The organism is uncultured Marixanthomonas sp. (assembly GCF_963974425.1).
Classification (GTDB): Bacteria; Bacteroidota; Bacteroidia; order Flavobacteriales; family Flavobacteriaceae; genus Marixanthomonas.
The window spans coordinates 1-46,169 of the sequence record NZ_CAXBCK010000030.1 but is presented as its reverse complement, the minus strand read 5'-3'; the positions used below and the strand labels follow the sequence as shown (position 1 = coordinate 46,169).

Below are 46,169 nucleotides of genomic sequence, written 5' to 3'. Positions count from 1 at the left end.
CTCTTGAAAATACATGAGTTCTTGTATGATAGATAGTTCGAAATTGAAGTCTTTAAAATCAATGAGTTCTTCCCTTATTTTAGGAATTGTGTATTGGTCAGCAGGCATATACTGTCGCCTATCTTCATCAAGTAGTTCCTGTAGCAATTGGCCTAAATTCTCTTTGGTATTGCTCGACATATGGGTACCTCTGGTCTCCACACCAGTTTTCAACCACTTAACCAATTTGGAATCGGTGTTTAGATGGTTTTCCAGGCCATCGAAATAGCTTACATCAACATGTTTCATGAATTCGATACCTAAAGATTCTTCTATCTTGTAAATTAATTACGGAAAATCATCAGGACTTTCTACTGCCGGCCATTATTTTAACTGTTGCGATTCTACTCTAAGGTTGTTATTTGGACGCCATTGTACTTGGTATAACTGATCAGGTCTGTCTAATTGCACTAACCAATATTCGTCATTTGAAACACGCAAAGTGAGATAGAGATCTTCTGGTTTTAATTTATTCAATGAATACAACCAGTTTTCAATATTGCAAGTAGATATGGTAAATAAGATTGATTGATGTGCTGGCAGTGTAACATCTTTCGTGGACAACCAATTTTTCATAATTTTTACTTTATTTTATTCTTTGTAAAAACTTTGAGCCGCTAATCGCCCCTATTTATAAGTTCCAAGAAAAAACACATCAGGTTGTTGCAGTTTTTCCTTAAAAGCTTGGGTAGGCGTTGCTTTAAGTCCTAATTGAAGATAACGGGTGAAGTTACCCATTCTAGGTTTTTTCCTAATAAGCCTCAAAGCCACTTTGTTTTCAACCTCACTGTATCCAAGTATGGTATAACTATATACTGTGAACTGATTTTCTGGATATTGGATTTGATTATTCAACAAATTGAGAGCCTCTTTGAACGTTTTAGCCTGTTGTAACTTAAGCGTATCTATTCCACATAATTTCTTTACATAGGGATCATTTTTAATGGCCGTAAGCAGAGAAGTTTCATCAACTATATTGAGAATATTATAAGGTTCTTGGGTTGCTACGTTTATGGTAGTAATTGTGCTAAAAGCGGTTGGGTGACCACCCCAATAGTCAGCCATATTCCGTTTATATGACAGCGCATTACCTACTAAAGATAAGGGGGCGTAAGTAACATACACATAAGGCCTTATACCTTGTTTTACTAGTTCTTGCGCATTGTTTTCTTTTAAAATTTTCTTCTCTTCTACATTGGCATTATAAATGGTGTCATTTTTATAGATTGCTTTTTTGCTTGTAATCAACAATAAATCTGATTGATACAATACCATATCGGAGTCGGTTTGTTGCCCGTAAAAATATATTGGTAAAGCAACAAACAATAAGAATGTACAACACTTCATAAGCCCAACATCAATTTATTATAATGGAAGTTTTTACGCAATTATTTCTATTTTATTTGAAATTGATTCTTGACTAAAATTATTTTTTAAAATGAACAACCTCCATTGATCATATCATCCAACGAAGGGTTATAAGCGTTTTGTCTGGCTATAAAAAATATACTTTCTTTTTCTTCTTCAAGAAAACTGGATAAAGCACAAAAATCAGTTAGCGAATCATTAAGGTCAATTTTAATTTCGGAAGACGAACTAATTCCTTCAAGCCCATTGAGAGATACTAGATTTATATTATTGGTAATTAAAAGTGAGGATACGACATTTAAGTTTTCTAAACCACTCAGGGAGGATAATGATAAATTATCGAAAAGGTAAAATTGAGTTCCAATATGTGTAAGGTTTACTAAAGAACCTAAATTTTCAAGTTTATCATTATTCTTTATCCTCAAATTAGTGGAGATATTAGCTAAATTTTCAAGTCCATTTAATGAAGTTAATTCAGCATTATTTTCAATCAATAAAAATTTCACCTTTTGAATATTTTCTAAACCTTTTAGCGATTTTAAGCCTTTGTTGTTTTTAATAAAAACACCATTCACTTGTTCTAAGTTTTGCAACGCACTTAAATCTTCGATTTCATATGTAAAATCTATAATTAAATTACCAGAAATTGTTCTATATGATCGAATAGCTTCATTTTCTATATCTTTTATGGAGTTAATCTCTAAATTACCTTGTAAATGGGTAATGGGGGTTTGCACTCTATCATCATTGCTACACGAAGCCAACATGATAGACAAGAGTATATAAATAGTTTTTTTCATTTGTGCTAAATTTATAATTAATACAGTATTTAAAAGTTTGTAGGAGGGTTATTCCCCATATCTTTCGAATTGTGCTTCCATCCAATCATTAAATAGTGAATTGGTTACATTCATGATTTCATTGCCTTTTACAGGTATTGTTACATTAAATTCTTTAGCAACCCACTTTCTGAAGTCTGAATTGATTGTTTTATCATTTTCACAGTTAGATACTTTTGGAGCTACATTCATATCTGCCGATCCTATTTCATCGTGACCTATTGACAGCAACCTTAAAAAATCAACAAAAGTATCTGTCAGAGTATGCAACTCTCCTCCTTCTGAACCTAAATGAACCACTATTTGGTTTCCTTCATCATTCACCCAAAACGAGAAAATAGAACCATCTGGTCCTGCACCGAAAGTTCCAAAACGGTGGGAAACATCATCAAAACCAAACCAGTGCTTTATAGTTTCTCCATCATCAGCTCTTAGCTCAAAACAATCACCTACATATCCGTTTATGTCAATCCAGTCGCATAGTTTTTGTAACGCGTCGGGCAGTACAATCGTTTTGGAGATGCCTTTTTTAATTTTTAGATACGTACTCATCGACAATTTTGTTTTTTACTTTAAAAAAATCAATCAATATATTTAATACTTGTTCTGGTTGTGCTAATTGAATTTAATCCCTTTATTCTATGAGGACTAAGTTTTGTGTTAATTATTTCGCTTCTGTTCCATTGAGCTTTTTTTCCTTTAAAAATGTTTCTAACCGTAGTTTTTAAATTACTTTGTTGATTGGTGTTGTATATAACATACTCGTCTGGGTCCATCCCTTTATCAATCCTAAGTTTTACCTCTTCTCTTTTTTGGATGGTCTCTAACCCTTCATTCAAAATATAATTTCCCTCCGTATAGTTAAATGATTCATTTAACACCATTGTTAAATAGTGTGGTGTTATATATTTTTTAAATTCAGCCTGTGGGTCCTCCCTAAGGCTTAAGTCCTTGTCATAAGCTTCCCAATCGACTTTTCCTGATGCATACATAAAATTTCCTTCTTCAGTTCGTTCGTACAAAAAAGTATGCCCTTGTAATTTCTTATAGGTTGAAAAAAGCGTATCAATTTTATCTTGTTTTTCCTTTTCAAATGTCGCAGAGAATGATTCTCCTTCAATATATGTCGTATCTAAAAAAGTATTATAAACCACGTTATATATAGCTGTAGGAACTGCTATTGAGAATTGTTTAAGTTCAACATTATATGTGTTGTCTTTATTTTTTAAAAGCTCTATTTCAACTTCCTGATTTATCACTGAAGGATTATGCGACGTGATAAATTCACTACCAGTTCCATTTTTCTGCTCTATATGCAAAATATATGTACCACTTAGATCATTTGGTTGCGTGATTGAGATTGTTTTTTGTTCATTACCAGTTTTGCCATCTTTACAGGCTCCAAACAAGAAAAAAAGTGAAAGACAAACTAATTGAACTGTGTTCTTTTTAATAGTGGAAATCATTTGTTAATTTTAAATTAAGGAATCAAAAGTACTTAGAGCTACTGAGCTGTACCTCCCTGAAAACAGGTATATTTTTTCAGGTTTTTACCAATAACAGATATGAATAATCGTATTCTTTTAAATAATAACTATTGTTCAATTTTTTTAAAGGGCTTTTTAGCTTTAGCATACGTGGGGTTTTAACCTTCCAATCACCTTTTACATCACTGGAATCTATAGGGCATATCGATTTAAAATGATCAACATTAAAAGTGATTTTATAAAAATGGTTTTCTGGAAGCATCGGGTTTTTGTAATGATCCCTTTCAAATGGAAAGTATTTGAATATATTGCACCGCTCTGTTTTACAGTATTTTTTAAAATTTTTCCTAATCATGAATATGGAGTCGTTATTCGCACTGTTCCTAGCTTTCCACACTCCTTGAAGTAGCGTTTTTGTTTCCGATACTGATGGGGCTGTCCTCATCAAACAAATGGTGTCCAACACTCTATGGGCTCCTTTTTTTTGCCTCCACCATATTCGTGAAAAAACTCGATGGTTTTGTTTTTAAAGCCATTTCTTAAAATAGGCTCTGTGTACATAACGGGTGGTGCCTCATGAATTAGAAATTCAGTTAATAAGAATTGATTGTATCGCAGCTCAGGAAGAAAAAAATGTCCTGTACTGTCTGTTCTTGTTTCAGCTACTGCGCAATTTTCTATGGGTTGCTTGTTGATGTCAACAATCACTCCGGATAACGCATGCCTTTCTAGCCTGGAGACACAGCTTGTTAGACTCCAAAATAATAAGCTATACACAATAAAGTGTTTTGTTTTCATTGGTTTGGCTATTGTATGGTTTCTATAATTTCAGAGTAAAGAATTTTACTATACCTAAGAGGCGTTTTTTTATTTATTAATTCGTTTCAACAACTGATTAAAATCATCTTTCAGTCGCTTCTGTTCTCCATCTAAATAATATTGGGCAAAAGGAGCCCCACAACTTAAGTCGCTTATCTGTCGAATAAGCGTACCTTTCTCGAAAAAACTCCGGTCTTCTATAAGCGTGGATTTTTCAGCATCAAAAACTGCATTGTCATTGTTTTCTTGTTTACTGCTATCATCCCAGCTTAGTGGCCTGTTGTATTCGTATCGTTTTTCCAAAACAAATGATAGCGCTCCGTCTAGGGTATAAAATTCCTGAATGATTTTACCCATCTCTCCAAAATGGGTGACAACTATTTTTAAAAGTATTTTATTGAGGTAATAATAGGTTGCAGTTCCTCCTTCGGTTGATTGCTTGATTGCTTTTGTTACTGTAGCTGACCAAGCTGTAATCGTATCGATTTTTTTATAATTCTTATGAATGGGTGCCAACTTTGCTCCGAGGTACTCATCGTACACAGTGTCGGTTTGTGCAGTGTCTTGCCCTTGCTTTGATTTAATGGTTATTTCAGACTCTAAACCTTGTTTATCGATTTCATTTTTAACGGTATGTTTTTTCCCGTTGTGATGGCACCCCAACAAAAGCACTGCCATAAATAAGGTTATCAGCTTTTTCATATTTTTTTTTCAGGGTTATAAAAGTTTAATATCTATTTATATTATTGTTGTTTATACTCTTTAATGAACAGCTGGTGGCTATAAACATAATCTTCAACCCCTGTTATATAGCTTAGGATCATTTCTTTATAATTTTTATATAGCATTGTATTTATAGTACCTTCAAATATAAGTTGATCTTCTTTGTTATACAGCTTTATCTCCATAGTAGCGTTGTTTTTAGTCAATTTTGAATAAGCACTAGAGCGATAACGACCGCTTACTTTTACCCATACCGTCCCTTTTATTAATTTTCCGTCTTCAAAAATAGCGGTTGTATAAGGGGCGTTGTTTTTATAGTAAGTAAGTTTTCCTTGAATTTGATTTTCTTTTTCACTATAGGTCAACAACCTGTTTTCTTTTAGATCATAAATAGTAGTGTTTATTTCATTTTCAGAAGGGTATATCAAAACCTCTCTATAACTCTCTCTTTTTTTTATCTGTTTTACAAGTCTTCCTTGTTTATATTCCATCTCACTTCCATACATAGGTTTTTTAGTTCCTTCGTAGGGTTCTCCTTCTTTATATAGAAGCTTTGAAAGCTCGTTGCCCTCTTTGTCATAATAAATGGAATATCCTTCTTTTACGTCGTCTTTATAGTTTATTTCACTTGTTTTTTTTCCGTATAAATAATTAATAAAAGTTCCATGTTTTTTTCCGTTTCTATAGAACCCTTTTTTTTCAATAGTTTTCTCATCGTCTTCATATTCAATGCGCACTCCATTTTTAACTCCTTTTAGCACTTCTATTTTCTGTCTCTTTTTTAAGTTATAAATAGTCCCGGTGGGTTCGCCGTCTTCAAAAGTGGCTTCGGCAATTAGTTTTCCCTCTTTAGAGTAAAATTTGGCTTCACCATTGAAATCTATGTCTTCCCTTAATATTATATTGTGCGAACGAGCATTTTTTGTATATACTTTTTGATAGGTTTTTTGTTTTATAAATTCCCCATATTCTTTTTCAACAATGGCTTTTATACGGTCTGAACGATAGAAGTATTTATACTTGGTTCCTGTTTTGGTTTTATAATCATATTCAGCTAGTTTTTCGCCTTTTTTATTATAAAAAAGACCTTTTTGCAAGGAATTATCAACATTTTGATCATAGTAGAATTCCGTGCGTTTATTTCCATTACTGAAGTATTTTATTTCCTTTATAAGTTTTTCTTCTTCATCATATATTTTTGTTTCTTGAAATCGTTCCTCTTTTCTTTTCCCGTATGTTTCTTCGTAGTCATAGGTTGTTTTTTTAATTATTTTTCCACTCCTATATTCTGTCACTGCAGAAATCCTTTGGTTATAATCCACGCTATAGAGGGTTCCCTCAATAGGTATAGGGGAGTAGCCGTTTTCTAATGCATGTTGGTAGTATCGTCCTGGCTCTAATTTCACCTTTAATGTTCCTAGTTTTGTTCCTGAAGGATTATAAAAAGTGATTACAGCATTTTTTAAAGTTGCGAACAATAAACCTGTATTGGGGTGGTATATTGTTGCGGTTGTAACGACATTATCTTTATAGGTAATAATATTGTTACTCCTCATTTTTATAGTACCATTTAATTGATCGTTCTTATTTTCAAGCACACCAATTTTCTTACCTTCATCAGTAAAGGTTACCGTTTTAATTCGTTCATTATCATCAAAATAGTCTTCCCGTATTAAAATTCCGAAGGTGTTAAACTCTTTTTGGTTTGTTTTATGGCCATTCTCATAGGTTTCTATCTTTTTTACAGTTTGCCCATCATGATAAAATTCAATTAGGTTTCCTTTATCATAGTAGAGCTCGCTTAGTTTACCAACATATTGGATGGCACCTATGGTTTTACCTTTTAGGTTATAATATGTTTTTTTTAATTGAATTGTATCAAATACACTACGTTTATTCCCATTTGGGTAAAAGGATTTAACTTGAAACTCTTGGCCATTTTGAATTACATTTATATTTTCTACCCGCATAGGATCTGAATAGTAGTCAACCATTATGCCCTTAGCATCTCCTTTTTCTGAATAGAAATAAGTACCTATTAACTCTCCATTATTACCATAAAACAACGTTTTTATATGAGTTCCCGTTTCTTCATAAATTCTTTTAAAACGGATTCCTTTTCTATCGGTATCAAAGTAGGTTTTAGACAACATCCTGTCATTTTTATATGTAATTTCATAAGGTGTTCTCCTTGTTCCTTCAGATCTATAAAAAACACCTACCCCATTTAGTTTGTTATCTCTATAGTTGAATGATTCTTTTACCTCTCCTTTTTTATTATACCAAACAGCCTTTCCTTCTAAATGAACAGAGTCCTTGTATTTGGAAAACCCCGTCATTTGCTTCGTTCCATCAATATAATAATCTTTAATACTATAAAGTTTTCCTACTTTTTTTACGGGTAGTCTATAAAAAGAAGCCTTTTCTTTATTGGTTTCCTTCCAATCACGATTAAACCAAAGGGTATCGTTTTGTGCTTTAGAAACGCTACAATAGGTGAAAAACAGTAAAAATATTGTGAATTGAATTTTCATTATATTATTTATTAATATTAATGATATTAAGAGACCCTGTATAAAGCTCCTCTTTAAAAAAGGGGCAGACATATACTATAATCGTATTACTACTTAACAACAACCTTTTAACATCAATACAAATATCTTGTAATAGTAAAAGATATTTATCCCTATTTTCAGGGAGATTAAACGGTACGCTATATGCAGTTTTCTTAAGTTTTAAATAGATGATGGTTTATAGGCTATTGATATTAGAAATCAGTAGTGTCAACAAAATAGCTTATTTTGGAAGGCTCAGCACAGATTGCTTCAAGACCCTATAATGAAGCTTTAGGTAATTGACTATTAGTTATTTAAAATATTTATTGTCAATTGTTATAAGAAATATTATTTACTCAAAGGCAAGGTGTAGTTTCTCAAAAAACCGATAGTATTTAATTATGATAAAAAGAAGGTTCAATTTATTCTATTAACATAAAACAAAAGGCCGTCTAAATTAAAGACAGCCCCTTGTAGCATTAACTGTTAACTAAAATTAAGCTTTACTTGCTCTTCTCTATTTTTTTTGTAGTTACTTTTCCTTCGGTATCAATAATATTGAGAAAATAAACCCCCTCAGAAATATCTGAAATAGTAAGCGTGCTTTCTTTTTTCGCTAGAACGTTTTGTTGTTTTACTATCATCCCTAATTGATTTATCAAAACTATCTTACTAATTGAATTTCCCTTACTTTGAATGGTTATTTCATCAACAGCCGGAACAGGATATACTGCAATTTTATTTTCTAATTGATTCTCGTTAAATTCGTTACCTAACAACAATTCATCCCTGAAAATATAGACGGAGCCCGCTCGATCTATTTCATTACCACCTGTGGTATCATGATCTTCCCAAGGTGCACCGGTAATTATTTGATCATTGAATAAAGCTACACTCCAACCAAAAAAATCTTCTCCTGCAGTATCAGTTCCTTGGATTGTTTCCTCTTCTATCCATTCTCCATTAACATCTTTTTTATAGAAATATAGCTCGCCTGGATCAAAACCATAGGCGTGAGGCGCACTAACTACTAAATGCTTTTCTTTAATTTCGGTACTCCAACCAAATTGTGCACTTTCAGATGCCGGTGTACCTACTAATTTTTGTACTTCCTGCCATTCACCAGAACTATCTTCTTCATATATATACGCTGCTCCTTCCTCTCCATTGGCTCCATAAGCACCTACAACCAATTGATTTTCATATAGGCTAACTGAACTTCCGAAAAATGAATCGTTTGTAGCGTCTGACGCCATTAACTGTTGTTGATACTCCCAAACGCCTTCAGAGTTTTTTTGGAATATATAGACCGAACCTTTTCGATTGGCTGTTTCATTTGCTCCTATGGCTATTACATCACCAGATATAGAAACCCCTATGCCAAATGTTTCACTTGCAGGTGTATTGGGGCTAACCAATTTTTGCTTTTCAGTCCAGTTTCCAGACTCATTTTCAAAAACATAAGCAGCACCTACCCATCCATTCTCTCCCGGAGCACCACCTATTATAGTATTTTCTTCCACATCTAACGAAGTAGGGTTCATCCCTAATTTTGCATCGCCGCTGTAATCTGCAGCATGTAATTTTACTTCAAAATCCCACGTATCATTACTATTATTAAAATTATATACATATAATGCACCGGCTCTAACGGTTCCTTCTACATCTCCTCTACCCGATGCTACCACTAAGTAATCATCGCCAAACTTAGAGGCCCCTCCAAATTCAGCCATGTCTTGAGCATCGAAAGCTGTTAGTTTTTGAGCATCATCCCAAATACCTTCACTATCTTTTTTGTAAATATAAGCCGCTCCCGCTGCAATGGTTTCCCTTGAAGCTCCTACTATAGCGTAATTATCTTTAATATCAACTGAAGTGCCATATTCCGCACGACTTTCTCTGTCTTGACTTACTACTTTTCCTGTTTGTGTAAATTGTGCCAGTGCGGTTGTTACAGAACCCACTAAACAAGCAGCTGTGAAAATTGCTTTGGTTATAGTTGTTGTTTTCATAATTCTATATTTATTTTTATTAGTTATTATTTTTTCTTGGTTATCAAATTAATTGGCCTTGATTATGCGCTTAGAAAGTGTCTCTTCAAAAGTTTTTAATTTTTCTAACTTATTTTGAATCATAAATATCATGACTAATCTGTATAAGTAAGATATTTTATAAAGCAGGCATTTTTAATATAAAAGCTGTTGATAAATTTAAATAGAAGAAGATTTCTATTGAATAGTAAACGTGTGAAATTTTGTGACATGTCTCTAATAAAGTTGTGACAATTAACTTAACCTATTGCTTTGCATCGCATTGCATTGTATTTGATTCCAGTTTTTACAAACCGAGATAAGTTGATGTACATAATAAACAGACAGCCTAATGGTTTTAACTATTAAAATTTTAGCATTTTGAATTTATTCAAAAGTCCCTCAAATTAAAAATTACAGAAAACCATAACTTTGTAGGTGTGCAAAAATATTTAATGAAACCCTTCAAATTATTAATACAAATGATAAAAGCAGATACGGTACTTAGCGAAGAAGGACTAACCGAATTGATCGAAAGTTTTGACTCTATATGAAAAAGGGTTGTTCATTCTATAGCCAGATGATGTAGAAAGGGATGTAAAATTTGTTTTTGATGTTTATATACGAGAATACGTAGCATTTAATGGAAAGAAGACCATCGATAATTTTTATCAACCTAATAGTTTTACAACCGATTTTTTGTCGTTCACAACAGGTAATAAAGTAAAAATATGGCAAGAAAACCGTCTTTTACTAGTTGGCGATTTGTTAATCAACATGAATTTAATAACCACAAAGGTCGGTCTCAAAAAACCACCAAAAATGTTTACCAAATATACTGCTGAAAATAATAGGTCGGTTATGAAATTAGCCGACTTGAAACCGAATATCTTATGCTTTGGCCATGGCCCAGTATTATATAACGAAGGTCAACTAGATGCTTTTGTTAATACTTTATAATAGGCTTACAATAATTTTCTTACAAAAAAAAGCCTCCAGCTTATATACAACTATAAGCATAGAGACCTCCCCTACTATTAACTAACCTAATCATTAACTTGCTTACTCTTTTATAACTCGCTTTATAAAGTAATTTCCTTTTGCATCTTTTATTTTCACAAAATAAACTCCAGTTTCCAACTGCGATATATTAATCTGTTTAACCGTAGAAGCCTTTTTTACCTGCTGCCCTAAGCTATTGAATATTGCTACTGAAACGACATCACCTCCGTTTTCTTGAATGTTAATAATAGAATTTACAGGGTTAGGATACACTACAAAAGGATTCGTATTTTCTTCAAAACCAGTTGTGCCTAATTCTGTTAGATCAATAGTGTATTTAATTAATCCCAAATCGTAGGTTGCTAAGTAAGCATCTACATTCTCTTCTTGAAATTGATAGGTCATACTTCCTGACCCTACGTGGGCTATAGCTTCAAAAGGTACTTCTTGCCATACTTCCCCTCCATCTGTAGTATATAAAAGTTGTGCATCTCCCAATTCATGAGAATAAATAGAAGCTACGGCATGGTCTTCATCAACAGACGAGTAATTTACCTTCCGAACGTTATCCGCTTGGTACGTTTGCTCCCAATTTTCTGCATTGTCGGTAGTTTTGTAAATACCATTGCTTGCTGTAACAGTAAGCTCTTCTGGATTAAACGGACTTTTTTCAATATCAAAAATAATATCTGTGGATGGGTTAATGTTTAATCCGTTACTTTTTTCTTCCCAAGTATCGCCGCCGTCTTCTGAACGATATACATGCGCCCCTACAGTTATGTAAACTATACTTGAATTGTCCTCTTCAATGTATACATCTGTTAGTATATCTGATTCTGGTAATATTACTGAAGTAATAACTGGATTATTGATATCACTGAAATCAATAATTTTACCGCCTTCATTTAAAAAGCAGGCCCATATAACATTTGAATTATTAGGGTCAGTAGTTAAGTTTATTATTTTGTCATTAAAATTACCATATAAAAAAGAATAGTTTTCTCCATAATCATCACTTATATTTAAAGAGGATCCTGTAAAACCACTTTCATACTTATAAACCCGCCCCATTGTTACTTTATCTGCAATATAGGTAGGTGCATCCCCAGAGAAAATATAATCCAATGGCAGTAGGCCATACGGCTCTTCTGCTCCGGTTTCCATATTTCTATGAATTAAGCCTCGCTGTACACCATAATACAAGTGACTACCTGTTCCTTCTTGCAACAATGCCGAAGTAACTGGATAGAACGGATTATAAAGCTGGGTAAAAGTTTCACCGCCATCTTGAGACAATAACGGATGATAGTTTGCATTTATAAATAATTCATCTGTTTGAAAAGGGTTATAGGAAGCATGCAAGCCATAATAATACCCATTAGGGTTATCTACTGAATGGATATAGTTTTCCCAAGTATTCCAACTATCGTGAGTGACAACAATTTCGTTTTCTTCTAATACTATACTCGTCTCCGGGTTTTGGGGATCGTACGTAATACTAACTATATTATCAAGTGTTACATCTTCCCAAGTAATAGGAATTATATCCCACGTAGCACCGCCATCTGTTGAGCGGTATAGGTTTTCCTCGTGTCCAGAAATATATCCTATGTCGGTTCCTATTAAAATAGTATTAGCGTCTTGAGGGTTAAAAGTTATCGGGCCATAGGCATTGCCAGGAATTTTTTCTTCCCAGGTTATTCCTGCATCTTCTGAATAAAACAATCCCCCTCCACTAGTATTTCTACCATTACCCCGAGCAATAAATAATTTCTCAGGATTATCTGGGCTAATGGCTACATTGTTAGGGAAAACACCATCATAATCTTCATTATAATATAGCATTTCCCATGTATCACCGCCATCGGCAGTATAGTATACTTTAGCAAAGCTAGTGATACCTATTTTATACCCCTGATGTATTATGGCTATATCTGAGTTATCTTCGTACACGGAATAAGAGTCTATCCAAGCCTTTACAGAACCAGAAGTGATTGGCGGTGTATATTGCCTCGCTATTTCTTTAGTGTCTGTATTAAAAAAATAAAGAGCATTATCAGTAATTGCTTCTGTGGATTGCGCTATAAAGGTTAACGTATTATTAGAAAGTATCCTTAAATGTTCAAGCTGTACTCCATTTTCAGGGAAGCTATATATAATGTCCCAGTTCTCCCCTTTATCAATTGACTCAATAAGATGACTCCCTTGTGTAAGCGCATAGAGTTTATTTTCTATTGTAGGATGAAACGTAATATCATAAATTCTTCCATAATCTTCAGCACCTTCTAAAGTAATTTGAGATTGTGCAGACACACTGCCTGTAACTAGTGTAAATACCACTGTTACATAAAATAGTAATTTTTTCATATCTGTTGTTTGTTTTTTGTCAATTCAAATGTTCTAAAAACACCTAAAATGAACAAAAAACTAGACCTAAAAAGTGTGACATGTTTTGGCAAAAGTGTGATGAACCTCTTAAATAATTGATAGATAAGCGTATAATTGAGAGCTTTCTTCTAAATCCATTTTTTTTGATATACGTTCTTTTCGCTTTCTACAAGCTTCGGAAGTGATATTCAATATGGATGCTATTTCCTTATTTGTCAAATTCATATAAACATAGGATATAAACCGAATATCATTTGCATTTAATTCAGGATGTTTTTCTTTTACATCACTTAAAAACCCCTGATTTACCTCTTCAAAATGTTTGATGAAATCTTCCCATTCATCATCAGAATTCACTAAGCCTTTTAATTTACGGATGTAGGCTTTTAAGTTGGTTTCTTGCTGCGAACCTTGAGATTCTTCTAAATCTTTAACAATGGAAGTAAGCAATTCATTTCGTTCTAATAAATGCAGTGCCTTGGCAGACAATTTTCTATTGCGGGACTCTAATTCGTTTTTAAGTCGTTCTTCCTCTAATAATGCCCTGGTTTCTTCTTCTTTAAGTTTTTTTTCAAGCAATAGGTTGTCGCTTTTTTCTTTTTCCAACTCTAATGTCATTACTTCTTCACTTCTGGTATGGATAATCTTTCGCTGCTTTCCTTTTATATAACTATTGCGTAACGACCACGTAATCAGTATAATTATAATGACTGCTGCTGCTAAGATAGTATAGAACATGTTTCTTTCAGACTGAAGATTTTGTTGGTTTTCTTGTAATTTGCTACGGTAGTTCTGTATTTCAAACTTTACGCGGTTCGTTTCAAAAAGACGTCCATTTTTTATGTCATTCCAATCGGCTGTTGCTTGCAAAGCTGAATCTTTTGCAATAAGTGCTTGTTGTAGTTGCCCATTTTCAGAATATATTTTTGATAATAATTGAAAAGCTTCCAGACGATCTTCTATACTTTTTGTTTGCGATATAACTGTACTGGCACGATCAATAGCTAAGTTACTATTCCCTTGTTTTAAAGCAATTTCAGATAACAACAATAAAACGTCTGTTCTCACTTCTTGGTTACTCTCTGCATTTAATTTTGGCAATAGTGGCTCTAGTATATCTTTGGCTTGAGTATAGTTTCCAAATAAAATTAAATTTTCCGCTCTACCTACATAGGCCTGATATTTAATTTCGGGTATATCTTTCAGCAATGGTATGGCTTCATCAAAATAAGCTTTGGCTTGTTTTAGTTCTCCTGTTTTATTAGCCACCAACCCCAAATTAACTGCATAAAACCCTTCTTTCATCTCATCCTTATTACGAACTGCTATAGAATATGCTTTTTTAAAATATGATTCCGCTTTTTCAAAATCATTTTCTTTTGAATATAAAATAGCAATATTGTTAAGCACAATCATCTCATACTTATCGTCAAGTTCTTTAATAGCAATAGTATAAGCCTTCAAATAATTATCCAGTGCTTCTCCATAGTCTAGCATGGAATAATAATTAGCACCTATATTGTTTACAGCCAAAAAACTTTGTTTATACCAATCATTATCACGAGCCATGGCTTGTGCTTTTACTAATAGTTCAAGTGATTGGGTATGCTCTTTCTCAAACATTAAGTTTACCCCTTCAGCAATTATACTATCACAATATTTGACACTAATTTCTTGGGCATATGCCAAAGGCATTGTAAAAAATATAGTGAATGAAAAAAAGAATAATCTTAGTTTACTCATAAATTTGAAAATAACTTTATAGCTGGTAAATAAAAGTAATGTTTTTATAAAAATACAAAGTTTTACATATCAAAATGCTTGTGATTGAATAACAATCGACATTAACATAGTAACAACCATATTAATTAAAGCTAAATATTACAAATAATAACGCTGTAATCAAGCTGTTTATCGGCAACCAAAAAAAAGGCTTAAATTATTATAACAATTTAAAACCAATTAGTTTCGCTTGAAGCTTTAGGAAAGATAATATCTTCTCGTATTAAAGATAAAAGCAGGAAACGGAGGTAAACATCAATATCTCAATGAGAATTTGTTATTCTATCCGAGAAATTAAGATTTATATGCGAAACTCGAACTCTTTGATAAGCAAGCATTTTTAGAAATTTATATATGTATATTAAATTCTATAGAATGTCACTCAAAAAAATTATAATGTAATGAAAAGACTTGAAAAAAATTTATAGAGTTGGCTCTCGAACCCTAATATAAACATTCGAACCCTCGGAGATTTTTATTTTAAAAAATATTGCATCCTTTCTCCACTTAAACAAATCATTCACTTATTATATCCTGAGCGTTTTCCTTCCCAATTAATTTAAATTAAACGATTAAAATTAGCTTTAAAACAAGATCTTCTAGAAAAATTGTCTTTTATTAATTATCTCCATTTACTTCCTATAGAGCCTTCGCCGTTACCTTTCCGAAATACATTTTTAAAAATTTAAAATTAGGAAAGGGCTTATAAAAGGGAGTGAGCGACCGGTTATGCAGTCCGCTAGTTTGAAATTTTATTTATTTGTGGAGGGAAGGTGATGGTGATTCGGGGTGTTGGATTTTAATGAGTAAACTATTCCCTATGTAAATTGATTCACAAATTATAAAAACAAGTAAAGCTCAGCGGACTCTATTTCAAAATTTTAATCACAATCTTTTAATTTTTCCAAATATTGTTGAAATAAAATTTTGGAATTGTGTCCAAGACAATATAGTGAAGCGCATTTCTTGTAATGCAATGGAGTGGAAATGGGCTCGAACGGGGTTTCTAATTTTAACAAAGGTCGTATTTAACAAGGGATAGTTACACTTTAAAGACTACTAAAAAAGTTGAATGTTACAAAAATTTTGTGCAACTGAAAGCACAACACTCAAATAAACATTTCATAATATACCAGTAACAATCTTGAATTGTAGAAGTTCTAAGTTTGGACAAACGTATCTCGCTGTGCAAAAAAAATACATGTATTCTACTTTTTTTCTCGGGTTTATTATGATTATAGTACTCAGCAGTTGTACTTCGGGGGATAAATACACCGTAAATACTGAAAAATTTAATAGCTATCTAAATAATACCAGTATTGCATTAGAAAAGTTGGATGAAATGGCAACAGCCTTTAAACGCAATCAAATTATTATAGATTCATTACAGACTGTTTTGACCGATGCTCGAATAGCATATAAAAAAGTAGAATTTTACGTAGCCTACTACAATCCAGAATTTACAGGAAAGCATTTAAACGGTGCACCATTATTGAAAATTTCAAAATCTGGAAATCAACCAACTGTTGTGCCACCAGAAGGGTTACAAACCCTAGACGAATTGATATTTGCTGAAAACCCTTCTAAAGAAAAAGTACAAATAGCCGCTCTTTCTAAAAAAGTAAAAACTGAATTTAATATATTGGCTAACGCTCTTCAGCATACCAAACCCACCCCCGAAGACTTAATGCTGGCAGCTAGATTACAACTAGTGCGTATTTTCACCTTAGGGATTACAGGTTTTGACACACCTGGCTCTGTAAATGGGTTAGAAGAAGCTTCGGTTTCTTTAGCAGCAATGAAAGAACTTATTGAATCAGAACCACTCGCCCAGAAATATCCAAAAAGTAAATACATACTTACTTTATTTGATGGTGCCATCGCACAACTGAAAGCCGATACGTCTTTTGAAGATTTTGACAGACTATCGTTTCTTACCAAATATATAGATCCGCTATATGCCGCATTGGGAGAGTTGCCTATTAAAATCAATACTGAAAATTTAAAAAACCACACTGCTTGGAACCCTAAAAGCACTAGTATTTTTGCCCCAGATTTTTTAGACCCTTATTTCTATACACAACTGCAAGCGAATGAAGATTCTCACGAACTGAAAAAATTAGGAGAAACGCTTTTTCACGACACTTTAATTAGTGGAGATAACAAAATGAGCTGTGCCAGTTGTCATAACCCAAACCTTGCCTTTACCGATGCTCAACCTAAATCATTAAGTAATATTGAGGGAATTACCGTTCTTCGCAATTCACCAACCTTGTTGAATGCGGTCTATGCAAAGAGGTTTTTCTATGATTCCCGCGCCTTTACCCTAGAACAGCAAGTAGAACACGTGATTTTTAACCCAAAAGAATTTAATACTGCATATTCCGAAATTTTACAAAAGTTGAGTGCCTCAAAAGACTATCGCAATCGATTTACTAAAGTTTTTGGAAAAGAAAGCATCAACCGTGAAAACCTAGCAAAGGCCTTGGGCTCGTTTGTGCTTTCATTACAATCTTTCAATAGCGAATTTGATCGTTTTGCTCGTAGAGAAACCAACACCATCAATCCAGAAGTTAAAGAAGGCTTCAATATTTTTATGGGGAAAGGCGCATGTGCAACCTGTCACTTTGCACCTACATTTTCGGGCTTAGTTCCCCCCTTATATATGGAAACCGAAACTGAAATCTTGGGTGTATTAAAAAATCCTAGTTCCACAGTTCCCGAATTGGATTCTGACGAAGGACGCTGGAAAAACGGGATTGCTAGTGAAGCTGCCTGGATTTATGAGAAATCCTTTAAAACACCTACAGTTCGAAACATTGAAAAAACAGCACCTTATTTTCATAACGGCGCATACAAAACATTATCTCAAGTGATGGATTTTTACAACCAAGGCGGTGGCCGCGGTATGGGTTTACAAGTAACCAACCAAACGCTGCCAGAAACTCCTCTTGATTTATCTACAAAAGAAATCGATGTTTTGATTGCCTTTATGAATTCCCTTACCGATACGTCAACTTCGTTGCAATAATGCAAATTTTTATGGTCCTTAAAATTGAGGCTTTGTAAAAAAGCAATAAACCTTAGTAGCCTTTCAAAATGAGTCTTTCAATCAGGTTACAACGGTAAAACCTATTCTACTAAAATTTTGAGGTTCGAAATCTTCAAATTTTAGCTAACGTTAAGGTAAAAGTATCTTCATATTAGACGGATTTTTTATTGGATCACGTAATATTCAGTTGAAATAAATTCAACATTCATAACAGTTCAATGACCTAAGCATAAAACTCAACGCGCTACAAACAAAATCTTCCTCAGTAGCTTTGAGTAATTCTTATAAAGGAAATTAATCATCTAAAAATTATTGAAAATGAAAACAAATTTACCCTTAGTGGTAGTGCTTATGTTACTAAGCGTTTTAGGCTTAGCAAATACAGGAGACGAAATAAACACTCGCCAAAGTAATATGGTACTATCAGGAGGTTTCCCTTTTGATGCCGGAAGCACATGGAGTTACCACGATACCGGGATGGATCTCGGTACTGCTTGGAGAGAAGTGGCGTATGATGATAGTGCTTGGGCCACAGGAGCTGCTCAATTAGGATACGGAGATTCAGACGAGATAACTACCTTGTCTTTTGGTCCAGATGCTAATAATAAATATCCTACCTATTATTTTAGATACGAGTTTAATATTGTAGACGCTTCTATCTACGGTGATCTTATCTTTAAACTATTAAGAGATGACGGAGCCGTAGTATATCTTAATGGTACCGAAATTATCCGCGACAATATGCCATCTGGCACAATTACTTACAACACTTTTGCAGATAGTACCGTAGGAGGTAACGATGAAGATACTTTTTTCAACTTTACAGTTGAAAATTTATTGCAAAATGGCGATAACGTCATCGCCGTAGAATTGCATCAACGCTCTGGTAGTAGCTCAGATTTAGGATTTGATATGGCTACAGACTTTATTCCGGCAGAGCCAAGCCCAGCAACATATCCAATGGAAGCGGGTCTTGTTTGGTCTTACCTAGACACAGGTGTAAGTTTAGATAATGAAATTTGGACGGAAGCAGGATACGACATTAGCACATGGTCTGCTGGTTTTGCCCCATTAGGGTATGGAGATCCGGTTGCCACTGATATCTCTTTTGGCCCAGACCCTAACAATAAATACATTACTACATATTTTGTAAAAGAAGTAACTATAACGCTAGCAGATTTAACTGAAAATGTAATTCTTGGGCTAAACCGTGATGACGGGGCTATTGTATATATAAATGGTGTAGAAGTTATTAGAGATAATATGCCCGGACCTCCAACCGATTACTTAACAAATGCTGAAGCAACAGTAAGTGGTGAAGACGAGAACGCTTTTTTTACACATTCCATAGCAAAGTCTTTTTTTATTGAAGGTATCAATAAAATTGCGGTAGAGTTGCACAATCGTGATGGACAGAGTTCAGATTTAAAGTTTGATATGTTCATAAACAACGAGGCCACTACAGTCCCTTGTGAAACAGGAACCATTGGTTGTTTTACTTCTATAGAACCAACGGGACAAACTCCAAAAATGATTATTGCAGACGATCATCGTTTTCAACTAATCGTAAAGCAAGGTGATCCTTATACCACTGGAGTAGGTACTGTAGGTGGAAATAATGATTTTACAGGATATATTCCTATAGAAGACTCTAGCACAGGGGGCTATGTTGCTATTAATCATGAAACTACACCTGGAGGGGTAACAATTGCAGATGTAAACCTTAATGACAACACCCTGTTGTGGGAAGTAACCCAAACACAACCAGTAGATTTTTTTAACAATGCTTTGGTAACTACCACTCGTAATTGCTCTGGTGGAATAACCCCATGGGGTACTATAATTACTGCCGAAGAATCTACAAATGGAGGAGATATTAATGCAGATGGTTACCAAGATGTAGGTTGGCTAGTAGAAATTGATCCTGCAACCGCAGAAGTGGTAGATTATGGAAACGGCCAAGAAAAGTTATGGGCTATGGGAAGAATGAAACACGAAAATGTAGTAGTTTCCCACGATTTAAAAACAGCTTACTTTGGGGAAGATGGAGGTACAGACTGTGTCTATAAATTTGTTGCAAATAACCCAGGGGATCTTTCCAGTGGCTCTTTATATGTTTTGAAATTGGATTCACCATTAGTAGGAAACGATCCATCTTCTCCAACAGCAACTTGGGTGCAAGTACCTAATAATACTACTGCAGAGCGTAACAACGTTACTGCCGCTGCAGCAGCATTGGGTGGAACCGATTTTAATGGAGTAGAAGACTGTGAGATTAATCCATTAACAGGTGAAATTTATTTTACTTCTAAAGGAAAAAGTCGCGTGTACAGTTTTACAGATAATGGTTCAACCATCACAAATTTCCAGACATTTGTTGGTGGTACCTCTTATGACATTACAACAGGTTCGGGTGTGTTTAACGAAGCTTGGGGTGGCGGCAATGACAATTTAACGTTTGATGATAAAGGAAACCTTTGGGTTCTGCAAGATGGTGGAAATAATTATATATGGGTAGTACGCCCAGACCATACACAAGCCGTACCTAATGTTGAATTATTTGCCTCTATGCCGAATGGTTCTGAACCAACAGGGCTGACCTTTACACCAGATTTTAAATACGGTTTCTTCTCTGTACAGCATCCAAGTGGATCAAACGAACCACAACAGGATGCTACTTTTAACAATATAACGTTTGATGCCTCCTCAACCATAGTTTTTGCATTGAAAGAAAACTTAGGGGCGCAGATTCCTGTGGCAGACTTTGTTGCTTCGGAAGTGACGACTACTCCAGGAAATGCCATTACGTTTACCGATTTAAGTGCAAACAACCCAAACTCATGGACTTGGACTTTTGAAGGTGGCATCCCAGCAACTTCGTCAGAGGCCAGTCCAACGGTGGCTTACTTGGAAGAAGGAAACTTTAATGTAAGCCTCATAGTAGCAAATGCTGCTGGAACAGGAACCGAAGTAACCAAAGAAAACTACATTTTAGTACAAGAAGTCTTAGAGGTTGATGATGTCTTGAAAGATGTTATATCGGTTTACCCAAATCCAACTAGCGGTATTTTAAATGTAGACATAGCGAATCAAGAAGGAGAAATTACTGTTGAGGTATTTAATATGTTAGGTCAAAATATAGTAACCCAAAAGGACGCAGCAATACTTGGTAACAAAAGAACGGTAACTCTAAATTTAGCTCCATTTATAAATGCAAACCAAATGTTATTGGTAAAAGTAACCGTTGGTGAAAATTCTGGTAGCTATAAAATCATCAAACAAAATTAATTTTTTTTATAAATAAGAAAAAGACTGATGTAATTCTTATTACGTCAGTCTTTTTTTTAATTAAAGTATGTAGATAATGAATAGGTATAATTTTATTTTATTTCTCTCTTTATTAGGAATTACTATTTTTCAAGGGCTGGCTCAAAATGCCAATCCTATCACTGAAAAAATATTCTATAATGTGGATACTGCCTTAGCTAAAAATAAAAAAGCTACGCAACTCAATATTCGTGACCAACAGTGGTTTCAGCTTCCCGAGAACATCAAGCATTTAAGAGCGTTGGTTTTTTTAAATGCCATGGGTAATCATTTTGAGTATTGGGATGAAGCACTTTTTAGTCTAAAAAAATTAGAAGTTTTAAATTTGAAAGCAAACGAATTTAGCCATATACCAAAAGAAATTAAACAACTAAAACAATTAGTCAAATTGGATCTAGCAGATAATAAAATAGTCAAAATTTCAGATGAAATAAGAATGCTCAAAAAACTTCAGTATTTATATCTTTCGGGAAATAGCTTGACCTATTTACCTACTACTATCGATCAATGTAAAAGTCTGAAAGTATTGCAACTTGACAATAACCAATTAAGCTATTTACCATCTTCGGTGGCTACTTTACCATCCCTAAGAACATTGCACGTGGGGTATAATCAATTTTATGAACTAGATACTCAATGGGCCAACTTACAAACGCTCCAAGAATTGAATATGGAGCACAATCGTTTACAGAAAATTCCTAACAGCATTGGATTGCTAAAACAGTTAAAAACTTTGATTCTAAATGATAATAATCTGAAAGAAATGCCACCGAGCTTCTCGGCTTTAGAAAATCTAGAATTGGCCATCCTGTCTGGTAATAAACTAGAAGATTTACCAGAAGAAATTTCAGCACTAAAAAAACTAAGAACACTTATTTTAACTAACAACAAATTCGGTAAAGTAGAACAAGAACGCATTAAAGCGGCATTACCAAGATGTAGGATCTATTTTTAAAAAAATCCGATTAAAATTTTAAGAGAAACTAAGTTAATATGCAGGTTTCTTTATTTTAAATCTACAAAAATGTTAATGTAAGTGGGAAGAATTAAAATATATATTTTTCTTACAAAAAGGAACAGAACACCGTAAACCATATTAAATATCCCTCCCAAATGTTAAAAAGTCACCTATTCGGTGCGCACAATAAATAGCCCCTGCTGAACCCCCTATTCACAGTATAAACAGCAGCCCGGTTCTGGTCCCTTCGGCTCCACAATACATAGAAAGCCATGCTTATTGAGCGTGGTTTTTTTATGTAATCACCGAGCTTGCTTAAAGTGATGATATAAAACAATAAAAACTGGAAGTAGTCCGTGGCTTTCCATTTGTAGGATGGAAGCCACTGGAGATCACTTTTTCTGTAAGCTCCCCGGCTCCACAATCACTCACAACTCTATTGTGAATTGAAACACAAAATGCCCAACAAGAATACTTGATTGAGCATTGTTTTTTAAACACAGTTAGATAATGTCAATCTTTTTTTAACCCTTTTTCAAGTACTTCTCGAATTCCTTCCAAATTATCAGTAAACTCCATCATCTGTGACAAGACTTGCGCCATTTCGTTTTTGTTACTAAACCCGTTAAGCTTATTATTCTTTACAAAGGTCTCCTTTATACTCGACCAACGTTGTTGTTGACTTTCGTCCAAACTGTTTATAAGCTCTCTGTATTTTAGTAAATTTGCTTCGGCAGCCGATGTTAGCGTTTGTGACTCACTCTCATAATGTGAAAGCAAAAGCGTATCTAGTTCTGCATCGTTCATAATAGGCACTACCTTAGCAACTAGCTTGTTCATGTCCCGATACGAACCCTGTAACTTAAAAGCAGGTTCAGTTCGGTATTCATCTTCCATCGCAGCGCTTTTTATATAAGTAGCATTCACTTTCAACACGGTATTGCGTATGGCAATAACCTTTTCAAGTACATTTATATAATCCTGAACTTCTTGCGTACTATGATTTCCCTTTAACTGAATATCTTGAGTGTTATTTTCTACCCGATCGATTAAGGTATAGACATCTTCAAAATGAGTGCTACTCAATTGATGAAGCATAGGATTGGCAGTCAATGAGTTTTCAATTAAACTCAGTTTAAATAAATGCTCAGTATCCCCAATGATATCTCCTAAGTTGTATATATCTGCACGATTAGCCAGCATATCAGGAATCCTAAATTTCTCCCCACTCTCCGTATATGGGTTTCCAGCCATAATCACACAGAATTTCTTTCCACGCAAATCATATGTTTTAGATTTACCATTGTATACTCCTTCTATCTTTCGAGTACCATCAGATAATGAAATGAATTTTTGCAAAAACTCTGGGCTACAATGCTGAATATCATCTAGATACAGCATAACATTACTCCCCATTTCAAAAGCAATATTTAACTTTTTCAGTTCTTCACGCGCTGCAGAGTTAGTGGCAGAGGTTGGATCAATCGAGGTTACATCGTGGCCAATTGCAGGTCCGTTTATCTTCACAAAAACTAACCCCAACCGATTAGCAATGTATTCCATTAAGGTAGTCTTCCCATACCCCGGTGGCGAAATAAGTAACAACAAACCCATTCGGTCTGTTCTTTTTGTATCGCCCACTGTGCCCAATTGCTTAGCAAGATTGTCTCCAAATAATGGAAAATATACTTGGTCTATCAATTTATTTCGTACAAACGAAGTAAGGACTCGGGGCTTAAACTCTTCAAGTCTCAAATCCTCTTTTAATTGCTCGGTCACATCTTGTTTAGCTTTTCGAAAGGTATTGTAGGCTGGTACATCTTCAGAAGCAAATACGTTTAACTTTGAGGTAAAATCATGATAATTAAAGTGAAACACTCCTTTATTAATCGATGGATGATCTCCATTTAATCCCGTAATAGTTTCAGAAGGTGAAATGGCATTTACTTTGGAAACTGATTCGTCCTCAAATAATATACAACACACTACCTCATCAATATAACGTCTTTTTGATGGTGTCTGTATCTCTTTATCTGAAGAAACCCTACTATTAACAAAAGCAGAAACCCATTGTTTAATCAACCGCACTTTTCCTTCAAAACTAGAAATTGCTTCAAAACTACTCTTAAATTTTATGTCGGCATTTTGTTTTTTAAGCGCTTTCAAAAACGCTTCTTTAAGATCTACAGCCACGTTGCTGCGAACAAATTCTGAATCACTCTGCAATTCATCAAAAATATAAGCTGCAATATCTTCACTCAATATAGCATCGAATAATTCTGTTTCCGAAGAAAATGCTGAAATATGAGTACTCAATTTCTCGATTATAAACTCGTACTCTTGAGTATCGGGGAAAATTTGTAAGACCTCACCTGAAGCTTTGATTGTTTGATCTAAATCTTCGCGGGTTTCGTTTGGAAGGCTATTCCAAAAATATTGAGCATAAGCACGTGTTTCTGGACGACAGCCCAACAATCCTAATTCATGATGTTTTACAACTAATACATGCAATATTTTAGTAGCATCTACATCATGAACCCCTTTAATATATCCTTCGGAATAATCACTGCGGCTTTCTTCCTGTACCATTTTAAGCAAGGCTTCGGCTGAAGCTTGTTTCATCTGGTCTTTGGGTAATTTTTTAAACAATTTGTATGCAAGGTAAGCAGAACGATAAATTTCACTTGTTTCGGAAACAAACTCCTGATCCCATAAATGACGGGATTGTAATAAAGTTTTATCGGTGAGTTCTTGATAAAAATCGGTACCCGTTAAATGATAATTTAAAGAACCATTTTTAAAAACAATCGTCAAATCTAACGGTTGCTTATTAACTCCAAATTTATGATTTCCTAAACGGATAATAGTATCACCGTCTTCGTAAAGGTCTTGCTTATCCTTTAGTTTTCTTAAAGCATCTTCTCTAGCGGTCTTTAAGCTGGTTTCAATTTCTTCAGCTTTACCACTATCGTCTAATTCCTTTAATTGCTTAACAATATCTCGAACCTTGTTGATCATAAGATCTGAAGCAAAATAACCGTTGATTTCGGCAGATGTGTTAAAACTTTCAGCTTTCTTCTGGACTCCTTTCAAAATTCGTTCGGAAGCATTTTGAAATGCCAAGGCTTTTTTATTTCGTTTCTCAATCAAAGAGTTTTTACGAGATTCAAAAGCAGCATAAACTTCTTCCCGTTTTTCGATAATCGAGGAAATAAATTCTTCAAAGTCTGAGAATTTACCTTCTAGTTCTTCTAATTGAATGGATATTTTGGTCTGAAATTCGTCACACTTTTCAGGTGTTACTGCAATATCAAGATAATTGATAATACTTTGATCAATCAATTTTAACTGTGCAGCAAAGTCAGCGTGTGCTTCTTCACTACCAAGAGATTTCTTCTTGTTTTTGAGTGCCGCTTTTAATTGATTAATGGTTGCGAAAATAAGTGAAATAGCATCAATAATCTCTGTAGAATGTGCCGTGTCCTCTATATCTAGATTGGAAACAATATCAATTAACAACTCAAGGTCTGCCGCAATTTGGTTGATTTCATCTTCCAGTTTTCGGGCTTCAATAACCTTGCTTACTTTACCTAAAGTGTTCTGTTTTTCTGCAATAGCATCATGATATGGCTGTAGTGCTTTTTCATGTAATAGAAATTGGACACAGCGCTCGGATATTTTCTGAGTTTGTAAAGCTATTTCCTCTTCTAACTTATTGGTGAATTCAATATTCACATACCGAACATCTTTAAGTGAAATAACTTCGCCTCGTAAGGTACGTAACTGTGTCAATAAATAGACAAAATCGTTAATAGACTTAAACGAAGTGCTTTTTATCTTACTAAACAGTGCCTCTGCTTTTTCTCGAACTTCCTCGGTCTGTTTGGCAGCATTTCTTTTAAGTTGTATTACTTTCTGAAACTCATCAATCGCTGCATTGGCCGTTTTGTTAATTTGCTGTAGCGGCTGGTTTAATTCTTGTGTTTCTTTTTCAGGGAGCCAATAATATGCATCGAGGATATCTTTGGAAAATTTGGAAATATCGTTGTAAAGTCCATCGTAATTATCCTCTTTGTTCAATAGGTTAATTAGTCCATTGACCTCGGCCATGGCTTTTACAACATCCTTATTCCCAATTTTATATAATAGCGTATCTTCATGCTGTGAAGGCATAAAGTCTCCTTTTAAAAATGGAGTTTGCCAAATCTGGATAATATGATGCTTTGTCTGCTCTGCTTCTGTCTTAAAATAACACAACTCCCCGTTTTCTAAGACTGTAAAACCATTACAGATAATTGGGGTATTTATTTTTTGGGTTATTACATTATAAGACATTAAGTTATATAAGCCTTCATGTGCCGAATAAAATATATACAGATAATCTTCCCCATTGGGCGATGCGATCTTTTGCTCAAACTTGACATTGGAAATCGCATTATCAAAAATGTTATACTCTCCTGTTTGCAAATAATATCCTGTTGGAAATATGATTCCCTGATCATCTGGCAACAAAACACAAGCATCCTTAATGCTTTCAATTTTTTGAACTTCTTGAAGTTTGTGGTTGTACACAAAATACCTTGATGACTCCTGAAAAGGTTTAATTTCTAAGACTATTAAATTGCCTAAATCTGCATAACGGTATTGACCATCGTCCAAGGTTTGGTCTACATGTTCAACTGGTTCTGAAAGGATTCCTTTTCCATCTTCGGTATTGTCTTCAATTTTAATTGTTAAGTCACCACTAATGGTTTCTACAAAAATACGATCAAGAATAGAAACATGTGAATGAACGCCATACCGGTGCATATCTCTAGTTACATCTAACCACTTAAATTCATGTTGTGCTGGAAATTTATATTCGTGGTCACTCCGATTATCTATGTACTCTAAATTGTTTTCTTTAATGAGCCACTTAAAAGTCTTAATATCAGTAACACTTTCACTGAGTTGAAAAACCATATGTAAATAGTTACCAATAATGGCGAACTTGGAGAAAATGGTGTTCCGGTAGTATTTATATAGATTGGTGAAATCAGTTTTAAAGGTTTCATTATCCAGCAAGTCTAACGGCTTTGGTTCAAATCGATTGTCTTTAAACTCATAGACACTAAACACATCAGACAAAGTTATCTCTGTTCGTAAACCAAAATGCACATTATATCCAAACAAACAGATGTTGTCTAAAGAAACGATGTCTTGTGCAATACAATTGTTTTCAGTATTGATGCGGTCGTTCGCAATTAATTTGGTTTCTAGTGAACCAAAAATATCCTTTCTATCTGCATTAAGTTTTTGTAAGCGGTCCTGCAGCTCGGTTTTTTGTTTTTGTAAACGGTTCTGGATGATCTCATAAGTACCACCATCCAAGGATTGGTTTTTATTTTTTTTATCTTCTGAAAGTTGTTCTGCCATGGCAAGTCGTTTTTCCAAACGATGAAAATTTTAGTTGCTTAATGTTCGCTATAGTGCCAATTTATTAAAAAAGAGTAACAATTTTTTTATACGAGAATTTATACCCGTACGATAGATAGTTTTGAAAGTCACCTTTCCTGTTTTTTAGGAGGGTGACTTCCGCAACAGGGGTCTTATTTCAATTTGCTATTGGAGATACCCAATCCTTTTGCAAGGTTAGTCAAATTGGTCAACATGGTATGCTCTTCAGTATCATCAGACTTCTGTCTTAAACTCGACAAGAGGTTTGCGATGGTCAGGTTTTTGATATCTTCGGAAGAGATTCCGTATTTATCCGCAAACTCTCGAACTTTTTCTAACAAGTTTCCTTTTACGTCTTCGCTGCCTAAAATGGCATTTTTAACATCTTGAACATTGGTACTGTTTTCAACGAGTCGGTCATATCCTTTGGCCTTTGTAATCTGTCCGATTATCTGGTCGAAGAACATAGTTTCTCCACCTACAATATCAATCTTAGCAGCTTTTAATGCATCTCCGATAACTTGGGCCTGCGCATCTGCAATATCCTTTTGAATATTGATGTGTGCCAAATCTACTTGTAATTCTTTATCCAATCTCAATTTAAACTCTTCGTGTTCTTTTCCTACACCGTCTAGTTTCTTCATTGCATTGGCTTTCTCTTCAATTCCGGCAGCATCAGCAAGTGCTTTCTCTTTAATCACATCTGCTTCGGCAAGACCATCTTTACGTTTTGCTTCAGCTTTGGCTTGAATCCCTTCTGCTTCAGCTTTTGCTTTTTTCTCGATAATAGATGCCTCTACAATCCCTTGACGTTCGTTAGCATCTGCTTTTGCGTGCATTACTTGTGCTTCAGACAGACCTACAGTTGCTTCTTCTTTAGCTTGTGCTTCAGCCAATATCTTACGGGCTTCAGCTTGTTTCTCACTAGCTTCTTTATGTGCTAGTGCTTCAATATTAATTTCTTCGGCTTTTTGTTTGGCCGCTTCTTTTTGTGCTTCGGCAGCTTTAATAGTCTTAATAAGATCTTCTTGAGCAGAAGCTTCAGCAATAGTGATTTTCACCTGTTTCTCACGGTCTGCAGTTTTAAAGGCTTCAATGTCCTTCATATTTTCCTGCTCTTCAACCACTCCTTTTTCAAGTGTTACTCGGTCACGAATTACATCTTGAATATTCTTCTTCTCTACTTCAACTACCTTTTCTTTTTCAATTTGAGCTAAAGTAACCACTCGCTCTCGCTCTGTGGCTTCTAATAAACGGTCTTTTTCAACTCGTTCGGTCTCTACGGCATCAGTACGTTGCTTGTTCTTGAACGCAACGATTATTTGACGCTCCATGTTTTCTTCGGCAACTTTCACTTTTTCTAATGTTGCAATACGTGCTGTTTCAGATTTTAAGCGTTCTTCTTCAGAAACCTTTAATGTTTCAGCTTCTTCCCGAGCCGTTATATTTGCAATCTCTCGTTTTTGTTGCTCTTCTTTTTCAGCTAACTGCTTATCTAATTCCAAAATAGCCTCCCGAGCTTCCACATCTTGTTTACGGATGGTCTTTTCTTCATCTCGCTTGATTAAATTGGCTTTTACATTTTGTACAGCAGTCAACTCGGTAATTTTCTTAATCCCTTCCGCATCCAGGATATTATCTGCTTTTAAAGCTGTAACGGCTGTTTGTTCTAAGAAATCAATCGCACAATCCTCTAATGTATATCCATTAAGGTCTGTCCCGATAATATTTACAATCTCGTCACGAAATTCACGACGAGCTTCATATAATTCTATAAAATCGAATTTTTTACCAACGGTTTTTAAAGCTTCGGAAAATTTCGCCTCAAAAAGATCTTCTAAGGTTTCAATTCGCGATGCCCGATTTACACCAATAGTTTGAGCTACTTTTTTTATGTATTCTATATCGTTGTTTACACGAACAAAAAAGGCAACTTTGATATCTGCTCTCATATTATCCTTACAGATAAGCCCTTCGTGAGCGAGGCGTTCAATCTGAATTTTTTTGACCGAAACGTCCATAATTTCCACCTTGTGAAAAACAGGAACTACATATAATCCTTTGTCGGTTGCTACTTTAGTTCCGCCAAAACCAGTTCGGATAAGAGCTTGACCTTGAGCGACTTTTTTGTAAAACATCGCAATAATCGCAAAGTATACTATAATAAGGAACAGTAAAATACCTATTCCAATGCCAATAATTGGTAAAATTGATTCCATAAATGTTTGGGTGTTTAATCGTTATATGTTTGTACTAAAAAATAATTATGGTCTGAGGACCGTTTGATTATGAGTATACTACTTCCGTAGGGTAAGGGTTCACCTGTCAAGGATTTCACATAGACAGACATTGTATTCCCGTCTACTTTAATTTCAGCATTTCCCATTTTATCCTCAGAGATTGAAGAAAGTAATGTTCCTTTGCGCCCCAGATAATCAATAGGCGCATCTCCATCTTTGTTTAAATTCTTAAAGAAGCCTTTAAAAGGGTTGGTAACAATTTTATTAATAAATAAGGCTGGAAAAAATGCCAATAACATAATCACAAACCCAATAAAATTATCATATGTAAAAGTAATGGCTGTTGTTAAAACTGTTATGAACCACCAAATAAAAATCCAAAAGGTAAAGGTGAACATAAAGGGCAGTCCCACAAAGTTGAAATAGATTAGCAAAACCTGCCACCATTTTAAGGGTTTACGCCGTTTACCAACCACATCTTCTTGATTTACCTCAGCATTTGAGATGTCCTCAAAATCCATGCTCCCCCCTTCAATACCAGAATCTATATCTATATCGGCATCCACGTCCATGTCTACCTCTACATCAAAATCGAAATCAAAATCCAACCCTCCTATCATAGTGATAATCCAATAGATAATCAATAAAATAAGTAGGATGGTCAAGACCATATTGACTTCAGAAAAGAGTATATTCAAAAGGTTTGTCACCGTTATGCGTCTTTAGAGTTTGTATTGTTTAATCCTAATTGGTCTTTTAATCTAGCCAGTTCGTCATCAGCTTTTGCCTTTGAAGTATCTGCAGCTTTATCAATCTCTTCATCAACAGATTTTGACGCATTTGCAATATCTCCATAAGCTTCAGCAAGTGCCTCTTCCTGTGCTACTTTTTCTTTCATGCGCTCTAACATAGAAACTGTACCAGTGCTGTCAAGCTCTGCCATTTGTTTGTTCAAGTTTTTAGTAGCATTGCTTACTTTTACACGTGCTTTAAGTGTTTTCAGTTCATTTTCCCAATTACCAATGTTTATTTTAATACTCTGAACGTTCTTTTGTAATTGCGCTACATTGTTGTCAAACTTCTCAGATTCCTCTTTAGCTCGCAGTACTTGCTGCTCTGCTTTTTCTTTTTGAAGTAAGGCTTCTTTAGCTAATCGATCTGCCTCTGAAGCTTCAATTTCCTTACTATGCCCTTTTTTTAGAATAGTAATTGCCTTATTTTGATATTCATCGGCTTTGTTTTGGTGTTCATCCTGTTCATTTTTGGCACGAATTGCCAATGCTTTAACTTGCGCCAATGCTTCTAGACTTTTGTCCAGATCTTGTTTCATATCACGGATCCCTTGTTCGGTCATTTTAATTGGATCTTCCATGTTATCAATAGCCGAATTGGTTTCAGCCTGACCTATTTTAAATAATCGCTTAAATATATTCATAATGTTGAGTTTTAGTATTTAGAGAATTCAATGATCTGTTCTGAGTATTCGCTCATAAGCAAGCTTAATGAGTTTAGGCTACCTTCCAGTTCGTTCATATCTAGATTTTCAATTTGTAAAGTATCCCTAAAAATTACTTTTTCACCTGTTTCATCCAGAACAAAAGCACCGTGTATAATATCTCGATTCTTTTGCAGTAGACTTTTAAAAACCTTTTCAGATTGATTGTTAATCTTAAAAATAAACTGTTCTACAATCAAAATAGGAGGAGCTACACCTAAAATTAAGTTTCTTATTCCTGAGTTTTCTTTTTGAACTACAAGAACTCCATCCTCTATATTCTCTTGGGTTATATTGAAATTAAGTTCGAGTAAAAAGTCCCTCGTAATGTTGAAATGGCTTTTCATAATGTTGTGTTTCAGTTTAATTTAAAATTTTTAAAGAGGTTAATAATACGAATAAAAAAAATTCAAGACTACAAAAAAGTAATCGAGATTAACAAAATGCAAGAAATTAATACAGTCATAACAGTGAGTTTTAAAATATTACAGAATGGTATCGTTAAAAAGAAAAGCAATTGCTCAATAAATTAGCTAAATTCATTCCTTTTTGCTAATATTGTTAGACGAAGATACAATTATTATTTTAAATTGCAAATTAAATTAGCAAATTCATGTCTTTTTTTGGTAAAAACATTCGAAAAATAAGAAGTGTAAAAACGTTGAGTCAGCAATCTTTTGCTGAACTATTTGACTTAAAGCGTGGTACACTAGGGGCTTACGAAGAAGGTCGTAGTGAGCCAAAAATTGAAACCATAATTAAAATTGCTAATTATTTTAGCATCCCCATAGATGATTTGCTAACAAAAGAATTAACGGTCAATAAACTTTTAAAGTTTAAGGGAAATCTAACTACAAATCATAAAGACCTCAATAAGGAGGTACTTGCAAGCGTCCCTTGTATTACTCAAAAAAACAGCCAAGACTATATTGCCTTTTATGATAAAAATCCATTTGTCAATACAATGCCATGCTTGCAACTCCCTATCAATCCGGAAAAAACATTTAGAGGCTATACCGTTGAAAATTTAGAGATGAGCAAAAATGACAAAGGTCTTTTTCCTAAAGATGTAGTTATAGGAGAGTACGTTCCTAATAAAGTCTTTAAAAAGTTAAACAATGGAATTTTAGTTTTGGTCTTATTTGAAAATCAGCTAATCTTACGAAGGCTATACATCACTAGTCAAGAAATGGTACTAAGAGCAGACCATAAGAATGTTGAGGAAATCGCAATTCCCTTAAAAAAAATTAAGGAGTTATGGCGTATTCGCTATGTTTTTTACCACCGTATTCCCGACTTTCAAGACGGGATAGAAGAAAAATTACAATTCTTAGAACAGGAATTTGCAAAAATTAAATCTTCATTATAAATGCATTTTTATATTTTTAAAGGTTTTTCCTTATAATATAATCCTGCCGCCTTTTCCAGTTTTCGTTTTACATTTCTCCTGAGCAATCGAGGGGCTAATACTTCCAGACTTTCACCAAACCCAAGAAGTAAGCGCTCCAACTCATAGTTATGGTGCACCTCAATACTAAAAGTTATGCTGCCATCGGGATGTTCCTTAACAAGTTCTTGTGTAGTATGGAATGGTTTTGTTACAATATATGGGGCGTTTTTTTTATCTACTTTGAAAATTAATTCTTGAGGTTTTTGCTGATCAAAAACAGTAACGCCTATCGTGTTTTCATAATAAGAATCGGCATTAAAACCTATAGGTATGTATTCTGTTTCAAAGTCATAATCCACCCCCAGGATTCTATCCAGAGCAAACGTTAGAACTCTGCTACTCTCCGTTTTTCTACCTACTAAAAACCAACGATTATTAAATTCTTTTAACAAATGAGGATGAAAAATAATCTCAGAAGGACACTGAGCCTTGAAGGATTGATACATGATCTTTAAAACAACTTTCTTTAAAATGGCTTGATAGAGTTCATCTAGCAGCTCTAACCCTTTTAGGTCTGTGTTTTTGTCCAAATGAATAATTGCAGGCTTATTATTTTTCTCGGTAAAAATTTTATCCTCCAATTTATTAATGATTCCTTTAAACTCCTGTAATAATGAAAAGTCCTGAAATTGTTTGAGCATGTTCATTGTTTCAGTAAGGACATTCATGTCGTTTTCCGTTAGAGGAATATCTGTAATGGTATAATTGAAGTCACTATATCGATAATATTTTCGGTCATATACCTCTATAGGAGCACTATATCCTAATTTATCGCTACGCAACAATTGTATGTCTAATTGTATTGTCCGCTTGCTCACATTTATATCACGCCCCTCAAATTCATATAAAGCATCACTACAGGCTTGCATTAAATCTTTTAAAGCCCATTTACGATATCTATTTTGCAGACATTTATCTATGGTTTTGTAGCGTATAAGTGCATTTTTAGTTATAGCCATTGGTAAATTTTCGAGAAAAATAAAAGAAAAATTAAACTACGCAAAAAGATTGCGCAGTTATAATCAAATATTTGTATTGTTAATGGAAAAAAGGGACATTTAGGTATCACCCTTTTTTTAAGTAGTGCTCCGCTACACGAGGAGGTAGCGGAGCTTAATGATAAAAAGTAAAGATATGAAAACTAAAATTACAGGACACGACATTAAAGCTATGGGATTTCCGCCGGCAAAATGGTATCGAAAAGCTATTGATCACATTAATGACAACGAGCTTTCTAAAGAAGAAATTGAAACTTATTTAGAACAATTTAGACTTCCAGAACCTGTAGGGCTTTTAGAAACACCCGCACCTTACAGTTTAAATATTATGGCCGAAAATGAACTTGAGGAGGAAAATATCTCAAAAGTGAGATCCACCATGGATGAAGTAATGAAAACACCTACAGTTATAGGCGGTGCTGTGATGCCCGATGCCTGTCCTGCTGGACCTTTGGGCACAATTCCGGTAGGAGGTGTTGTTGCTACTAAAAATGCCATTCACCCAGGGATGCATAGTGCAGATATTTGTTGCTCAGTTATGTTGACAGATTTTGGTACGGCTAACCCTAAAGACGTCTTAGATGCTGCACATAAAAGCACACATTTTGGTCCAGGCGGAAGACCTCGAGGTCAGCAATTTAATTTGACAGAAGAACTCTTTGAGGAATTTAAGAGTAATGAATTTTTATTTGATAATAAATCAATTTCAATAGCTCGTGAACATTTAGGAACGCAAGGTGATGGCAATCATTTTCTATTTGTTGGAAAATCAGCCAAAACTGGAAATACTATGATGATAACCCATCACGGTTCAAGAGGGCCTGGAGCTAGATTGTATTCAAAGGGTATGAATATAGCAGAACGATTTCGAAAATTGCTATCTTCTAATACTTTAAAACAAAATGCTTGGATCCCGTTTGATACTGAAGAAGGTCAAGATTATTGGAGTGCCTTACAAACAATCCGTAAGTGGACAAAACTCAACCACAAGTTAATTCACGAAGGAGTTGCTGAAAAGTTGAATATCAACATTGAGAACCGATTTTGGAATGAGCATAATTTTGTATTTAAAGATGGTGATATTTTCTACCACGCAAAAGGTGCTACTCCATTAGATGCTAAGTTTATGCCAGATATTACCGGGCCTCGATTAATACCATTGAATATGTCTGAACCAGTATTGATTGTTGAAGGAAATACAACAAAAAACAATTTAGGTTTTGCCCCTCATGGCGCAGGTCGCAACATGAGTCGTACTCAGCATAAACGCAATTTAGCTGAAAGAAGCAATCTTGACATTTTTAAAGAAGAAACTGAAGGCTTAGACATTCGCTTTTTCTCTAAAGAGATTGACATTTCCGAATTACCAAGTGCCTATAAACCTGCTTCCACTGTTCGTGCACAAATGGAAACATATAATTTAGGAACAGTCTTAGATGAAATATTGCCCTATGGATGCATTATGGCAGGTGACTGGCAAAAAAATGCACCTTGGAGAAAAAGAAAAAAAAGACATCGCAACTAATAAGATGGTACTATATGGCGGGTTTTTAATGTTATTTTGTAAGAGTTTTTTGATTTTGATTTTTATAGTTTTTAAAAAAAATTATAAACTTTGAAAATTTACCTTTTCAGGGAGCCCCAGTAAAAGGGTTTTCACCCCTTTTATTTATAGCACCTGTAGCAGCTAATCTCTAAAGGCTTCACTTTTCGACTACCAAGTCAATGCGAAAACCTTGTAAACAAAATGTTCATAAGGTTTTATTTTTATAAACAATTACCCTGCAATAATAGGTAACTTTAAACATAATGGAAATTGTATGTTCATTGACTCATTTGGCCTCTAACTTTACTCTAAAACATAAGCCCACGCTAACTAGCGTGGGCTTATTAAAAAAACTACTACAACTCAAATTACTCTCTTAAAAATCTTTTAGTCACAAAACCATCTGCTGTATATATTGAAACAAAGTATAAAGCACTATCCAGTTTAGAGACATCGATTATCCCATTATTTTGCTTATTTAATTGTTTTTCTAATATTTTTCTACCACGTATATCATACACTATCGCCCTAGTAATAGGTGAGTTATAAGATATAATATTTAAATTATTATTAGCTGGATTAGGGTAAATGGCAAAAGCGTTTTCGTTAAAACTATCTGTAATTAATACACCTTCTACAGTTATAGTAAATTCGCACGTATTAATAACTTCACCTTCATGTTCAAGATTATAGACTACATTTGTCACTCCTACAGGAAATTCTGAACCAGAAGGCAAACCTTCAACTAATTCTAAAACTACTCCATCTGAGTTATCACAGCTAAATGAAACCTCATAATCTATTGCCGTACTGGTTTGTCCCATCGGAATTTCAGCAGTAATGTCTTCAGGACACGCTATTTCACAAACAGGAAGCGGAGTATTCCGTACAATAACTGTATAATCCTCAGCCTGACCGTAATAATATGTACCACAAGCTTCTAATGGGGCACCATCTGCTCTGCTAATAATTCTCATTCTTGTTGTACCTACTACTGCAGTTTCTGGTACTTCAATAGTTCCAAAGGCTAATTGTCCTTCATCTCCTCCTGGTATTGAATCTACACAATCTATTTGATATACTTCTCCTGCATCATCTAGAATTCCGTTTTGATTCCAGTCAATAAAAGCTGCAAAACAAAGGTCCCATATTGGGTTTCCTTGAACGGTTATATCATACGTTTCGCCTGTAAGTACATTCGCTTCTATATCTAAAAAAGATTCATAAGCAGGAGCAGTAAACGGGTCTGAAGGAGAACTATTATCTATATCTGCAAATATCACTCGGGTTGTTGGTGCTTTAAGAGAAATATCGGGCAGACAATATTCAAAAACATTAATTGTATAATCCTCTGATTGCCCGAAAGTATACTCCCCACAAGGGGCTAGGGGATAATCATTTGCACTCGCAATTAATTTCATACGGGTTTCACCTAATAATGCATCTGTATCTACTTGAATTCTTTTAACTAATTCTACTCCATCTGTACCTGTAGAGTTTGTAATGGTGCCAAGCTCATATACTTCACCGGCATCATCTAATACTCCATTTTGATTCCAATCGAAAAAAGCGGTATAGTAATTTGTAGTATCGCCATTAGTAAATCCTTCTAATTTAATAATGTACTCATTCCCTTGTTCTACAGTGCCGTCAATCTCAATAAACATTTCTTGAGCTGAAGAAGTAGTTGCAGCAGATGATAAATTAGCGATACCTGCAAATGTAACATTTGTAATAGGCGTTACAGTGTCTGAAATACTAATTTCGCAATATGGATTCTCGTACTCAGAAACATTTAATACGTAATCTTCAGCCTGTCCGAAAGCAATTGCAAGACATGGATCTATAGGGTAATCAAGGTGCCATTTAATAATTCTAACTCTCGTAATTCCTATTGGCGCTTCAAATGGAACATCGATAGTTCTTATTGCCTGTTGACCATCTTCACCTGTAGAATTAGTAATGGTGCCAATTTCGTAAATTTCACCTGCATCATCCAAAACGCCGTTTTGATTCCAATCTATAAAGGCTGTAAAATACTGGCTTTCCGTTCCGTTAGTATTTCCTTCTACTGTTAGTGTATATGCAAAGCCCTGTTCTACATTTCCTTCCATATTTAAAAAATATTCATGGGCTGGAGATGATATATCTGCTGAGGTTGTGTTATCAATACCTGCGAACAAAACCTTGGTAATAGGTTCTACAGTAATACTTACTGGCACTTCACAATAAGTATCCTGAAATTCATGAACAACGAGTGTATAATCCTCTATTTGTCCAATCTCAATGGAAGCACAGGGATCTAATGAATATGCTCCTTGAACTTTATTTATTCTCACACGTGTATTGCCAGTAATAGCATGGAAAGGCACCGAAATAGTACCCGTTAAAACTTGACCATCACTACCTGTTGAGTTTGTAATAGTGCCTATTTCATATACTTCCCCTACATCATCCAAAATTCCGTTTTGATTCCAGTCGATAAATGCTGTATAATAATCACTAAAATCTCCATTTGTATTTCCTTCTAAAGAAATTTCATATTCATTATTCTGAGTAACATTTCCCTCGAAATTTAAATAGTATTCATGGGCTGGGGCAGTAATATCTGCTGAAGTAGTGTTTTGTATATCAGCAAATGAAACGTTAGTAATGGGTGTAACTTGACTATTTACTGCTACCTCGCAATACTCATCTACAATTGTAATATCACCACTACAATTTCCTATAATCTGAAAAACACCATCAGAACCTGAAACATTTGGAGTCCAAGTAACACCTTCATCTACCGATAAATGAGTGGGAGCGGTTGTTCCGTTAGATTTTATTTCCCAAAAATTAAACCCTACGTTATCTGTTCCCATCGTAACAAAAAGACCAAGCCAAAATTTTGATCCGCCTGCGGCACCTTCTAAGGTTACTGTAGTAGGTAGGTCTAACTCTACTTCGTACCAAGGATAGTTAAAATTATTACTTACTATTGTTTGTGATGTTGGTACAACATCATCAAAAGATGTAATAAGATTTCCCGGTTTACCATTGTTATCTTCATAAATAAAAATATCGGCTACATCAATGTTATAAACGATATTCGGAATTATTTTAGAAATCTCTATACTGGCACCTTCTGCAATGTCAAAATCATTGGCCATATACTTGTCATTCAAGCCTAATTCTGCATTCTCAAAGTTATTTCCTTCTTCCACTATTTCACATGGTTCTGGTGGATCAACTACGACGTTACAAGCTCCCAAAATCTTAAATACTCCATCAGCTCCTGAGGGATTAGGACTCCAGGTAGCACCTTGATCGGTTGATGAATGAATGGCTGCTGTTGTTCCAGTAGATTTTATCTCCCAATAATTATTAGCCTGATTATCCGTCCCCATCGTGGTAGTTAGACCGATCCAATATTTTGACCCTCCTGCTTGTCCTTCTAGAGATACGGGACTAGGAAGTTCTAATTCAACTTCATACCACGAATAACCATATTTTGTACTTACTTCAGTTTGAGATAGTGGTGTAACATCAGTATAAGAGGTTACAAGAGTTCCAGGTTGTCCATTATTATCTTCATATATAAAAATATCCGCTACATCAATATTATAAACGATGTTTGGAATAATTTTAGATACCTGAATAATAGCCCCTTCTTCAATATCAAAGTCATTTGCTATATACTTGTAAGTTAAGCCAAGTTCTGCATTTTCAAAATTGTTACCACCTTCTACAATTTCACAAGGCTCCGTTGCAACTGCCGCCTCACATACTCCAATTAGCTGGAAAACACCGTCAAATCCAGATGAACTAGGCGTCCAAGTTACGCCTTGATCCAGTGATGTGTGCATCACGTCCGTAGAACCATTTGACTTTACTTCCCAAAAATTACTAGATGCATCGGTTCCAAAAGCTACAATAAGGCCTACCCAATATTTCGAACCTCCAGTAGCACCAACTAAAGTTAAGGGTGTGGGAAAATCTAATTCTACTTCATACCAAGGAAGGTTAAAATTACTACTTACTTGTGTTTGCGAAGAAGGGACCACATTATTAAAAGTTGTTACAATATTTCCGGGTTGCCCATTGTTGTCTTCATAAATAAAAATATCTGCTGTTGCAATATTGTTAACGATAGTAGGAATTATTTTTTCTATAGTCATTGTTGTTCCTTCTGCAATGTCAAAATCATTGGCAATATATTTTACATGTAAGCCAAATTCTGCATTTTCAAAGTTATTTCCAGAATAATCTATCTCGCACTGTGTTTGTTGTCCAAAACCTAAGAAAGGTAATGCTAGTGCAAAAATTAAATAAAAAAGTTTCATAAAAATTATATGGTTTAAGGTTAGTTAGTTTTACTCTTTAGTAATTTTAATCGTATGTACTTCTTGATCTGATATCACTTTGGCTAAATAAATTCCACTAGATAAGAAGGATAAATCCTTTTGAATTTTATTTGTTTTTTGCATAGCATTATATACCACCTTTCCGGAGATATCATAGATTGTAACTTTAGAGAACTGCATATCACTCTCTATATTCAATATATCCTTAACAGGGTTTGGGTAATAACTAATAGTATGGTTTTTATAATCTACAGTACTTAATTCAGCCATTACATTAATTGAATAATCTTCTACTTGACCATAACCATAGTTAGCACAAGGATCTGTTGGAGATTCATTATATCCTTTAAGCACCCTCATAACTGTTGATCCTAAAAGGGCATCTATAGGCACAGTAATAGTTCCTAGTAACTGTTTGCCATCAGTACCTGTGGAGTTAAATATGGATCCAATTTCGAACATTTCACCTGAATCAGTAAATACATCATTTTGATTCCAATCAATAAAAACAGTAAAGAAATTTTCCCAGGCTCCATCAGATCCAGTAAAACCTTCTAATGTGATATCATAGGTATCACCTTGATTCATAGTTCCTATGATATCAGTAAAAACTTCATGGGGAGGGGAGGTAGTAGCTACATTACTTCTATGAGAGATACCTGCTATTTCAACATTTGTAATGGGTTCAACGTAAACAAAGTTTAATGGACTGCAATAAGGTGTATAATCCCAACAGCTTAAAGAGAGACCAAAATTCCCCTCATCACTATCAGAGCCCTCTATCATAATATAATAGGTTTTTACGCCATCCGAATAAAAAGTTAACTGAGAGAAAAGACCACAACTATCATCTACAAACGCAACTTCATTTGTAAGCTCTATAGAATCATACACTCTAATTTCGGTATCATAACCAGTAAATATACTGCAAAGCGAAACGGTTATATCTTCTTCAACACCATTACCTGTATAGCTATAAAACACATCTCCAGAAGGATTCCCGGCGGTATTACTTACAGTAACTGTATTACCCAGTACCCTATCACCACAAACCAATGGAAGAGCTTGAGAAGGCTCTTCGTTTTCAAATGTAATTTCTGAACAACTTGAATATAATGTAAAATCTCCTAAGTCATTACTACCGCCTCCTTCTATCATTATGTAATAAGTAGATGTACCATCTGAAATGAAGTCGACTACAGATCGAGCATAACAAAAATTATTATTGGAAGCAATTTCATTAGATAAGGAACAATCTGAAAAAACTCTAATTTGGGTATCATACGCTGTTCCATTACATAAAGAGAGAGAAATATTCTCAGGCTGTCCAGTGCCAGTATAACTATAAAATACATCCGGTGACGAATTTCCTCCAAAATCATCAGCACCCACTGTAGTGCCTAACACGTTATCACCACAAACAATTGGCAAAGCACTTGAACAGGCATTGTTAGGCAAATCTTGAATTTGATCTCCTAGACAAGTTCCTATTAATTCATAAACATATTCAACCTCTGTAGGACGCCATTGATTTGAATTGTCATTAAAAAAATATCCAAAATTACCAAGTGTTGAAAAGGTTGTATTATTCCAGCCAGTAGCATCAGATAGTACTTCCATCCAGAATTTTTTTCCCGATAATTCACCTTCAAATAGTACATTTTCTGATGACAGATCCAAAGTATAAACATAATGATCATACATACTTCCTTGGCCAATAAAGTCTTCTTCTATAATGGCAACATCTGTAAGAGTTATAAGTGAAGATCCAGGTACGCCATTCTCATTGGCATAAAAAACAAGATCGAATGTTGTAGCTTGACCTAACGTTTGAATTTTTAAGCTTTGTACTTCAAAACTACTTTCTGCTAGTATATCAATATCAACCGCTAATTTTTGATTGGTTTCGCCCATAAAAAAATGACCATTCCCGTTTTGGCTTGCAGGGACCAACTGCGAGCAATCTTCTGGTAAAATAGGAATTTCGTCTACCACCTGTAAGGTATAATCCTCAGCTTCTCCACTACTATACACAATACAAGGGTCTGGATTGGGATTGTTCCATTGCATAATAACTCGCATTCTGGTTTCGCCAAGTATAGCATCTTGAGGTATTTCTATTTCTTTAGTATGGGGACCGTTGTGATGAACAGATGCCGCAATGGTATAAATTTCTCCAGCATCATCTAATACCCCGTTTTGATTCCAATCTATATAAGCAAATACATATTGTGACGAAAGTGCATGAGTTCTAACCGAAATTGTATAAGTATCTCCAGTTTTTACAAGACCTACTTGATCTGTATAATCACGTAATCCTATTTCACATTCACTATCATTATTAATCCCTGAAAAAATGACTTTTTCTATATAATCTGAACAGCTACTAAAAGCAGGTTCACAATAAACAGTATTAGTTTGTTTTGTATGGGTAATAGATTGATGTGAACCAGTTGATTTTTTATTAATTCCTATATGTGTATCTTCAAAATTAATAGTAGAGGAAGGTGTACCTGCTGTTTGCGGGTAAGGAGTGTAAATCCTAGCATCTAATGTATTTGGTTGTTGACTATGTACGCTAATTGATATTAATATTCCAAAAAATAATAATGGAATTTTGTACTTTTTTTTCATAAGTTCCTTTTTAGTTAGTTATAAGAGTTGCTCTAAAAAAAATAGAGTTGACAATTATAAACGGATTGATCTTTTACACCAAAAAACCACATACTCAAAAGGTACTTTGTTCTTAGTTTTTAACTTTTAAAGCCGTCTCAAAAAGATATAAACTATTGATTATAAGCACAAAACCTTAAAATCAAATAATGAGGTTGATTGAGTATCAATTAAAAAAGAATTGAAAAACCAGTGATGATATGTGTAGATAAAAGGCAGGGTTAACTAGAAAAAAGCAAATAAAGCTACTAGAAAACATCAGAGTAAAGACTAAAAATTCTTGTCTTACTTTGTAGTGCTAATCAAACTTACCTTCATACATGTAAGATTGTATTTTTTTAGTAAATAAAATTAAAAGGCAGGAATGGGTATGCATTTAGATTCCGTGAATCCAATTATAAATATCGATATTATTAGGAATATTTAATTTTTTTCTAATCTGATATTTTTTATTCTGAACAGTTCGTGGTTGAAGTACTTTATATTGGGCTATTTGTTTAGTGGTAAGGTTCAATTTTAAAAGCGCACAAAATTCAACCTCTCCTTTTGCGAGGTTATGGTTTATTTTTAATAAATTATTTGTGAAATGAGGAAATGCATCATTAAAACTTACCATAAAAGCAGGGTCATCCTTTTTAACCAATTCTATAACTTCATTATAAATAGCTAGTTTATCCTCTTCAACAATTTCATTATCTTCTAAATAGTCCTTACTTAATTGTTCGTATTTGGCATGTATTTTATTTCTATACAGTATGATTGCAAGTACTATAATCACCATCGATATTCCAATAATAATGAGAATCCATTTTGAAAAAGCCTTCTTATTCTGGTTATCAATTTCACTTTGTTTCAACTTTCTTTTCTCAATAATTTGATGTAAGGATTTGTTTTTAGCTTCAATTTGTTCAAGTTTTAAAGATTGAAGTCTACCCCTATACTTTTTTAAAAGCGCATCATCTCCTTTTTCAACAGCAACCTCAATAAGTGTGCTATAGGTTTCTTTGAGGTTGACATTCTCCCCAATTTCTATTGCTAATGCCTCAGACTTGTTAAGAAATTCAGTGGCTTTATCATATTCTTTTTTTTGTGCATAAACTTTACCTAATGAAAGGTAATTGCGCAACATAATTACATCATTCTGTTCTAAACCTTTAGGTTGCAATGAAATTGATTTCCGAGCATGATAGGCAGAGGAATCTTGATTATAGCCCATGTAATAAATACCAAGATTAGAATGGTATAAGTAATTTAAGTAATTGCGATAGTCCCCTTCTGGAACTTTATTAAACTCCTCACCACCCCGCTTCATCATTTTTACTGCAATACGTGGCTGGTTTAATTGAGAATAAGTATTAGCAAAACTGATATAAATATTAGATTTAGTATTTATAATCTTCACATCTTGTCCATCTTCACCTTCAAGTAGTTGCAGTGCATTTTCCAATTCTATTAAGGCATCTTCATATAAACTATTAAACTTTAATGATTCTGCTAAATACATTTTAGATATGGACTGCATACGAGTTTCATCATATTCTTTTGCTTTTTGATAGAGAATATCCGAAGCTTTCACCAATCCAAAAGCATCTTCTTTCTGAAAATAATACCTGCAAGTATTTGCAAGTAAAAGTATTTCGGCTTTGGTATCTTTTACACGAAGCGCTTCTTTTAAAAGCTCTTCCATATCAACTTTAGCTCCTTCTAAGTCCGTCAACATCAACTTTTGATTTTCTTTTACTCTATCCTGTAAGGAAATTGTATCATTGGTATTAGCTTTAAAAATTTGTGTATAACTAGAGCCGTTACTAAACAGCATAATGAAGCAGGTAAAAAACGTTAAATTAAATTGCATTATGAGGTTTGGAGAATTAATGATAATTCGTTAAATATAATACAATTAATTATATTAGTTTGAGGTTTTATAGTGTCTCAACTATACTTTTCTATATTTTCAAGTTCCTGTATTTTTATCAATTTTGACAGTTACAACTGTAGTACTCTTATACAGAAGTTATTGAAGTTTTAAGGTGTTTTATTTTAGTCTCTGTACTCTATTCCTCAGAATAAAAAAGCAAGTGTACGTTAATTTGCACGAGGCTTATTAACTAAAATAAGATCTAACTTAATTTAACTCTTCTATCTTTTTTTACACATACCTATTTACTGTTTAATCCAAGATTAAGTATAGTGCTTTGAAATAATATCGGTATGCCTGTGCTTCTACTATCTGTGTAGAAACACGCGACATAACTTCATATTCAAAAGGAAAAACTTAAACAATATTTTCTTTTACAGTCCTTTATTTGCATTTGGCTGAATAACTCCCCCCTATCTAAACACGTTTCGTGCAAGTGCTTTAATTTGCTATGTTTAAAATAAAATCATTTGAAGAAAGTGTTATATTTAACAACTATCCCCTATGGTAACATTTCTAGTTAAGAGCATCATAAGGGAAAGAATGTTTGAGAAAAATCAACTTATTTTTATAAATCTTTGATGTTTTTGGTGCTTTTACACCTTGTGCATTTTGAAAGTTTCCAATGTAATTCTATTTTAAACCAACCCCTATGCATATACTCTACCTCCACGGCCTCGATGGCAGCTTAAGTGCAGAAAAACGTACTATTTTAGAAGAATATGGAACCGTCTATGCTCCTTCGATAGCGTATCGCCATAGCCCAAACACTATTGAACAGTTACTCACAACTTATACAGACCACGATCCAGAAATCGATGTAGTAATCGGTAGCAGCATGGGTGGGTTTGCCGCATATTATGTTTCTGATGTGCTAAACCAACCCGCTTTGTTATTCAACCCGGCTCTTGCTTATCGTTCAGTAGAACAAGAAGTACCTCAAAATATCGCTGCTTCCTTGAACTTTAAATATATAGTTGTGGGTGGAAAAGATGAGGTAATTGCCCCAAATAGTACAGTAGCGTTTTTAAAAAACTCCTCGTTCTCTAGTAGTCCCAAATATCATCTCGACATCCGCTTTCAACTAGGACACCGAATTCCAGTAGACTATTTTGAAGAAGTAGTGGAAGCTTTTTTTTTAGAACTATATCAGCTAGAGAGTTAATTGATTTTTGCTAAGTGTTTTCGATACAAATTCACTCAATCACCTAATTCAGGTCTCTGAGTGCTCCGACGTAGGAGGAGTCTATCGAAGACACCGTATTCGTAAATCGCTACCAAACTTCCAAAGCGGTACGCTAACTGATGGCGTTATAGAGCTGTTTTTAGCTTTTAACCATCGGTTTTAAGGTCTCCCATACTGTATTCGCAACTATTTGATGTCCTTCAACGGTTGGATGAATGCCATCAGCTTGGTTCAGTGTCGCAATCCCACCAACATCTTTTAAAATAAAAGGGATGAACGCAAGATCATTTTTTTCAGCTAAGTCTACATAAAGCTGTTTAAATTCCTGTGTATATTCTTGTCCCATATTTGGAGGTAATTGCATACCGGCAAGGATAATTTTCGTCTCTGGACTTTTTTCTCGTACCGTATTTATTATTTCTTGAAGATTAGACCGTGTTTCAGATAAAGGCACACCTCGTAAGCCATCGTTGGCACCTAATTCCAACACAAAAATAGTGGGATTCTGTTTT

Annotated in this window: 29 protein-coding genes and 1 pseudogene; 7 read left to right on the top strand and 23 right to left on the bottom strand. The window is 34.4% G+C overall.

Annotated features, from left to right (window positions below):
• From AACZ92_RS10110 to AACZ92_RS10060, 11 genes and pseudogenes are all read right to left on the bottom strand, one after another.
• Positions 1–288, bottom strand: a pseudogene (locus tag AACZ92_RS10110) (hypothetical protein); the annotation flags it as partial.
• A 75-nt stretch (positions 289–363) separates the two neighbouring features.
• Complete coding sequence (locus tag AACZ92_RS10105) at positions 364–615, bottom strand: hypothetical protein (protein WP_339700636.1); 252 nt, start codon at positions 613–615, stop codon at positions 364–366.
• A 51-nt stretch (positions 616–666) separates the two neighbouring features.
• Positions 667–1,314, bottom strand: a complete 648-nt coding sequence (locus AACZ92_RS10100) for a hypothetical protein (RefSeq protein ID WP_339700633.1) — start codon at positions 1,312–1,314, stop codon at positions 667–669.
• 158 nt (positions 1,315–1,472) lie between these two features.
• Positions 1,473–2,207: a hypothetical protein gene (locus AACZ92_RS10095; protein ID WP_339700631.1), complete on the bottom strand. Its 735-nt coding sequence runs from the start codon at positions 2,205–2,207 to the stop codon at positions 1,473–1,475.
• 48 nt (positions 2,208–2,255) lie between these two features.
• Entirely contained in the window at positions 2,256–2,798 is a 543-nt protein-coding gene (locus AACZ92_RS10090) for a hypothetical protein (protein WP_339700628.1), read from the bottom strand.
• A 29-nt stretch (positions 2,799–2,827) separates the two neighbouring features.
• Positions 2,828–3,712: a hypothetical protein gene (locus AACZ92_RS10085; RefSeq protein WP_339700625.1), complete on the bottom strand. Its 885-nt coding sequence runs from the start codon at positions 3,710–3,712 to the stop codon at positions 2,828–2,830.
• 76 nt (positions 3,713–3,788) lie between these two features.
• Positions 3,789–3,995, bottom strand: coding sequence for a hypothetical protein (locus AACZ92_RS10080; RefSeq protein ID WP_339700622.1), 207 nt, complete (start codon positions 3,993–3,995; stop codon positions 3,789–3,791).
• Positions 3,996–4,177: 182 nt separating this feature from the next.
• Positions 4,178–4,531 (bottom strand): hypothetical protein, encoded by a 354-nt coding sequence (locus AACZ92_RS10075; protein WP_339700619.1) that lies wholly within the window; start codon positions 4,529–4,531, stop codon positions 4,178–4,180.
• 69 nt (positions 4,532–4,600) lie between these two features.
• Positions 4,601–5,254, bottom strand: coding sequence for a hypothetical protein (locus tag AACZ92_RS10070; RefSeq protein WP_339700616.1), 654 nt, complete (start codon positions 5,252–5,254; stop codon positions 4,601–4,603).
• Between the two features lie 41 nt (positions 5,255–5,295).
• On the bottom strand, positions 5,296–7,809 hold the full coding sequence (locus AACZ92_RS10065; RefSeq protein WP_339700613.1) for a hypothetical protein: 2,514 nt from the start codon (positions 7,807–7,809) through the stop codon (positions 5,296–5,298).
• A 524-nt stretch (positions 7,810–8,333) separates the two neighbouring features.
• On the bottom strand, positions 8,334–9,842 hold the full coding sequence (locus AACZ92_RS10060; RefSeq protein ID WP_339700610.1) for a T9SS type A sorting domain-containing protein: 1,509 nt from the start codon (positions 9,840–9,842) through the stop codon (positions 8,334–8,336).
• 717 nt (positions 9,843–10,559) lie between these two features.
• On the opposite strand from AACZ92_RS10060, the gene AACZ92_RS10055 reads away from it, so the two are divergent.
• Positions 10,560–10,820: a hypothetical protein gene (locus AACZ92_RS10055; RefSeq protein WP_339700607.1), complete on the top strand. Its 261-nt coding sequence runs from the start codon at positions 10,560–10,562 to the stop codon at positions 10,818–10,820.
• A 102-nt stretch (positions 10,821–10,922) separates the two neighbouring features.
• Here AACZ92_RS10055 and AACZ92_RS10050 read toward each other — a convergent pair whose 3' ends face one another.
• Positions 10,923–13,229 carry a T9SS type A sorting domain-containing protein gene (locus AACZ92_RS10050; RefSeq protein ID WP_339700604.1) on the bottom strand — a complete coding sequence of 769 codons (2,307 nt, stop codon included), beginning with the start codon at positions 13,227–13,229 and terminating at the stop codon, positions 10,923–10,925.
• Between the two features lie 108 nt (positions 13,230–13,337).
• Entirely contained in the window at positions 13,338–14,993 is a 1,656-nt protein-coding gene (locus AACZ92_RS10045) for a tetratricopeptide repeat protein (RefSeq protein ID WP_339700601.1), read from the bottom strand.
• Between the two features lie 1,270 nt (positions 14,994–16,263).
• Between AACZ92_RS10045 and AACZ92_RS10040 the strand changes: the two genes are divergently transcribed.
• The 3 genes from AACZ92_RS10040 to AACZ92_RS10030 all read left to right on the top strand — a co-directional run bounded on the left by AACZ92_RS10040 (position 16,264) and on the right by AACZ92_RS10030 (position 22,366).
• The gene (locus AACZ92_RS10040; RefSeq protein ID WP_339700598.1) at positions 16,264–18,063 is read left to right on the top strand and encodes a cytochrome c peroxidase; all 1,800 of its coding nucleotides are present in this window, start codon (positions 16,264–16,266) and stop codon (positions 18,061–18,063) included.
• 339 nt (positions 18,064–18,402) lie between these two features.
• Positions 18,403–21,372, top strand: a complete 2,970-nt coding sequence (locus tag AACZ92_RS10035; protein WP_339700595.1) for an alkaline phosphatase PhoX — start codon at positions 18,403–18,405, stop codon at positions 21,370–21,372.
• A 76-nt stretch (positions 21,373–21,448) separates the two neighbouring features.
• On the top strand, positions 21,449–22,366 hold the full coding sequence (locus AACZ92_RS10030) for a leucine-rich repeat domain-containing protein (protein WP_339700592.1): 918 nt from the start codon (positions 21,449–21,451) through the stop codon (positions 22,364–22,366).
• 516 nt (positions 22,367–22,882) lie between these two features.
• Here AACZ92_RS10030 and AACZ92_RS10025 read toward each other — a convergent pair.
• The 5 genes from AACZ92_RS10025 to AACZ92_RS10005 all read right to left on the bottom strand — a co-directional run bounded on the left by AACZ92_RS10025 (position 22,883) and on the right by AACZ92_RS10005 (position 31,887).
• Positions 22,883–27,784 (bottom strand): DNA repair ATPase, encoded by a 4,902-nt coding sequence (locus AACZ92_RS10025; protein WP_339700642.1) that lies wholly within the window; start codon positions 27,782–27,784, stop codon positions 22,883–22,885.
• Between the two features lie 173 nt (positions 27,785–27,957).
• Positions 27,958–30,024 carry a flotillin family protein gene (locus AACZ92_RS10020; protein WP_339700589.1) on the bottom strand — a complete coding sequence of 689 codons (2,067 nt, stop codon included), beginning with the start codon at positions 30,022–30,024 and terminating at the stop codon, positions 27,958–27,960.
• Positions 30,025–30,038: 14 nt separating this feature from the next.
• Complete coding sequence (locus tag AACZ92_RS10015) at positions 30,039–30,716, bottom strand: hypothetical protein (RefSeq protein WP_339700639.1); 678 nt, start codon at positions 30,714–30,716, stop codon at positions 30,039–30,041.
• 41 nt (positions 30,717–30,757) lie between these two features.
• A complete protein-coding gene (locus tag AACZ92_RS10010; protein ID WP_339700586.1) occupies positions 30,758–31,480 on the bottom strand; it encodes a PspA/IM30 family protein in 723 nt (240 codons plus the stop codon).
• 11 nt (positions 31,481–31,491) lie between these two features.
• Positions 31,492–31,887 carry a molecular chaperone Tir gene (locus AACZ92_RS10005; RefSeq protein ID WP_339700583.1) on the bottom strand — a complete coding sequence of 132 codons (396 nt, stop codon included), beginning with the start codon at positions 31,885–31,887 and terminating at the stop codon, positions 31,492–31,494.
• 266 nt (positions 31,888–32,153) lie between these two features.
• Here AACZ92_RS10005 and AACZ92_RS10000 point away from each other — a divergent pair, with 266 nt between their 5' ends.
• Positions 32,154–32,909: a helix-turn-helix transcriptional regulator gene (locus AACZ92_RS10000; protein WP_339700580.1), complete on the top strand. Its 756-nt coding sequence runs from the start codon at positions 32,154–32,156 to the stop codon at positions 32,907–32,909.
• Positions 32,910–32,917: 8 nt separating this feature from the next.
• Here the strand turns inward: AACZ92_RS10000 and AACZ92_RS09995 are convergent, their stop codons facing one another.
• Positions 32,918–33,949 carry a WYL domain-containing protein gene (locus AACZ92_RS09995; protein ID WP_339700577.1) on the bottom strand — a complete coding sequence of 344 codons (1,032 nt, stop codon included), beginning with the start codon at positions 33,947–33,949 and terminating at the stop codon, positions 32,918–32,920.
• A 175-nt stretch (positions 33,950–34,124) separates the two neighbouring features.
• On the opposite strand from AACZ92_RS09995, the gene AACZ92_RS09990 reads away from it, so the two are divergent.
• Positions 34,125–35,513 (top strand): RtcB family protein, encoded by a 1,389-nt coding sequence (locus AACZ92_RS09990; RefSeq protein ID WP_339700574.1) that lies wholly within the window; start codon positions 34,125–34,127, stop codon positions 35,511–35,513.
• 389 nt (positions 35,514–35,902) lie between these two features.
• Here AACZ92_RS09990 and AACZ92_RS09985 read toward each other — a convergent pair whose 3' ends face one another.
• The 3 genes from AACZ92_RS09985 to AACZ92_RS09975 all read right to left on the bottom strand — a co-directional run bounded on the left by AACZ92_RS09985 (position 35,903) and on the right by AACZ92_RS09975 (position 44,372).
• Entirely contained in the window at positions 35,903–39,859 is a 3,957-nt protein-coding gene (locus tag AACZ92_RS09985) for a GEVED domain-containing protein (RefSeq protein WP_339700571.1), read from the bottom strand.
• 30 nt (positions 39,860–39,889) lie between these two features.
• Positions 39,890–42,514 (bottom strand): GEVED domain-containing protein, encoded by a 2,625-nt coding sequence (locus AACZ92_RS09980; protein ID WP_339700568.1) that lies wholly within the window; start codon positions 42,512–42,514, stop codon positions 39,890–39,892.
• 415 nt (positions 42,515–42,929) lie between these two features.
• A complete protein-coding gene (locus AACZ92_RS09975; RefSeq protein ID WP_339700565.1) occupies positions 42,930–44,372 on the bottom strand; it encodes a hypothetical protein in 1,443 nt (480 codons plus the stop codon).
• Positions 44,373–45,123: 751 nt separating this feature from the next.
• On the opposite strand from AACZ92_RS09975, the gene AACZ92_RS09970 reads away from it, so the two are divergent.
• On the top strand, positions 45,124–45,636 hold the full coding sequence (locus tag AACZ92_RS09970) for a YqiA/YcfP family alpha/beta fold hydrolase (RefSeq protein ID WP_339700562.1): 513 nt from the start codon (positions 45,124–45,126) through the stop codon (positions 45,634–45,636).
• Between the two features lie 160 nt (positions 45,637–45,796).
• Here AACZ92_RS09970 and AACZ92_RS09965 read toward each other — a convergent pair.
• Positions 45,797–46,169 (bottom strand): GDSL-type esterase/lipase family protein (locus AACZ92_RS09965; RefSeq protein WP_339700559.1); only part of this gene is annotated, 373 nt, incomplete at its 5' end.

Bases quoted from the DNA above. Each gene is read 5' to 3' on its own strand.
- AACZ92_RS10095 (WP_339700631.1), bottom strand. From the start codon at position 2,207: ATGAAAAAAACTATTTATATACTCTTGTCTATCATGTTGGCTTCGTGT.
- AACZ92_RS10010 (WP_339700586.1), bottom strand. From the start codon at position 31,480: ATGAATATATTTAAGCGATTATTTAAAATAGGTCAGGCTGAAACCAAT.
- AACZ92_RS10040 (WP_339700598.1), top strand. From the start codon at position 16,264: ATGATTATAGTACTCAGCAGTTGTACTTCGGGGGATAAATACACCGTA.
- AACZ92_RS10060 (WP_339700610.1), bottom strand. From the start codon at position 9,842: ATGAAAACAACAACTATAACCAAAGCAATTTTCACAGCTGCTTGTTTA.
- AACZ92_RS10075 (WP_339700619.1), bottom strand. From the start codon at position 4,531: ATGAAAACAAAACACTTTATTGTGTATAGCTTATTATTTTGGAGTCTA.
- AACZ92_RS10005 (WP_339700583.1), bottom strand. From the start codon at position 31,887: ATGAAAAGCCATTTCAACATTACGAGGGACTTTTTACTCGAACTTAAT.
- AACZ92_RS10020 (WP_339700589.1), bottom strand. From the start codon at position 30,024: ATGGAATCAATTTTACCAATTATTGGCATTGGAATAGGTATTTTACTG.
- AACZ92_RS10030 (WP_339700592.1), top strand. From the start codon at position 21,449: ATGAATAGGTATAATTTTATTTTATTTCTCTCTTTATTAGGAATTACT.
- AACZ92_RS10085 (WP_339700625.1), bottom strand. From the start codon at position 3,712: ATGATTTCCACTATTAAAAAGAACACAGTTCAATTAGTTTGTCTTTCA.
- AACZ92_RS10070 (WP_339700616.1), bottom strand. From the start codon at position 5,254: ATGAAAAAGCTGATAACCTTATTTATGGCAGTGCTTTTGTTGGGGTGC.
- AACZ92_RS10035 (WP_339700595.1), top strand. From the start codon at position 18,403: ATGAAAACAAATTTACCCTTAGTGGTAGTGCTTATGTTACTAAGCGTT.
- AACZ92_RS10025 (WP_339700642.1), bottom strand. From the start codon at position 27,784: ATGGCAGAACAACTTTCAGAAGATAAAAAAAATAAAAACCAATCCTTG.
- AACZ92_RS10065 (WP_339700613.1), bottom strand. From the start codon at position 7,809: ATGAAAATTCAATTCACAATATTTTTACTGTTTTTCACCTATTGTAGC.
- AACZ92_RS10090 (WP_339700628.1), bottom strand. From the start codon at position 2,798: ATGAGTACGTATCTAAAAATTAAAAAAGGCATCTCCAAAACGATTGTA.
- AACZ92_RS09995 (WP_339700577.1), bottom strand. From the start codon at position 33,949: ATGGCTATAACTAAAAATGCACTTATACGCTACAAAACCATAGATAAA.
- AACZ92_RS09990 (WP_339700574.1), top strand. From the start codon at position 34,125: ATGAAAACTAAAATTACAGGACACGACATTAAAGCTATGGGATTTCCG.
- AACZ92_RS10045 (WP_339700601.1), bottom strand. From the start codon at position 14,993: ATGAGTAAACTAAGATTATTCTTTTTTTCATTCACTATATTTTTTACA.
- AACZ92_RS09975 (WP_339700565.1), bottom strand. From the start codon at position 44,372: ATGCTGTTTAGTAACGGCTCTAGTTATACACAAATTTTTAAAGCTAAT.
- AACZ92_RS09985 (WP_339700571.1), bottom strand. From the start codon at position 39,859: ATGAAACTTTTTTATTTAATTTTTGCACTAGCATTACCTTTCTTAGGT.
- AACZ92_RS10000 (WP_339700580.1), top strand. From the start codon at position 32,154: ATGTCTTTTTTTGGTAAAAACATTCGAAAAATAAGAAGTGTAAAAACG.
- AACZ92_RS09970 (WP_339700562.1), top strand. From the start codon at position 45,124: ATGCATATACTCTACCTCCACGGCCTCGATGGCAGCTTAAGTGCAGAA.
- AACZ92_RS10105 (WP_339700636.1), bottom strand. From the start codon at position 615: ATGAAAAATTGGTTGTCCACGAAAGATGTTACACTGCCAGCACATCAA.
- AACZ92_RS10100 (WP_339700633.1), bottom strand. From the start codon at position 1,314: ATGGTATTGTATCAATCAGATTTATTGTTGATTACAAGCAAAAAAGCA.
- AACZ92_RS10015 (WP_339700639.1), bottom strand. From the start codon at position 30,716: ATGGTCTTGACCATCCTACTTATTTTATTGATTATCTATTGGATTATC.
- AACZ92_RS09980 (WP_339700568.1), bottom strand. From the start codon at position 42,514: ATGAAAAAAAAGTACAAAATTCCATTATTATTTTTTGGAATATTAATA.
- AACZ92_RS10080 (WP_339700622.1), bottom strand. From the start codon at position 3,995: ATGCTTCCAGAAAACCATTTTTATAAAATCACTTTTAATGTTGATCAT.
- AACZ92_RS10050 (WP_339700604.1), bottom strand. From the start codon at position 13,229: ATGAAAAAATTACTATTTTATGTAACAGTGGTATTTACACTAGTTACA.